General features: G+C 70.6%; 36 protein-coding genes (1 of these 36 running past the window's edge). 24 read left to right on the top strand and 12 right to left on the bottom strand.

Translation table 11 applies throughout. The features are described from left to right. The 4 genes in view from AB0H56_RS09995 to AB0H56_RS09980 are tightly spaced (at most 18 nt apart) and all read right to left on the bottom strand, a layout consistent with a single transcriptional unit that may run on beyond the window. On the bottom strand, positions 1 to 143 hold the 5' portion of the coding sequence (locus tag AB0H56_RS09995; RefSeq protein WP_357159953.1) for a hypothetical protein. The gene continues 13 nt to the left of window position 1, outside the view; only the first 143 of its 156 coding nucleotides appear in the window; it begins with the start codon at positions 141 to 143; its stop codon lies off the left edge, out of view. Next, positions 140 to 589, bottom strand: coding sequence for a hypothetical protein (locus AB0H56_RS09990; protein ID WP_357159950.1), 450 nt, complete (start codon positions 587 to 589; stop codon positions 140 to 142). Before AB0H56_RS09990 ends, AB0H56_RS09995 begins: the two co-directional genes overlap by 4 nt. Beyond that, positions 586 to 1,071: a DUF6301 family protein gene (locus AB0H56_RS09985; protein ID WP_357159947.1), complete on the bottom strand. Its 486-nt coding sequence runs from the start codon at positions 1,069 to 1,071 to the stop codon at positions 586 to 588. Before AB0H56_RS09985 ends, AB0H56_RS09990 begins: the two co-directional genes overlap by 4 nt. Positions 1,072 to 1,089: 18 nt before the next feature. After that, a complete protein-coding gene (locus AB0H56_RS09980) occupies positions 1,090 to 1,473 on the bottom strand; it encodes a hypothetical protein (protein WP_357159944.1) in 384 nt (127 codons plus the stop codon). 339 nt (positions 1,474 to 1,812) lie between these two features. Here AB0H56_RS09980 and AB0H56_RS09975 point away from each other — a divergent pair, with 339 nt between their 5' ends. From AB0H56_RS09975 to AB0H56_RS09900, 16 genes are all read left to right on the top strand, one after another. Continuing rightward, a complete protein-coding gene (locus tag AB0H56_RS09975; RefSeq protein WP_357159941.1) occupies positions 1,813 to 22,086 on the top strand; it encodes a hypothetical protein in 20,274 nt (6,757 codons plus the stop codon). 21 nt (positions 22,087 to 22,107) lie between these two features. Next, the gene (locus tag AB0H56_RS09970) at positions 22,108 to 22,857 is read left to right on the top strand and encodes a hypothetical protein (protein ID WP_357159938.1); all 750 of its coding nucleotides are present in this window, start codon (positions 22,108 to 22,110) and stop codon (positions 22,855 to 22,857) included. Positions 22,858 to 22,873: 16 nt separating this feature from the next. Continuing rightward, positions 22,874 to 24,073 carry a hypothetical protein gene (locus AB0H56_RS09965; RefSeq protein ID WP_357159935.1) on the top strand — a complete coding sequence of 400 codons (1,200 nt, stop codon included), beginning with the start codon at positions 22,874 to 22,876 and terminating at the stop codon, positions 24,071 to 24,073. Between the two features lie 13 nt (positions 24,074 to 24,086). Then, positions 24,087 to 24,563 (top strand): YbaB/EbfC family nucleoid-associated protein, encoded by a 477-nt coding sequence (locus tag AB0H56_RS09960; RefSeq protein ID WP_357159932.1) that lies wholly within the window; start codon positions 24,087 to 24,089, stop codon positions 24,561 to 24,563. Between the two features lie 268 nt (positions 24,564 to 24,831). Next, a complete protein-coding gene (locus tag AB0H56_RS09955; RefSeq protein ID WP_357159929.1) occupies positions 24,832 to 26,562 on the top strand; it encodes a hypothetical protein in 1,731 nt (576 codons plus the stop codon). Then, entirely contained in the window at positions 26,559 to 27,341 is a 783-nt protein-coding gene (locus AB0H56_RS09950) for an ESX secretion-associated protein EspG (RefSeq protein ID WP_357159926.1), read from the top strand. Before AB0H56_RS09955 ends, AB0H56_RS09950 begins: the two co-directional genes overlap by 4 nt. A 29-nt stretch (positions 27,342 to 27,370) precedes the next feature. Further along, positions 27,371 to 27,703: a hypothetical protein gene (locus tag AB0H56_RS09945; RefSeq protein ID WP_357159923.1), complete on the top strand. Its 333-nt coding sequence runs from the start codon at positions 27,371 to 27,373 to the stop codon at positions 27,701 to 27,703. A 24-nt stretch (positions 27,704 to 27,727) separates the two neighbouring features. Beyond that, a complete protein-coding gene (locus AB0H56_RS09940; RefSeq protein ID WP_357159920.1) occupies positions 27,728 to 28,024 on the top strand; it encodes a YbaB/EbfC family nucleoid-associated protein in 297 nt (98 codons plus the stop codon). 100 nt (positions 28,025 to 28,124) lie between these two features. After that, on the top strand, positions 28,125 to 28,436 hold the full coding sequence (locus AB0H56_RS09935) for a type VII secretion target (protein WP_280345105.1): 312 nt from the start codon (positions 28,125 to 28,127) through the stop codon (positions 28,434 to 28,436). A 2-nt stretch (positions 28,437 to 28,438) separates the two neighbouring features. Further along, a complete protein-coding gene (locus AB0H56_RS09930; protein ID WP_357159916.1) occupies positions 28,439 to 29,806 on the top strand; it encodes a hypothetical protein in 1,368 nt (455 codons plus the stop codon). Between the two features lie 25 nt (positions 29,807 to 29,831). Beyond that, positions 29,832 to 30,137 carry a PE family protein gene (locus tag AB0H56_RS09925; RefSeq protein WP_110037158.1) on the top strand — a complete coding sequence of 102 codons (306 nt, stop codon included), beginning with the start codon at positions 29,832 to 29,834 and terminating at the stop codon, positions 30,135 to 30,137. Then, positions 30,134 to 31,114, top strand: coding sequence for a PPE domain-containing protein (locus tag AB0H56_RS09920; protein ID WP_357159912.1), 981 nt, complete (start codon positions 30,134 to 30,136; stop codon positions 31,112 to 31,114). The genes AB0H56_RS09925 and AB0H56_RS09920 overlap by 4 nt, the downstream gene beginning before the upstream one ends. After that, positions 31,111 to 31,902, top strand: a complete 792-nt coding sequence (locus AB0H56_RS09915; RefSeq protein ID WP_357159909.1) for an ESX secretion-associated protein EspG — start codon at positions 31,111 to 31,113, stop codon at positions 31,900 to 31,902. Before AB0H56_RS09920 ends, AB0H56_RS09915 begins: the two co-directional genes overlap by 4 nt. Before the next feature lie 41 nt (positions 31,903 to 31,943). Then, positions 31,944 to 32,273, top strand: coding sequence for a WXG100 family type VII secretion target (locus tag AB0H56_RS09910; protein ID WP_110037155.1), 330 nt, complete (start codon positions 31,944 to 31,946; stop codon positions 32,271 to 32,273). Positions 32,274 to 32,305: 32 nt separating this feature from the next. Beyond that, positions 32,306 to 32,599, top strand: a complete 294-nt coding sequence (locus tag AB0H56_RS09905; RefSeq protein ID WP_022567327.1) for a hypothetical protein — start codon at positions 32,306 to 32,308, stop codon at positions 32,597 to 32,599. Between the two features lie 234 nt (positions 32,600 to 32,833). Next, positions 32,834 to 34,033 (top strand): hypothetical protein, encoded by a 1,200-nt coding sequence (locus AB0H56_RS09900; RefSeq protein WP_357159905.1) that lies wholly within the window; start codon positions 32,834 to 32,836, stop codon positions 34,031 to 34,033. Here the strand turns inward: AB0H56_RS09900 and AB0H56_RS09895 are convergent. Genes AB0H56_RS09895 through AB0H56_RS09885 form a run of 3 tightly spaced genes read right to left on the bottom strand, consistent with a single transcriptional unit; the run spans position 33,999 to position 38,631 of the window. Further along, the gene (locus AB0H56_RS09895) at positions 33,999 to 37,775 is read right to left on the bottom strand and encodes a hypothetical protein (RefSeq protein WP_357159901.1); all 3,777 of its coding nucleotides are present in this window, start codon (positions 37,773 to 37,775) and stop codon (positions 33,999 to 34,001) included. The two genes, AB0H56_RS09900 and AB0H56_RS09895, sit on opposite strands and share 35 nt — an antisense overlap. A 22-nt stretch (positions 37,776 to 37,797) precedes the next feature. Next, on the bottom strand, positions 37,798 to 38,283 hold the full coding sequence (locus AB0H56_RS09890; protein ID WP_357159898.1) for a YbaB/EbfC family nucleoid-associated protein: 486 nt from the start codon (positions 38,281 to 38,283) through the stop codon (positions 37,798 to 37,800). Between the two features lie 33 nt (positions 38,284 to 38,316). Next, on the bottom strand, positions 38,317 to 38,631 hold the full coding sequence (locus AB0H56_RS09885; protein WP_280345122.1) for a hypothetical protein: 315 nt from the start codon (positions 38,629 to 38,631) through the stop codon (positions 38,317 to 38,319). 159 nt (positions 38,632 to 38,790) lie between these two features. Here AB0H56_RS09885 and AB0H56_RS09880 point away from each other — a divergent pair, with 159 nt between their 5' ends. Both AB0H56_RS09880 and AB0H56_RS09875 read left to right on the top strand, forming a co-directional pair. Next, positions 38,791 to 39,486, top strand: a complete 696-nt coding sequence (locus tag AB0H56_RS09880; RefSeq protein WP_357159895.1) for a hypothetical protein — start codon at positions 38,791 to 38,793, stop codon at positions 39,484 to 39,486. After that, positions 39,483 to 40,010: a hypothetical protein gene (locus tag AB0H56_RS09875; protein WP_357159892.1), complete on the top strand. Its 528-nt coding sequence runs from the start codon at positions 39,483 to 39,485 to the stop codon at positions 40,008 to 40,010. The genes AB0H56_RS09880 and AB0H56_RS09875 overlap by 4 nt, the downstream gene beginning before the upstream one ends. 73 nt (positions 40,011 to 40,083) lie before the next feature. On the opposite strand, the gene eccE is transcribed toward AB0H56_RS09875, so the two are convergent. After that, positions 40,084 to 41,823 (bottom strand): type VII secretion protein EccE, encoded by a 1,740-nt coding sequence (gene eccE / locus AB0H56_RS09870; protein WP_357159889.1) that lies wholly within the window; start codon positions 41,821 to 41,823, stop codon positions 40,084 to 40,086. Positions 41,824 to 41,940: 117 nt separating this feature from the next. Here eccE and eccB point away from each other — a divergent pair, with 117 nt between their 5' ends. Then, positions 41,941 to 43,449: a type VII secretion protein EccB gene (gene eccB / locus AB0H56_RS09865; RefSeq protein ID WP_357159886.1), complete on the top strand. Its 1,509-nt coding sequence runs from the start codon at positions 41,941 to 41,943 to the stop codon at positions 43,447 to 43,449. Between the two features lie 54 nt (positions 43,450 to 43,503). Here eccB and eccA read toward each other — a convergent pair whose 3' ends face one another. Continuing rightward, complete coding sequence (eccA, locus tag AB0H56_RS09860) at positions 43,504 to 45,345, bottom strand: type VII secretion AAA-ATPase EccA (protein WP_357159883.1); 1,842 nt, start codon at positions 45,343 to 45,345, stop codon at positions 43,504 to 43,506. A 157-nt stretch (positions 45,346 to 45,502) separates the two neighbouring features. Here eccA and eccD point away from each other — a divergent pair, with 157 nt between their 5' ends. Genes eccD through eccCa form a run of 3 tightly spaced genes read left to right on the top strand, consistent with a single transcriptional unit; the run spans position 45,503 to position 52,442 of the window. After that, positions 45,503 to 46,963, top strand: a complete 1,461-nt coding sequence (gene eccD, locus AB0H56_RS09855) for a type VII secretion integral membrane protein EccD (protein ID WP_357159880.1) — start codon at positions 45,503 to 45,505, stop codon at positions 46,961 to 46,963. Then, positions 46,960 to 48,369, top strand: coding sequence for a type VII secretion-associated serine protease mycosin (mycP, locus tag AB0H56_RS09850; RefSeq protein ID WP_357159877.1), 1,410 nt, complete (start codon positions 46,960 to 46,962; stop codon positions 48,367 to 48,369). The genes eccD and mycP overlap by 4 nt, the downstream gene beginning before the upstream one ends. A gap of 11 nt (positions 48,370 to 48,380) precedes the next feature. After that, positions 48,381 to 52,442 carry a type VII secretion protein EccCa gene (gene eccCa / locus AB0H56_RS09845; RefSeq protein WP_357159874.1) on the top strand — a complete coding sequence of 1,354 codons (4,062 nt, stop codon included), beginning with the start codon at positions 48,381 to 48,383 and terminating at the stop codon, positions 52,440 to 52,442. On the opposite strand, the gene AB0H56_RS09840 is transcribed toward eccCa, so the two are convergent. Continuing rightward, a complete protein-coding gene (locus tag AB0H56_RS09840) occupies positions 52,439 to 53,029 on the bottom strand; it encodes a GNAT family N-acetyltransferase (RefSeq protein WP_357159870.1) in 591 nt (196 codons plus the stop codon). The two genes, eccCa and AB0H56_RS09840, sit on opposite strands and share 4 nt — an antisense overlap. After that, on the bottom strand, positions 53,026 to 53,835 hold the full coding sequence (locus AB0H56_RS09835; RefSeq protein ID WP_357159867.1) for a GntR family transcriptional regulator: 810 nt from the start codon (positions 53,833 to 53,835) through the stop codon (positions 53,026 to 53,028). Before AB0H56_RS09835 ends, AB0H56_RS09840 begins: the two co-directional genes overlap by 4 nt. A gap of 281 nt (positions 53,836 to 54,116) precedes the next feature. Here AB0H56_RS09835 and AB0H56_RS09830 point away from each other — a divergent pair, with 281 nt between their 5' ends. Further along, positions 54,117 to 54,509, top strand: coding sequence for a DUF4254 domain-containing protein (locus tag AB0H56_RS09830; RefSeq protein WP_357159864.1), 393 nt, complete (start codon positions 54,117 to 54,119; stop codon positions 54,507 to 54,509). A 1-nt stretch (position 54,510) separates the two neighbouring features. On the opposite strand, the gene AB0H56_RS09825 is transcribed toward AB0H56_RS09830, so the two are convergent. Beyond that, on the bottom strand, positions 54,511 to 55,815 hold the full coding sequence (locus AB0H56_RS09825) for a MinD/ParA family protein (protein ID WP_357159861.1): 1,305 nt from the start codon (positions 55,813 to 55,815) through the stop codon (positions 54,511 to 54,513). A 334-nt stretch (positions 55,816 to 56,149) separates the two neighbouring features. Between AB0H56_RS09825 and AB0H56_RS09820 the strand changes: the two genes are divergently transcribed. After that, entirely contained in the window at positions 56,150 to 57,268 is a 1,119-nt protein-coding gene (locus AB0H56_RS09820) for a hypothetical protein (RefSeq protein WP_357159858.1), read from the top strand. Positions 57,269 to 57,671: the final 403 nt, after the last annotated feature.

The raw sequence follows: 57,671 nt of genomic DNA, 5'->3' as shown, positions 1-57,671 counted from the left end.
TGCCGGGATGGCTCGGCGCCGTCTTCGGCGAAGACCTTCCCGCTGGCCAGGCCCATTCCGGTGTCGAGCACGGCCCAGTCGAGTGCGTGCAGGCGGCCGAGTTCAGCGACCTCCGCGGGGGTTCGGGTTCGGAAGCTGGTCAACGTTTTTCGTAGGGGACGCCGAGACCTGGCAGGTGGAGGCGGGCGTTTCCGGCGTTTTCCACCCAGCCTCGGTAGACCAGTTGGGCGGGGGATTCGATGCCGAAGCCGTCGCGGAGACCGGTGACGGTGAGTGCGGCGAGACGCTCGTAGTCTTTGGTGGTTGCCGACCAGGGGAATTCGATCCACCAGTTGCCCATGTGTATTTCGTTGGGCTGGTGCCATCCCGCGTCGGTGATGGCCTTGACCCCGTGGGGGCTGGTGTGGAAGGCGGGCTCGAGCCATTCGTCGCCGGTGAGCTCGGCTGAGATGACGGTGCCGGTTTTGAGGAACTGGGCGAAGCGTCGTTCGCCCGGTTTCGTCGATTCGCCGATCACCAGGACGGAGCTGTCGGGTACGCCCTGGAGTTCAGCCGCGAGCCCGCGGGCGAATTGGGTCCAGTCGGTCACAGGAGCCCCTGCTCCTCGAGTTCGATATTGCGGTCGTCGGCGGCCAGCCGGGCGTTGGTGGTCAGGTTGAGCCATACCGAGGCGTCGAAACGCACGAGCAAAAGCGTGGCTTGGGGCCCGGCCCACCGCAACTGGAGGGGCGGACCGGCGACGCGCGCGGTTGGTTCACCGAGTTTGGTGATGATCGCCGTAGCCACGTTGTCGAAAGCTGCAGCGACCTCGGTGTTCTCGCCCGCTGGGGCGTAGTCGGTGAGTCGCAGTTCGATCCCGGTGACCTGGCCATCCTTCGCGCGGAACGCACCGCTGTCCGGGCTGAACGTGGTGTCGACCCGGATTCGGCGTGGTCGGCTCGAGCTGATACGCCAATCGAACCTCTCGACGATTGCCGGCACGTCGTCGAGAACCCACGACCAGTCGAGTGTGTGCAGTGCGCCCGCCAGGCTGGCTGCCTCGTCGGCGGGCATGGCGCGCCAGTTCGTCATCGGTGCCTTTCCTCTCGGTCAGAAGTACGACATGAACGCCGCGTCGAAATCGGGGTCGCGGGTGTCGAAATTCTGGGGGGTGTAGTCGAGGGCGCGGACGTGGTCGAGGAACTCAGGGGGGAGCGTCAGGGGCTGTTCGGCGAGGTACGCGAGGGAGTCCTCGCGCCAGATCCAGACGCCGTCGGAGTAGAGGGAGGGGCCGCCTTCGATGTCGACGCCTTTGTTGAACAGGTCGGGGGCTTCGCCCATGACGTCGAAGATCGCGCGGGCCTTGCGCATGTAGTTCAGGATCTGGTCGCGGTCGTCCTCGACGGCGCCGGTGGGCGCGTCGTGTACCGAGGGCAGCTCGTCGTGCGTGCCCTCGTACATTTCGCGGTACATCACCACCGGCTTCAGTTCCATTGCGTGCGTCCCGTTCTCGATCTCGTGGAGTCTGTGCCCGGCTGCCGTGCTGCTCGGCACGGGTCCGTCGGTCGCGCCCGCGCTGCGGCGAGCCGCCGACCCCGATCCTTCGCGTGGACCGCCGGGTCGTCAAGTTCACCCGTGCAGACAGGTGGCCGACGGCGCCGAGGGGCTTGTTCCAGCCGCTCGGCGTTCATTCTTTCGTCACCGCTTATTCGCCGCTGCCTGCCACTCTGTTGCGCAGGCGAACGAGTTGTGGTGTGCTCGATCGGGCACGACTGTGGAGGGATGAGGGGCGATGGCGACGTTCACGGACTCGAGCTGGTGACGTAGCCCTCCATGATCGATCTGCCGTCCGGGCTGCACTGGCTCTCGATTCTCGCTGGCATGGAATGGCCAGAGGGCAATGAAGACGAGATGTGGGCCATGGCCGAGGACTGGCGCACGGCCGCCGACAGTCTGCGCGGTCTCGTCGACGACATCGATGCCGCCAAAGACGCTGCGTTCAAGGCGTATCCGCAGGGCGAGGGCGTCGACGACATGCTCAAGGCCTTCGAGGGGATGGCCCGCGGCGACCAGTCGGTGACGAAGCTGGCCGAATTGTTCGACACGCTCGGTGATTCGGTGTATCAGACCGGCACCGAGATCGAATACACGAAGATCATGTTCCTGTCGTCGCTTGGCTTGCTGGCGCTGGAAATCGCTGCGGCGTGGGTTTTTCCGCCGACCGCGCCCGCTGTGCAGGCGGCGGCGGTTGCCGCGACCCGCATCGTGGCGCGGACGATCTTCGGCCGCGTGCTCGCGGCGATCCTGCGCCACGGCGCGAAGGCGGTGATCACCCGCGTGCTGAAGTTCATCGGCCAGCACGTGGCGATCGACACCGCGCTGGGCACCCTGCAGGAACTCGGCGTCCAGCAGTGGCAGGTGGATCAGGGCCACCGCAAGGAGATCGACTGGAACCAGGTCAAGGCGGCCGCGGTGAGTTCGGCCGCCGGTGGTCTGGCGGCCGGTCCGTTCGGCAACTTCCTCGGCAAGAAACTCGGCGACGGCATGGCGCCCTGGCTCAAGGGCGCGATCACCGGCACCGGCGCGGGACTGGTCGGCGCGGGCGGCGGCATGCTCGGCCAGTTCGGCTACGAGGGTTTCACCCAGGGCTGGGACAAGGCCTGGGAGAACCTGCAGACCGCGGCATCGGATCCGCTCATGTGGAGTGCCGGTGCCAGCAATGGCGGGCTCTCAGGGTTGAACAAGGCCGGAGCCAACTCCGCCTGGTCGTCGATGAAACCCGGTCTGTTCGAACGGCCCAGCTTCAGCTCGCAAATCCGCGATGCCATGGGCCCCGGTTACGACCTCGGCACCTTCGGACAAAGCGACGGCGCCGGCGGGGACGGCTCGTCCAACCGCCCCGGCGGCGAGGGGGAGAACCGGGCAGGCGCCGACGACGACGGCGCGACGGGCGTCGGCGGTGACGACGGCGTGCGCGCGGGCGCCGGCGAGGACACCATGGGCGGCGAGGGCTCGGGTGAGTCGCGGGCCGGCGCCGACGACGACGGCCAGTCGATGCGCCCCGCCGGCGCAACCCAGTCGCCCGAGGGCGAAGCCCCCGCGCCGACGAATACCGGTGAGGGACAGGCGAATCAGCAGTCCGGGGACGACCGGCAGTCCACCACCGAGGCCGGTGGCAGCGGGGCCGGGCGGCAGGACGCCAAGCCCGAGGTTCAGACGGGCGAATCGCAGGCCGGGGACGGCGGACGGCAGGACGGCGGTGCTCGCGCCGAAGGGGAAAGCCCTGCGGCGCAGTCGGATTCGGGCCAGGACAAGTCGAGGGCAGGCGAGGCCGAGCAGACCGACGGTGCGAGTGTCGGCGAGGGCACGCGCACCGACGCGCAGTCGAGTGGTCAGCCGGTCACGCAGTCCGACGGCACCCAGACGACGAACCGCGACACGACGACGCAGGCAGCCGGCGCGCCGGTCGGTGCGGGGATGACGGGCGCCGGGCCGGCCGCGACGGCGGGTCCATCGCCCGCCGCGACCGGGCAGGCGCCGGTCACCGGGCAGGGCGCGACGCCGACAACGGGTCAGCCGGCGGCGACGCCGACCCAATCACCCACCACGCCAACCCAATCCACGCCCGCCCCGCAGTCGACACCCGGCCAGCAGTCGACGACTCCGAATCAGGGTTCTCAGCCGGGGGCGCGTCCCGGCTCCCCGGAGGTCCGGTCGGGCACACCGGACGGGGTGCAGTCCGGTTCCGATATCCGTTCCGGCGCACCGGAAGTCAGGACCGACAGCCCGACCGTCGACGAGTCGGGGGTCGCGGATCCGAAGGGCACCGCCGAGGAATCCGGCACACCGACAAGCCGTCCCGAGGGCGAGAGCCGCGCCGGTGTGGGCGAACAGCGCGGGGCGGGTCTTGCCGAGACCCCGTTGCAGGGTCTGCAGGCCGCGCCCGGCGAAGCGCCGCCGGTGCGCTCGGAGTCCGAGGTCACCGCCGAGCCGGTGCGTGCCAGGGACACCTCGGACGCCGACCCGCTGGCCGAGGTCGCGCCGATCGTGCCGATCATCGGCGCGGAGCCCGGGGCGAGCCCGGCGCGGTCCGGTCCGGAGACCGCCAGGCCGGGGCGTGCGGGCGCCGACGACACCACCTCGCCGCGTGATCGCGCCGACGGCGACGACCGTCGACAGCCGCAGCCCGACGACAACGACAGCGGGCCGGTCTACGACACCCGCCTGCCCAACGGGCAGGGCGTCGTCCACCACCCCACGGGCACGGCGATCGGCGAGGACGCGCGCACCCATCGCGTCAGCCAGAACGTGCGCAACGACGGCTCCCACGACGTCGTCGTGCACGGCCGCCGCGACGGTGCGGTGACGCCGAGCAACGGCGACGCGGTCGACCCGAAGGACATTGTCGACGCCATCCGCAGCAACCCGAACTATGTGCCCGGCACCCCGATCCGCCTGCTGTCCTGCCACGCCGGAAACGCCAAGGGCTGGGCGCAATACATCGCCGACGCGCTGGGCGTCGACGTCACCGCGCCGACCGACCGGGTCGGCGTGAAGAACGAGCCCGACTCGGTGCCGGTGATCGACCGCGGCGGCAAGTGGCGCACCTTCAGCCCGGATTCGGTCACCGCGCCCGACGATCTCTCCTCGCTGCGCCCGGATTCCGATCCCGGCAATCCACGCGACCTCGACTCGCTCGACGGCGACGGGCCACCGCTCGACCGCGATCTGGTCGACTTCATGAGCGACGAGGATTCGCCCACCCGGCCGGCCGCAATGTCGTTCCTGACGCCCCCCGTCGACCCGTCGACGGTGCCGTTCAGCCAGACGCCCGGCGTGGACGCGCACCTGCTCGGCGTGCTCGATACGAACGACCCGATGGTGCGGACCGAGGGCGATCCGCCCCGGATCACCCACGTCGGCGGGGAACCGATCGACGAGTTCTCGCATCGGCTCAGCGAGGAGCGCGGCCGCGCGTTCGTCGACGCGGCGACGATCGATGCCGCCCTGGTCGCCGAGGTCGAGCAGCACAAGGCGCAGCAGAAGGCGCTCGAAGACGAAAAGGCAGCGGCGGGCCGTGGGGTTCGCGATGCCGCCATCAAGCTCAAAGAGGCGCAGAACGCGCGCGACAGCGGTGCCGAAAACGGCGACCAGCTGGTGCGTGACGCGCAGGACGGCCTGAAGACGGCCAAGGAGAAGGCCCAGGCGGCCAAGACCGACCTCGACAACTTCCTCGCCGCTGACAAGGCCGAAGCCGAGGCGGGCAACTCACCCGCCAAACGCCTGGCGAAGGCCGAAGCCGACCGTCTTCCGGGCAAGCGGCGCGGCCACGTCTCGTCCATCACCATCGACCGTCTCACCGGTCGCGTGTACGAGGCCGCCAACGGCCCGTCCGAGCATCGGATCCATCCCTCCGACCTGCATTCGACGTTGCACGACAACGTCTCCCAGTACCAGGATCCCACCGACGTCTACCACAACGGCGGCGATCCGAGGTTCTTCCCGCACTCGGACAACCCCCTCGGCCACGCCGAGATCCGCGGCACCAACGCCGCCCTGCACGACCGGGAACTGCTCAACCAGCGGCGCGGTCCCGACGACCAGCTGCCGACAGACTTCGACGGTCTCGCCTCGATCCTCAACTCGCCCTACGTGCCCAGCCGCGACGCCGAAGCGCCCTGCTGCGCCAACTGCACCCGGGTCGTGCAGGGCACCGAGAGCACCGCGGGCCACATCATCGACGAGGGCGCGCCCCGCGTCGACCCGATCCGCCACGTCGACATCGAACGGGCCGCCGCCGAGGGCAATGTCATCGAGCCGCGACTGGTGTCGCCGGAGTATCCGCCGGATACGGACTTCATGGGCGACGACGACGATGTCGCGAGCCCGGATCGCGGGTCCGACGAGCCGGTGCCACCGGGGATGGTCCGTGGGGACGACGGGTTGTTGCGCCGGCCCGACGATCGGTTGGACAGCTACCGGGATCCGGACGGGACCTGGCATCACGTCGACGATCCGGCGGGGACCAAGCGCAACGTCCTCTTCCGGCTGTACGACTCCACCGGGTTCGTCGATGACCACCTCTCGGGTGCCGATTATCAGCATCGTGCTCAAGAGGGGGATTCGGCGCCGCACGAGATGCGGGATCCAGCTCGCGCGGCGGAGCTGAGCGAGCTCTCGGTTCGGCGCCTCGAACTGCAGACCGAGCGGGACGGCGTTGGCGATGAGCTCGACGAGCTCATGGACGAGTTCGGTATCGAGAGCAGGCACGAACTTGCGCCCAAGGCGCTGTCGGCGAAGATCCAGAGCCTGCATGCAGAACTTGCCGAAACCACGCTGAGCCAGGAGGAACGCGACAGAAAACAAGATCTGATCGATGATCTGGAGGACGTCGCCACCAACTACAACGACCTCGGACGCGAAATGGTCGAGGTCTCCAAGAAGCTCGGCGAGCTGGCTGGGCTCGACTACGCCCTCGATCCGGATGCCCGGCCCGGCGCGATCCAGCTCTCGCCCTTTGCCGGCGCGTTCGACGGAGCCGGTGTGGTTGACATCGCGTCGTTCGTCCCCCGTCCCGACGGGGGTTCGGGGCCGACGCTGTTGATCGTCGAGGCGAAGGGTGTCGGGTCCACGCTCGGCGGGTCCAAAGTCATCAGCGCCGAGCAGGGGTCACCGGAGTACCTGCGCCATATCCTGAACAAGGACCGTAACTTCGTCCGGTTGCTCAACGAGACGCCCGAGCAGATGCGCGAACGTGGCATCGACCCCGACAGCCCCGAAGGCCGGGCGATCCGCGACGCGGTGGACCAACTGCGCGCGGCCATGGAAGACGGCACCCTCCAGGTCGAGTACCGGCTCGTGCACGCCGACGCCGACGGGACGATCACCGTCACCGAGCTGCTGCTTTCCCGCGACGGCGTCGATCTGCTCGCCGACGTTCCGCTGCCCTTCGACGTCGACCCCGCCACGATCGACCGGTCCGTGGACCACGACGTAACGACCGACGACATGAACGTGCCCCACCACAGCACGGACACGCCGGATCGGCCGGACCCCGACACCGACAACACCGACTGGCTCGGCGCCGACGACGACGAATCCACGCGTCGCCAACCCGATTTCGCCGACCCCGAACCCGAGGCTCCCCAGCGGGAGGTGCGGGTCGAGCTCGGCCCCAACGGGGATGTCGTCGCGCTGCACATCCAGTTGGCCGACGGGCAGTGGGTGGTCGCGCGTAACGATGGGGACGAGGCCGCGCAGAATGTGCCGGCGCGCGATGACGCGGATATTCGCGAGGTCGACAACCGGAATGTCTTGCGTAAGTTGGTCGATGATCTCAACGCCGGGTACTCCGGGCTGAATCTGAAGTATCCGTCGGGGTCCGGCCTCGATCATCGTGGGCAGACCGCGTTGCGTGACGGGGTGACCGGTGGGGCGCAGCTGATCTCGGATCCGGCGCCGACACCGGCGCAGCCGGCGCCGCCGCCGGTCGACGGTCCGGTGATGGGCGCGCCCCCGCCGGGGCCGGGCGATCCCGCGCTGAATGTGGCGCGGATCGGGCGCGAGGGGCTCACCTGGTATCACAACCGCGAGAACATTCCCTTCATCGGCCCGATGCTCGGCAGGCAGGCGGACTCGGCCGGGAACTATCAGCCGGTGTATTTCCCGGACGGTACCGAATACCGGCCGTGGATCACCGACGCGAACCCGAACGATGTGCGCGAGACCGTGGTCAGCGAGCTGCGGGCGAACCGGATGGACGCCGACGAGGCCCGCGGCATCCTGCGGGAACTGTTCGACAACGCGCGGGATCCGCAGCTGCGGCAGGACCTGATCGACGATCTGGAATTCAACGGCCTCGTCGACACCGACGAGGCGCGGGCGCTGGAGGACGCGCCGATCCCGCCGCCCGAGACGAAGCCGGAGCAGCTGGGTCCGCCGCCCGAGGGCGAGACGCTGAGCGAGATGGCCGAGCGGCTCGGTATCGACCTCGACGGCGAGGGACCGCTGGATGTGCGCCGGGCGATCGACCGGCAGAGCCATCGGCTGCTGCGCGAGATCGGCGCCATCGAGGGCCTGGCCGACGCGGCCCGCCGCGCCGACGAGGAACAGACCCGCCCGTACCGGCGCGCCGACCATCCCGCCGACCCGGCGCCCGCACCCGACGATCGGACGCTGAACCGCCCGGACCGGTTGCGCGAGCTCGGGTCCGACGAACCGCGTGACGACGACGACTACTTCGACGACGACGAGGTGGGCGCCGCCGAACCGCGGAGTCACTGGGGTGACACGAGTGCCCCACGTCCGGTGCCGTTCTCGCGCGAGGTCAGCTTCCTCGACAAGGATCCGCTCGGCCGGTTCCTGCGCGATCTGATCGTCGCCTTCGAGGGCGTCACCGCGCTGCGCGATTACGACCGGGTCGGCAACGGCGCGGACCGGCTGCCCGAATGGGCCAGCTTCTCCGACGACCGGGAGCCGGGTCGCGACGAGGCGCGAGCGCGCGAATTCTTCGAACACGCCCTGCGCCGCGACCAGTTGCGTGACGAATTGTCCAGTTGGGCAGCGATGTTCGGCCGCGATCTGAGCGACCTGTCGGGCGACCGGATGGAGCCGACGCTCAACGAACTGCGCGACTCGGCGCGACAGCGGGCCCAGAACCTGGCCGATTTCATCGCCGCCGCGCAGCCGATCCTGCAGGGCGAGGGCGCCGAACCGGTCGGCAGGTCCTACGGCGATCAGGTCGCCCGCGTGCCCGACGCCGACGGCGGCCCGGACCGGCTGCTGGTGGTCGACGGCCCGCTCGACCGCGAAGAGGCGCTGGCCCGCGCGCTGCGCGACAACCCCGAGCTCGCGATCGACATCGACAACGGGGTGCTGCGCCCCGACTTCCGCGCGGTGCACGCCGACGGCGCGGGCAGGCAGTTCCTGGACCCGGTGGCCACCCCGGAGGTGCAGCACATCCGGCGCACCGTGGACGGCGCCGAACTGCAGGTGACGATGATGCGCGGCGAGGACGGCGAGTGGCGCCCGGTGCAGCCGACGCCCGAACCGCCCCCGGCTCCGCGCGACCGTGCCCAGATGGTGCGCGACATCGTCGACCTGGCACGGGAACTGAACCTCGGCCCGGCCGCGCTGCATCCGGACAACATCGACGCCACCATTCGCGCACTGCACCTGGACAACGCAGTGCGCGCGGGCCAGACCGAGGCGCTGGCCGACTACGCCCGCACCATGGCCGACATCGAGACCTTCTATCTGATCGGTGACGCGCGCGATCAGCTGGCGACGCGGCTCGGTATCCCGGAGGGCGAGCTCACGCCGCGGCGGATCGCCGAGGCGCTGGTGGATCCGAAGCAGCGGCGCGGCACCCGTCAGCAGCAGTTCGAGGACCTGCTCGACGGGCAGCAGCGCGAGCCGAGCAAGACCGCCGGGTACTCGCAGCAGCTGCGCAATGTCGACGACGCCGCGGTCAAGGCGGCGCAGGAAGCCCTGATCAGGGCGCTGAGCCCGGAGAATCCGGAGGCGCTGCGACCGAAGGTCAGCAGGACCGATCCGGTGACGGGCCGGTCGAAGGTCGGCCCGGCCGACAGCGGCATCGACCCGGCCAAGCTGCGCAAGCTCGTCACGCGGCTGAACCGGAACGGCGCGGGCGACCACGTGCGGAACGCGCTGGCCGCCTACGCCGACGTGCTGATGCGCGTCGACCCGTACACCGATCACCCCGCGGGCACCAGAGCGGCGGACCCGCGCACCACGGGCGAGCCGCACATCTACGACCCCGGTGCGATCCACGGCCTGCGCGATGTGGTCGGCGCCGCCGAGCCCGGCGCCGACCCTCTCGATTTCGCCGCCCAGGTCGCCGACAATGTCGCCCGCTCCTACGGCTCGGATCTGCCCGCCGATCCGAAAGATCCACGGCCGCGACCGAACCGCGACTGGGCGCGACTGGTCGGGGTGGACGTCTCGACCGCCGACGACGCGAAGTTCGTCGAGATCTACGAGGCCTACCGCGACGGCAAGATCGAGAAGCACGAGGGGCTGAGCCCGGAGAAGCTGGCTGCCGAGATCGCCGCCATCCGCGCGGAGATCCGCCTCAGGACCGAGCAGATCGAGCAGCTGAAGGCGCTGACCGACGAGTTCTATCGACCGGTGGCCGACCTGCCGCCCGCCGATTCCGCCGCCAGGCCGCATGGGGGGCGCGCGCCCGATGCCCTGCCGGGCGGGTCGCGGGAGCTGCCCGCCGGATCGCCGCCCGCAGGCTCCCCGGAACCGAGTGGCAACGGAGGCGCCGGTCGGCCGCCCACCAATGACACTCGGCCACAACCGGATCCAGGCGACGACCCGGACGGCCTGCCGCCGGAGCGTGGAACCGATCTGGACGACCGGGCCGAGGCGAAGCTCGACCAGACCATGCGCAAGCTGGACGAGGTCGCCGATGAACTGGCCGAGCCGATCCCGTCGCTCAACGATCTGGTCGGGCCCGGCGAGCCGGTCGACCCGCTCGCGCGCATCGACGAGGCGGTCGAGCGGCAGAACCGGCTGCACGATCAGGCCGACGAGCGGCGCACCGATCAGGCCGACGCGGCGCTCGACGACTCGCTGCGCGAACTCGACGCCGTCGACGCGGATCTGGCCGCGCTCGAGTCGTATCTGCGCGCCCAGCGCGAGTTCGAGGCCACACAAGCGGAGATCGCCGCCAGGTTCGAGGAACTGGCGGCCAGGGACGCCGAGGCCGCCGCGCGGCGCGGCGACGAGTCCGCGGCGGACATGGCGATGCGCGCGGCGGATCTGGCCGCGCTGGAGTCCTTCCTGGCCGCGCAGCAGAAGTTCGACGCGCTGCGGGCGGAACTCGCCGAGGCCACCCAGGTGCGGCCCGAGGACCTCGATGCCGAGGCGCTGGCCGACGCGCAGGCGCTCGCGTCGTATCTGCGGGCCCAGCAGGAATTCGACGCGGCCCGCGCGGAGATGGCGGCGAGGTTCGCGGCCGCGGTCGAGCGCCAGAGCGGCGAACAGTCTGTCAGCGGTGACGATTCGGTCGACGACGGTTCGGACGGTGGCGACGGTCCGCGCCACGAAGCGCCCGCCGAGGGAACCTCTCGCGCCGAGGACAGCGATGGCGATCCGGATGCGCCGGGGCCCGAGCGCGACGGATCACGCGATGATGACGACGACTCGGGCGACCCGCCTGCGTCGAGCACTGCTCCCGGCGGCCCGCCGTCCAAACCGCCGTCTCGGCCGCCGACGGCGCCCAGTCCGGAACCCGAAGAGCCGGCGAAGAGTTCGTCGCCGCTGGACTTCGCGCTGCCGAAGGAACCGGCCGAATTGGCCGTGCCCGGCGATACCACGCTGGACCGGTCGGTCGACGACGGTGCCGATTCCGATCCCGATGCCGCGCCTGAACGCGCGTACCAGCGCCGGGATTTCCTCAACGACGTCCACCAGTTCCTGCAGGAACTGAACGACCTGCCGCCGTCGGTCCATGCCGACGTGCCGCCGCTGTCGCCGGAGCAGGCCGAGCAGGTCCGCAGGCTGGCCGAGGCCTTGGGGCTGGGTGAGACGCTGACCGGTCAGCGTGATCCGCTGGGCGCGCTCGCCGAGATCGCCGACATGGCGCGGGCGCGGGGATTCCTCGACAGCGCACTGGATCCCGATGCCGAACTCGGCAAGCCGATGCGCTACCCGGACGACTACGAGCCGCTCGACGTGGACGAGCTGCAGGACGGGCTCGACCAGTGGCGGGTCGAGGGCGACCCCGAGGTGCGCGCCGACATCGCCGAGGAACTGCGCCGCGCCGGACTCGACGACGACGCGCGCCCCGCGCTCGGAACAGATCCGGAGTCGACTCCGAAGGCCACTCCGCTGCAACCGTCTTCGATCCTGCCGCCGGAAGACGGCGCGCGCCAGCCGGGCAGCCCCCGGATCGAGCCCGCCCAGCAGGCGATGGATCGCCTGGCCGCCCGGTTCGGCGTCGATCTCACCGATCCCGGCGCCCTGGATGCCGCGCGGTACCGGCAGTTGATGCGGGCGGGTGCGGTCGAGGCGTTCGCGGCCGCGGTGCGGCATGCCGAGGCCGCGACCGATCCGCAGCAGCGGGCGCTGCGCGAGGCAGTCGCGCGGCGGTGGGCAGCTCGGCTGGGTCTGCCTGCCGATCCGAGTCTCACCCGCGCCGCCGATGAAATCAACCGCCTGCGGGCCGCGGTGACGCGCGACGCCGGCGACATGGCGCATCTGTATCAGGTGGTGCGCAACGAACTCGACGACCGGGTGATGTCGCTGGATGTCGACGGCGACAAAATGCTGGTGCGACTGGTCGCCGACGGCCCCGACTCCTGGCATCTCGAACCGGTCGCGCATCGCGAACCGAAGCCGTTCCGGACGACCGCCGAGACGGCGGTCGAGGTGCCGCCGAAGAAGAACTGGCTGCGCAAGCTCTGGGACCGCATCGTCAATCGTGGCTACTACGGCGAGAACCCGAAGTATCCCTCCGGCTCCAGCATCGACGGCGCCGGCCAGTCGATGCTCGGCCACAGCGCCGGGCTGCCGCTGACCACGGTGAAGGACTCGACGCCCAACGCGCCCGGCGGCGAGTACGACCAGCTGCAGATCAAGTTCAACCCGGCGCGCATCCTCAAAGAGGGTGTGCTCATGTGGCAGAACCGCGAACTGGTGCCGATCCTGCGGCACCTGTCGTCGCGGATCGCCGATCAGGCGGGGGAGTTCCTGCCGCTGCGCAACCTCGACGGCACCGAGTACAAGCCGTGGATCTCCGACGCCGATCCGGAACTGCGCCGCCAGATCGAACAGGACCTGCGCGACGCCGGGCTCGAACATCTGCTCGAGCCCGAGAGTCTGACGCCGCGGGAGCTGGCCGCGCGCGAGACCAGGGAGCTCCCGGAATCCGAAGAGCCGGTGCGGGTTTCGAGCGAGGGCGAGGAGGTTCCCGCCGTCGCCGAGCCGCTGCCGCCGTGGCTGCGGGAGGTCGTCGACGCCGTCAACGGGCGGATCTCCGACGCGACCGTGCTCGAGGCGCTGGCGCACGAACTCGGGGTGCGGATCACCGATTTCAGCGAGGAAGGGCTGCGCAAGGCGCTGGCCGAGGCGGAATACCGCCTGCTGCGGCGCGACGGTGTGATCCAGGCACTGGAAGCGGCCTCGCGATTCTTCAACGCCGAGAACGCCGAGATTCCCTTCCGGCCGGCCAACTTCCACAGCAAGGACCCGCTGGGCGCCTACCTGAAGGAAGTCGTCGCGGCCAGGGGCGACGAGTTCAGTCTGCAGATGCTGAACTGGCGCGGCGTGAACAACGGCGGCGAGCTGCCCACCCTCTGGGCCGACCTCGCCGACGACGGCAACGATCCGACCGTGCTCGCCGAGGACGCGCGCAAGATCTTCGACGACGCGCTGCGCCGCGCCGGGCTGCGCGACGAGCGGTCGACCTGGGCGCATCTGGCAGGCGCCGATCTCGATGCGCTGGTTCGAAATCTGGATGCCGAGATCGCCGCGCTGCGTGGGCAACTCGACGACAACATCGGCAAGCTCGGCGAATTCACCCGTCGGGTCGCGGATTTCAACGACAGCGACACCGGCGACCGGCTGGTCCTCGACGCCGAGAACGGCCGGATCGCGATCGTGGACACCGGCGCCGGGCACGAGGCCGCGCTGGCGCGGGCGCTGGCCGAGGCCGACGCGGACTTCCTCGACCGGCTCAACCGCGGCGAGATCGACATCGAGATCCGGGTGGTCGGCATCGACGCCGACGGCCGCGTGCACCTGCTCGAGGTCGACGCGCCCGAGATCCGGCACCTGCGCACCGAGGTCGACGGCCGTATCGTCGACGCGACGACGGTGCGTGAGGGGAACGGCCCGTGGCGGCTCGTGGAGCTGCCGCCCCGGGACGCCGCACCCGAGACCACCCTGCCCGTCGTCGCCGACGACACGAATCAGCCGGTCCGCGAACCTCGTTCGCTGGCCGAGGTCAGGGCCGACATCGCCGAGGTGGCGGGGCGGCTGGGCATCGACGATCCGTCGAACCTGTCCGCCGAACAGCTCGACCGCCTGCTCGCCGAGCAGGAACGGGCCAATCAGGTGCGGGCCAGGCAGGTCGAGGGCCTGGTCGACTACGCGCGCAGCGCCGACGCGATCGACAACTTCAACGCGCTGCACAATGTGCGCAGTGCGCTGGCGCTGCGGTTCGGCGTCACCCCGGAGGCGCTGAGCCCGGAGGTGATCGCCAACGGTCTGGCCGATCCCGCGACGCGCGTCGAGCTGCATCGGCAGCGGTCCGCGAACCTGACCGAGTACGCGAAACTGCTGCGCGCGCTGGATCCCGTCGCCGTCGACGCCGCTCGCGACGCGCTCGCCCCGCACCTCGGCCTGCCCCGCGGCGGGCTGCCGCTGGACGCGGCGGCGTTGGCTGACGCGGTGTCGAACCGGGCCGCGCGCGGCGCGCTCGATGATCTCACCGGCCCGCTGGCTGACTATGTGCGCGCGCTCGCCGAGATCGACCCGTACGCCGAGAACCTGGTCTACAACCCCGAGGCCGACCCGCGCGCGATCGGCGACGATCCACCGGTGCATCCGGGCGACGCCCTCGATTTCCTGCGCGAAGTGGGCGCCGACGATCTCTCCGACCGGTCGCCCCTGCCGCCCGCGCCCGAGGACGCGGTCCCCGGCCCGAGCCGCGATCACGCGCGTCTGCTCGGCGTCGACCTGACCGATGCCGACGACCGCCGCGTCGCCCAGGTGTACGAGTGGTTCCGCGACGGCCGCATCGACAAGCACGAGCGCCTCACCCTCGAACAGCTCGCGCAGGTGCACGCGGAGATCCGCGACGAGATCCGGCAGCGGGCCGCCGATATCGCCCGGTTGCGGGAGCTGCTCAACGAGCCGTTCGTCACCGATCCGGAGGTCGGTGGGTCGGACAGGCCCGCGCTCGATGGGCCGTCCGAGTCGGGCTCGGAGCCGTCGTCGCGCGCCGGACTGCCCACGGGTCCCGCTACGCCGGGCGCGCCGGTGCGTCCAGGGCTGCCAGCCGGTCCGGACGTCAATGGCGACAGTGGAACTCCGCCTGCGGGTGATTCGCAGGGCACGTCGGCCTTGGAAAGTGGTGGATCTAGCCCGGAAGCCAATGGTGACAGCGGAACTCCACCCGCCGAGGGTTCGCGCGGTGCCGGCTACGGAGCTGAGGGTTCGCGCGGTGCTGATGGCGCCGAGGGTTCGCGCGGTGCTGACGATGGTGCCGAGGGTTCTCGGCCTGACAACGAGTCCGAGAACGGTTCGCGGGCTGACGGCGAGTCGCGAGGTGACGACGAGTCCGGCGAACCGCCCGCCCCGAGTCCCGCGCCCGCAGGCCCGCCCGGGAAGCCACCCGCGCACCCGCCGACCGCGCTCAGCCCGGAACCCGAAGAGCCGTCGAAGAGTTCGTCGCCGATCGACTTCACGCTGCCGAAGCCGGCCGAACTGGCCGTGCCCGGCGACGCCGATCTGGCAGGGCCGGACACGGACGCGCCCGCCGACCCGCCGACCCGCGCGCAGCAGCGCAGCGACCTCATCGACGATGTGCGCCGGTTCCTCCAGGACCTCAGTGACCTGCCGCCCTCGGCCCATGCGGACGCCACGCCGCTGACCCCGCAGCAGGCCGAGCAGGTCCGCAGGCTCGCCGAGGCGCTCGGTCTGGGGGAGGCGCTCACCGGTCAGCGTGATCCGCTGGGCGCGCTCGCCGAGATCGCTGACATGGCGCGGGCGCGCGGATTCCTCGACAGCGCACTGGACCCCGACGCCGAACTCGGCAAGCCGATGCGCTACCCCGACGACTACGAGCCGCTCGATCTCGACCAGCTCCAGGACGGGGTCGAGCAGTGGCGGGTCGAGGGCGACCCCGAGGCGCGCGCCGACGTCGCCGAGGAACTGCGCCGGACCGGTCTCGACGACAGCTCGCGCCCCGGACTCGGCGCCGAGCCGGAACCAGACCAGCGGGCACAGCCGCTGCGGCCGTCGGCCGTGCTGCCGCCGGAGGACGGCGCCCAGCCGGGCGCGCCGCGCATGGAACTCGCCCAGCAGGCCCTCGACCGGCTCGCCGCGCGGTTCGGCGTCGACCTCATCGACCCCGCCTCGCTCGACGCGGCCCGGTACCGACAGCTGTTGCGGGCGGGTGCGGTCGAGGCGTTCGCGGCCGCGGTGCGCCATGCCGAGGCGGCCACCGATCCGCAGCAGCGGGCGGTGCGGGAGGCGGTCGCGCGGCGGTGGGCGGCCCGGTTGGGTCTGCCCGCCGATCCTGGGCTCACCCGCGCGGCCGACGACATCACCAGGCTGCGCGCCTCGGTCTCCCGGGACGCCACCGACCTCGCGCATCTGGACCGGCTGGCCCGCACCGAACTCGACGACCGAATGCTGTCCGTCGATGTCGAGGGCGACCAGACGCTGCTGCGCCGGGTGGAGGACGGCCCGGACGCCTGGCATCTGGAACCGGCCGCACCACCCGAGCCCGCACAGCGTCCGCAGCCCACCGAGCAGGCCGTGGAGAAGCCGAAGAAGAACTGGCTGCGCAGGCTCTGGGACCGGGTCTTCGACCGGCCGTTCCTCGGCGAAAACCCGAAGTACCCGTCGGGTTCCAGCCTCGACAGCGCGGGCCAATCCATGCTCGGCCACGGCGCCGGGCTGCCGCTGACCTCGGTGAAGGACGCGACGCCGAACGCGCCCGGCGGCGAGTACGACCAGCTGCAGATCAAGTTCAACCCGGTACGCATCCTCAAAGAGGGCATCGAGATGTGGCGCAAGCGTGAGCTGGTGCCCATCCTCAAGCACCTCTCCTCGCGCATCGCCGATCAGGCGGGCGAGTTCCTGCCGCTGCGCAACCTCGACGGCACCGAGTACAAGCCGTGGATCTCCGACGCCGATCCGGAGTTGCGCCGCCAGATCGAACAGGAGCTGCGCGACGCCGGGCTCGAACATCTGCTCGAGCCCGAGAGCCTGACGCCCGAAGAGCTCGCCGCGAGGCAGGCCGACGAGCTACCGGAAGCCGCTGAGCAGCAGCAACTTCCGGCCGAGCCCGACCGGTCCGTCGAGCCGACCGAACCGCTGCCGCCGTGGCTGCGGGAGGTGGTGGACGCTGTCAACCAGCGCATCGCCGATGCCACCGTGCTCGACGCCCTCGCCGGCGAACTCGGCATGCGGATCACCGATTTCAGCGAGGAAGGGCTGCGCCGGGCGCTGGCCGAGGCGCAGTACCGGCTGCTGCGGCGCGACGGCGTGATCCAGGCGCTCGAAGCGGCCGCGCGGTTCTTCAACGCCGAGCACGCGGACATCCCGTTCCGGCCCGCCAACTTCTTCAGCAAGGACCCGCTGGGCGCCTACCTGAAGGAAGTCGTCGCGGCCAGGGGCGAGAAGTTCAGCTTCGACATGCTGAACTGGCGCGGGGTGAACAACGGCGGCGAGTGGGTCGACCTCTGGCCCGATCTGAGCGACGACGGCGGCTCCCAGACCATCCACGCCGAGGACGCCCGCAAGATCTTCGACGACGCGCTGCGCCGCGCCGGGCTGCGCGACGAACGGTCCACCTGGGCGCATCTGGCGGGCGCCGACCTCGAGGCCTTGGTCCGCAACCTGGACGCCGAGATCGCGATGCTGCGCGAGCAACTCGACGGCAATGTCGGACGGTTCGGCGAATTCGCCCAGCGCATCGCGGATTTCACGAGCGGCGACACCGGCGACCGGCTCGTGCTCGATCCGGAGAACGGCACGATCGCGATCGTCGACACCGGCGCCGGGCACGAGGCCGCGCTCGCGCGGGCACTGGCCGAGGTCGACGCGGACTTCATCGACCGGCTCAACCGCGGCGAGGTGGACATCCAGGTCAGGATCGTCGGGGTCGACGATCAGGGGCGGGTGCGCGTCCACGAGGTCGAGGCGCCGGAGGTGCGGCACCTGCGCGGTGACCTGGAGGGGCGCAGCGTCGACGTGACCATGGTCCGCGACGGCTCCGAGCCGTGGCGAGTGGTCGAGACCCCCGCCCGCCACCAGGTGTCGGAGAACTTGCCCGCCACGGCCGACGGGCCCGAACAGACTGTCCCGGAGACTCGTTCGCTGGCCGAGGTGCGGGCCGAAGTCGCCGAGGTGGCGGCCCGGCTCGGGATCGACGATCCGTCGAACCTGTCGCCCCGGCAGCTCAACGATCTGCTCGCCGAGCTCGACCGAGCCAATCACGTGCGGGCCAGGCAGCTCGAGGGCCTGGTCGACTACGCCCTCAGCGTCGACGCGGTCGACAACTTCAACGCGCTGCACAACGCGCGCAGCGCACTGGCGCTGCGATTCGGCGTCGACGCGGGCGATCTCAGTCCCGAACTGGTCGCCGACCGGCTCGCCGATCCCACGACCAGGGTGGAACTGCACCGTCAGCGCGCCAAGGATCTCACCGAGTACGCGAAGCTGCTGCGCGCGTTCGATCCGGCCGCCGTCGACGCCGCCCGCGACGCGCTGGCCCCGCACCTCGGCTTGCCGCGCGGCGGACTGCCGCTGGACGCCGCCGCGCTGGCCGAGGCGCTGTCGAACCGGGCCGCGCGCGGCGAGCTGGACGACCTCACCGGCCCCCTCGCCGACTACGTGCGGGCGCTGGCGAAGATCGACCCGTACGCCGAGAACCTGGTCTACGACCCGGCGACCGATCCGCGTGCCATCGGTGACGATCCGCCCGTGCATCCCCGCGACGCCCTCGACTTCCTGCGCGAAGTCGGCGCCGACGACCTCGGCGAGCGTTCCCCGCTGCCACCGGCACCCGGCGATGCCGTCCGCGGCCCGAGCCGCGACCACGCCCGCCTCCTCGGCGCCGACATCACCGACGCCGACGACCAGAAGGTCGCCCAGGTCTACGAGTGGTTCCGCGACGGCCGCATCGACAAGCACGAGCGGCTCACGCTGGACAAGCTCGCCGAGGTGCACCAGCAGATCCGCGACGAGATCCGGCAGCGGGCGGCGGATATCGCCCGGCTGCGCGAGTTGTTCAACGAGCCGTTCGTCACCGATCCCGAGCTCGGCGCCAGCGAGACGACCGCGCTCGGCGACGGACCGTCGGAGGCCAGCCCTTCCTCGGAACCGGACGGTCTGCCCGGCCCTGGTCACCCGACGTCGCCCCCGGCTGTCTCCGGCGCGCCGGTGCGCCCGGGTCTGCCTTCCGGGCCGGAACCGCACGGCAGCAACGGAACTTCGCCCGTCGACGACTCCGCGTCGCGCGAGTCGCGGCCCCCGGCCGAGAACCAGGACCGCGCCACCACAGACGATCCGTCCGCACCGCTGGTACTGGATCCGGTCACCGATCCGGGCGACCCGGGAATCCCCAACGGTCACCGCCCCGCGGCCGAGCTCCAGAGCGGCGGTTCGCCCGGACCAGAGGCGCCCGGTGCCGATTCGCGACATCGTTCTCCCGGCGAACCGGAATCTGGTGACGGCGAACAGAACCCGCGTGAGTCCGACGGCACAGTGAACGGCGACGACATCGTGTCGGGGAGGGATTCGTCCGCGCCGCCGGCGGTGCGTCCGGTGACCGATCCGGGTGATCCCGGTATTCCCGCGGAGCGACGTCCGACGGCTGAGGTCGACAGCGAGGGTGTCGGTTCGGATGAGCCGAAGAAGGTGGAGGGCGGCGAGGATCCGCGGCAGCGCCCTGCTGGAGACCCGGAACCTGTTGTCGGTGAGGCTGAATCGCGTCGAGCCGGGGACGATGACGATGTCGTTGTGACGGGCGAGGATTCGTCCGCGCCGTCGGTGGTGCGTCCGGTGACGGATCCGGGTGATCCCGGTATCCCGCAGGGGCATCGTCCTGCGGCAGAGGCCGATGGGGACGATTCGTCGGAGCCTGGTGACGGGTCGCGGCGTCGCCCCGCTGGCGAGCCGGATGCGGATGCCGATCGTGGCGAGGCTGACGGTTCGGATGCGGACCCGGACAAGGGATTCGATCCGGGCGGAGCGGGCGCGCCGCCGCGGACTGCCGACGGTGATCGGCCCGGTGGGCGCCGGCCTCTGCCGGGGTCGGCGCTGCGGTCGCACATTCCGCATCCGCCCCACGAGTACGAGGTGGAATTCGATGTGCCCGTCTTCGACGCTGTCGAATGGCCGGTGCCGCCACTGGATTTGACGCCTGAACCCGAGGACCCCGAGCCTCCCCGCCCGCCGGTCCCGCCGGTCCCGCCGGAGCAGCCGTGCCCGCCCGACCAGGAGCCGCCGCGCCCGCCGGAGGTTCCCGAGCCGCCGCACCCGCCGGTGCCTCCGGTCCCGCCGCAGCCACCTGTACCCCCGGTCCCGCCGCAGCCTCCGACGCCACCGGTACCTCCGCAGTTGCCGGAGCTTCCGGAGTTGCCGGAGCTTCCGGAACCCCCTGCGCCGCCCCAACTGCCGGAACCGCCTGTGCCGCCGCAGTTGCCGGAGTGGCCGCAGCCGCCTGTGCCGCCGCAGTTGCCGGAGTGGCCGCAGCCGCCTGCGTCGCCGCAGTTGCCGGAGTGGCCGCAGCCGCCTGCGTCGCCGCAACTTCCGCAGTTGCCGGGGGCGCCCGTGCCGCCGCAGATTCCGTTGCCGCCGGGATTCCCGCAGCTGCCTGGGCCGTCGGAACCCTCAGTGCCGCCGACACTTCCGTCGCCGACGGATTCGTCGGTTCCGCCGACGATCCCGGTGCCGCCCGGCTTCCCGGAACCGACGCCCACCGCGCCGTCGCCGAATACCCCGGTTCCGCCCGCAGCTTTGCCGAACGGTCCGACCGCGCCGCCATGGCCGGTTCCGCCGTCCGGTGCCGGCCATGCCATGCCGCCACTCCCGCCGTGGGTAGCGCAGCCCCCGGGTTCCGGTATGCCGTCGTTGCCGGACAACGGCCAGCCATCTGCCCTAGGCAACGGTCAATCGTTCGTTCCCGGAAACGGTCAGCCCTTCCAGCCTGGGGTTGACCAGCCCTTCGCGCCGGACAACGGCCTGGGCTACCGGCCTGGGCCCGACCAGCCGTTCGTTCCTGGAAGTGGTCAGCATTTCCAGCCGGGGTCCGGTCAGCCGTTCGTGCCGGGTAGCGGTCAGCCCTACATGCCGGGCGATGGTGGACAGCCGCTTGCTCCTGGTAACAGTCAGCCTGGACCTGGGCACCCGTACGCGCCGAACGTCGATCAGCCTTACGCGCCGAACGCCGGTCAGCCGTACTCGCAGGCCACCGGTCAGCCGTTCGTTCCTGGAAACGGTCAGCCCTACCAGTCGGGACCCGACCAGTCGTTCGCTCCGGGTGGTGGACAGCCGTACTCGCCAGGTCAGGTGCCTTCACACGGGAACGGCCCGGCGTACCAGCCCGAGGCGGGGCAGCCGTATCAGCCGGGCAATGGCCAGCCGTCCATGCCGGGCACCGGTCAGCCGTATCAGTACGGCTCTGATCAGTCGTACTCGTCTGGCACAGGACAGCAGTACTCGTCCGGCCCTGGTCAGTCGTACTCGTCCGGACCCGGTCAGTCGTACTCGGCTCCAGGCCAGCCGTACTCGCCCGGGCACGGTCAGCCGTACACCGGACCAGGTCAGCCCTACGGCTCGGGTATCGGTGAGCCGTCGGGCGGGGGGAACGGCGGCTCCGCGAACGCGCAGAGCGGTGGGGCCGGCGGGCAGTCGGGTGCGCCGATGTATCCGCCGCCGATGATGCCGCCGAATGGTGGGCAGGGTGGTGATCGCAGCCCTTACCGCCCGGCGTATCAGTCGCCGGTCGAGCAGGCCGTGCTGCTGGTGCGTCCGTACGGCAGTGGTGTGGTGGCCGAATTCGATCCGCGGTCGGGAGCGTTGCGGCCCGCGCCGCCGGGGCAGCTCGGCGCCGATGGTCTCTACGGCGATCTCGACGGGGTGACGGTGATCTTCTACCGGCTCGGCGAGCGGCTGCTCGTGCAGGTGGGTAGCCAGCCCATCGATGTCACCGAAGGCGCGCACGTGGGCTGGGAGCGTTCGGCACAGCGGATGACGCGGTTCACCGTCGCCGTCGACGGCAGGCCGATGGGCGAGCTGATCTACCGTGCCCTGCCGCCGGAACTGGACCTCGGCCTGCTTATCCGTAACGTGGTTGCCGATCCGGCCCACCGGATGTCAATGTTCAGCGACCGTGCCTGACCGATCGGAGAGGTTTCCCAGGTGAGTGACGATCCGATCGAACTGAGCGATCCGGACGTGGTGATCGACGCGGCGACCGGCACGCTGTCGTATCGGGGCGAGCCCTACAGCGGCGCGGTGATCACGACGCGTGCCGACGGCACCTGGCGCGAGTACTGGAGCTACGACGACGGCGAACGCGACGGCGACTGGTCCGGCTGGTACCCCGACGGCACCATGCGCTACAACGGCGAGTTCTACCGCAACCGGCCTGTCGGCACCTGGCAGGAGTGGTTCCCCGACGGCACCCGTCGGCTCGAGGACGTCTACGACATCGAAGGCACCCTGCTCACCCATTCGCGCTGGAACGAGGCGGGCGAGCTGATCGAATTCGAGGACGAGCGCACCCGCAAGGGCATTGCCGCCGACGCGGTCGCGGCCGACGATCCCGGCCTGCGCTGGGACGACGAGCAGGACCGCATGTTCTACCGCGACGAGCCGTTCACCGGCCAGGAGTTCAGCCGACCCACGCCGAGCAGCCCCGTCACCGAGCTGTCCACCTACACCGACGGCCACCGCGAGGGACCGATCCGTGGCTGGTACCTCGACGGAACCCCGCGCTACTCCGGCGAATACGCCGACCGGCGCCAAGTGGGCCGGTGGCGCACCTGGTTCCCGAGCGGGAACCTCCAGGAGGAAACCGTTTTCGGTCCCGACGGCGCCCTGCTCACCCGGACCGTATGGGACGAGGCAGGTGCCGTGATCGCGCGGTACGGCGAGAACCGGGATTAGGCAAAGGAGTTACGCAGTGGCTGACGAGCTGGCCGGGGATCCCGATGTCGGATTCACCCTCACCACGGTGGTGGCCGACGACGGCGGGATACCCGAGCGTGCCGCCGCGCTGAGCCATCGGATCGCCAAAACACTGGCGGCGCTGGGCCCGCCCGGCTGGACCAAGGTCGAGGCGTCGTTCGCGATGACCGCGGCGGCCGAGGTGTCGATGGTCGTCTTCCACGACGAGCAGGAACGCTTCGCGCGGGTGTTCCCGAGCCCGGAACTGCTCGACCTGCTGCGCGAGCATCGGCACGTGTCCGCGACGATGGGCGACGGGCCGTGGTGGCGCTACCTGCTCACCCTGACCAACGCGGGCCGGATGGACGTCGACTTCGACTACGGCGACGAGCCGTTCCCGGACGACCAGCTCTTCCCACCCACGGTGTACCGCACCGACATCGAGATCTACCCGCGCGACCGGCTGCCCATCTGGCTGGCCGCCTACATCCACCACGAGAACCGGCAGCTGCGCGGTCCACTCGCCGCCGCCGAGCAGGCGCGCGCCGACGCCGCCGCGGGGCGCAACCCGATCGGCTCCGCGCCGGACGTGGAGTTTCCCGCGCTCGACCTGATGGCCCGCCGATGGGCGCTCATCGCCGCGGCGTTCGTGGCGGTCGGCTCCAAGTGGGGCCCGCGCGTGACTCCCGCGTTCCACGTTTTCGAGGGTTCGAAGTTCAGCGGTTCCACCCTCTGCCTGCTGCCCGGCGATCGCGCGGTGCTCTCCGGCGGAGTATGGAACGCACCGGAACTCGACGCCGTCTACAACAAGGACCTACCGATGCCGGCCCTCTACCAGGGCGCCCCCGACTGGGTGGCCGCCCCGGTGATCAACCGTCGCGCGGAGAACGGCCTGCTCACCTTCTGCTACTGGTGGGAGGGCGGCCGCTGGTATCGCGGCGCCTCGCCGGGCGCCGACGCGCTCGCCCCGGCCGTGCCGGGCATGTGGGACACCAGGACCGTCGTCGAGGTGCTCACCGGCCTGCTCGGCGAGAAGGCTTCGCAGGCGCAGAAGGAAGCCGTCCTCGGCCTGGTCGAGGCCGCCGAGCGCGCTGCCGTGGCGCGGGAAGCGTTCACCAGGGTCTTCCCCGCCGACGCCTACAACGTCGATTCCGCCTGGTTCGAGCTGAATCTCGCCGGTCTGCTCGGCACCCACACCGTCGGCCTGGCGAAGTGAGAGGACATCACCAATGACCAACGAACACGCCAAAGCGCAGATGGCCGACATCTTCGAGACGGTGCAGAAGCAGATGAAGGCGATCGCGCAGGTGCAGCAGGATCGCGCGAAGATCATCGCCAGCGCGACCGTGCGCAAACGGGTGACGGTCACCGTCAACGCCGACTACAAGGTGATCGAGACCAAGTTCACCCCCGACATCGACGACCTCACCTACACCGAGATCGCCAAGGCCGTCACCGAGGCCGCCCAGCAGGCCGCGGCCGAGGTCGCCCGCAGGACACAGGAGATGATGGCGCCGATCCAGAGCGAACGCTCCCGCCTGCCCAAGATCACCGAACTGGTCGACGGCATGGACGGATTCGCCATCCCGCAGCCGGTCGAGGCTTCCCTCGAACCCCCGAATTCGCCGGACCGCGAACGACTCTCGTCCGACGAGGAGGACGGCTCGCGCGATCCCTCGCGCACCGCCACCGACGCGGGCTGGTGATCCGGATGCTCGCGCCCCGGCCACCGGCGGGATCGTCGCTGTACATGCGGAATTCATCTGTCAGACCGTAGAATCGTTAGCAAGCCGTGCGAATCGGCGGTGTCGTGGGAGCGGTGCCAGGCGGGGCGCGGGGCGGTGATCCAGGACGACAGGGAGGCTCTCGGACATGACACCGACCGGACCATCGGCGGCCCAACAGTGGTCGGGCCTGCGCTCATCGGCTTCTGACGGTGCGCTGGTCCTCGAGCCGTCGGCGCTGCCGAACCTGGTGAACGCGGCCACCGATGCCCGGATCAAGGTGAACTCCGTCAAGCAGTCCACCGACCTCGTCGGGCAACTCGCCCGGTTCTCCTCGTTGGATTCGGGGCAGCAGCTGGCGAAACAGTTCTCGGACAAGGCCGGTGAGCTGGCGACCGTCCTCGGCAAGCACCAGACGATCCTCGACGATGTCGCCATCACCTTCATGGACGCGGCCAAGAGCTACAAAGGTGCCGACAACGCCAGCGAAGTCGATATGAATCAGCTGCGCACCACCATCGAGCAGAGCAAGTCCAAGGGTGACAAAGTCAACTCCTCGGCGCCTGTCACGGCCTTCCCTCCGGTGTCGCAGGGCGCACCCCCGTACCTCCCCGGCGTGACCACCAAGGTTCCGCCGCTCGTGCCCATGCCGGCCGCCGGCTCGGCGAACATTCCGAACGAGCTCACCAATGGCAAGAACTTCGATCCGGCCGAAGTGACCGCGGAGAACCCTGGCTCCTACAACTATGAGCAGCTCAACATGATCCGGGTTTCCATCGAGGGCGTGCCCGCCAGATTGCGGACGGCGGCCGCGGACTGGACCCTGCTCAAGAACCAGGTGAAACCAGCTTTCGACGACCTGAACGCGAAGGTCGGCGACAGTTCGAAGAACTGGACGAGCCCGGGCGGTGCCACCCGGGCCAGGGCGGCGATGAACGCCTACCACGAAGGCAACCAGAAGCTGATCGAGCAGATGGGCCAGATTTCTGTCGCGCTGGAGTACGCGGCCGGCTGGCTTGCCGCGACGAAACAAGGCTTGGACAGCACGCTGTACATACCCTCGTCCGTGCAGCCGAGCCAGGAGCAGGCCGCCAAGGAAGAGGCCGCGAAGAACGCGCGGAATGTGCTGATGGCGACCTACGTTCCTGGCGTCAACGCAACCTCGAGTCACATCGCCGCGTTGCCCGAGCCGACCGCGCCGACGTCCGGGAACGGGACCGGCGACGGCAACGGAACCGGGAACGGTACCGGGAACGGCAGCGGCAGTGGCTCCGGGTCGGGCTCTGGCAGCGGTTCGGGTTCGGGCTCGGGTGACACCTCCGCCGCGTTCAAGAAGGCGATGGCCGAACTGCAGCAACAGCAGTCCGGTAGCCAGTTGGGCAACGGCAGCGCGGACACCAACGGCAACGGAGGGCTCGGTTCGAACGGCTCGACGGGATCCGGTTCCGGTTCCGGTTCTGGTTCGTCCTCGACCGATCAGCTGACCTCGGCCCTGCAATCGGGCCTCGAGCAGGCCAGTTCCGCCGCGCAGTCCGCGCTGGAACAGGCTTCCTCCGCCGCGGAACAGAGTTCGCTCGCGGGGATTCCGAGCGCGGCCGGGCTCAGCTCGCTGCAGGAACAAGCCAAGAAGGCACTCAGCGCCGCGAGCAAAGGCGGTGGCGGGGGTGGTGGCTCAGGTGCGGGCGGCGGTGCCGGTGCGGGTGCGTCCCCGCTTTCACCGAGTCTGGACAGCGCCTCCAAGCTGTTCCCACGCGCGTCGGCAGCCACCGGGATGGAGTCCGCGTTCCGGGCCGGCGTCGCGTCGTCGGCCGCGGGCACGCCGATGGGCGGCATGCCGATGGCGCCGATGGGCGGTGCCGGTGCCGGTGGGCAGGGTCAGCAGAAGGAGCACAAGCGCGCCGACTACCTCGACTCGGTGGAGCACCTGGACGAAGCGATCGGTGACGCGCCGATCGTCGCGAGACCAGTGGTGGAACAGTGACGCCCACGTGGGAATTCACCGCCGCGGAGTTCGAAGCGCTGTGGGCCGGTCTCGAAGCCGAGTACATGCCGGAGCCGTTCATCCACTCCAGCGAGCCGTGTTCGGCGGACGAAGCGGAGTTCGCGCTGCGCCAGGACTGGATCGCGATCAGGCAGCGCTGGGGGCATGAGCTCGACGACATCATCGGCGTGCTCACCAAGCCAGATATCCGGGTGATCGTGCGTGGGTACGGTGGCGGCGAACGGCTCACCGATCCCGCGCTCTCGGTGCGCATGCTCGCGGTGCGCAAGGGTGACGTCGGCTATCTGGTGCGTCAGCGTCCGGGCAGAACCCTGTATCACGCAGACGGATTCGTCGTCACCAGGCACGACGCGCTGTCCCTCGGTGATGTTGTCGCCGGTCAGCTTCCCGCGGCCGAACCCGGCCGCGGTCGGGAGATTCCCCTCGACGAACCCGGCGACGACCAGTTCGACCGCAGCTACGGCCGCTCCCTGGTCCAGCATTACGACGACGACGCCGCGGTGCAGACGAAGACCTTTCAGCAGGCGAGTCTGGACCGCGACGGCTTCATCGATGTCGAACAGGGCTGGTCTCGATTCGGTCCGCGTGGCATCGTGAGATTGCGGCTCGGCTGGCGCGATCTGACCGACGACGGTCGCTATGTGATCGTGCCGGGCACACCGCCGGTGGCGGTCGGTGCCGATCGCAGGCGGGTGGTTTCGCTGATCAACAGCCAGATCGCGGAAGTTGTCAGAGCCATCAGGGATGATCGGGCGTAGTGATGGTCGGCCAGACGGGAGGGGGAGCGATGGACGAGTTTCCGACCGAGTTCAGCGCGGCGTCGTTGACCGGGGCGATCGTGGTGCGCACCACCGAGCAGGGCTTGCCGGTGGGGATCACCGTCGACGGCGACCAGCTGCGCCGTGATCCGGGTGATCTGGCCGCCGAGATCCTGCGGCTGTGCCAGAAGTCGGCCAAGCGGGCCGGGCTCGCGCGGCGGAATCAGCTGGCGGAAGCGGGGTTCGATCCGGCGCTGCTGGCGGCGACCGGGCTGCCCACCGAAGCCGAGGTGGCCGCGGCCGAGATCGTCGAAGAGCAGGAATACGACACCGAGCCCGACAGCTGGCTACGGTCGGTCTAGCGAGCGAGAGGGGAGGACACGGCGATGGTCGAAACCATGGACGAGCTGATCGCGAAGGTGCGGGGCCAGCTCTACCGCTTGCAGGATCTGGCCGACGCGACCAATGACATCCGGGCGCAGGAGACTTCGCCCGACGGCGCCGTCACGGTGACCGTCGACGGCGCGGGGGCGCTGGTCGGCCTGGAGCTCACCGGGGCGATCGCGAAGCTCTCACCCGCCGAATTCGAGCGGGTGCTGACGCAGACCGCGCAGGCCGCCGCGCACCGCGCGTTCGGCGAGCGCGCCGAGCTGGTGACGGCCTACAACCGAGCCGGCACGTGAGATTCAACTGATCTTCACCGCCGATTAGTGTGGCGCCGGTTTCCGACGGGTAGATAAAGTAACGAAACACCATGGGCTGTTTCGAGATTGGACGAGAGCCATGAATCACGTTGCGGTAGTTCCCGATGCAGTTCGTGCGTACGCGGGTGCTTCGGCCACCATGGCGGCGGGGGTCGCCCAGGCCGGAGCGGTCGACCAGGCCGCCACCATGGCCGCCGCGGTGCCGGTGTTCGGCCTGATCGGGCAGGAATTCCTGCTGTCGTTCGCCTACGCGCAAGCCAACCACCTCACCTCGATGGCGGAGCTGGCCGCGGTGCACGCGGGCACCGCGCTCACCGCGACCCAGGCAGCCGCGACCTACGAGGGCGCCGACGGCGCGTCCAAGCTGGGCATCGCGGCGGTCGATCAGTAGCCATGACCTACCCAGGGGGAGACTCGACCGGCGCGACGGCGTCGGTCGATCCGACCGTGCTCGAACTGCTGCGCGGCAGTTCGCTGGCGCCGATGCTCGATCAGCCGGTGAGCCAGGTACTCAGCTCGATGGGGCTGCCGCAGCTGCCGCAGCTGCCCGAATTCATCCAGCTGCCCGAGATGCCCGCGCTGCCGACGATCGACCTGACCGCACTCATGCGCCCGCTCACCGACCTGGCGTCGGCGTTCGGCACCGGTGCGCTCGGCGGCACCACCTCGACCTCGGGCACCTCGACCAATCCCGCCGAGGCCCTGACGAACATCAGCTCGGTCCTGGAGACGGTGATGTCGCTGGGCTCGACCGCGCTGCAGACGGTCATGCAGCTGTGGCAGAGCGCCGCGGCGACCGAGGCCACGAACAAGGCGACCAGCGCCCAGGCCGACGGCGCCAAGCTCGCCGCCCAGAGCACCCAGGAAAAAGCGGTGCTCACCCACGCGGCGGGCAATGTGGCGGTCGGCGGCGCCAAGCTGGCCGCGGTGATCGCGCGCTATTCGGCGACCCTGGCACTGGCTCCGCTCTACGCGGCGACGCCCGGCGGGCAGGCCGTGCTGATCGCGGCGACCATGGAGGCGATGGCCGAGGGCTTGGCCATCACCGCCGAGACCAAGGCCGAGATGGTCGCGCGCAGTGGCGAGATGACCCAGGCCGGCGAGAAGGTCCAGGTGACCAACGCGCCGACCGGCGTCGACGCGAGCAGCGACTCGCTGAGCCAGCTGATGAGCCTGATCACCCCGCTGATCAGCACCGCGAGCACCGCGGCGTCGTCGTTGAGTTCCCTGGCCGGGCAGGTGAGTTCGCTCTCGATCAGCACCACCGGCACCGGTGACTCGACCGCGACCGGCACCGAGATCGCCGGCACCGGCGAGGAATCGGCCGAGGAGCTGGCGGCCGCCGGTGGCGCGGGCGGCGGCGGTGGCGTGATCGGTGGCGTCGGCGCGATCGGTGGCGCGGGCGCGGCCTCTTCGCCGCTGAGCCCGTGGCAGGGCGGTCGCGGTGGCGGCGGCCTGTCCACGGTCGGCAGCACCGGCGCGGTCGCAGGCGGGGGCACCACGTCGGGCGGCGCGAACATGACCACGGCGTCGGCGAGCGGCGCGTCGCCGGGCTACATGCCGATGGGTGGCGCGGGCGCGGGCATGCCGATGGCGCGCGCGGTCGAAGGCGGCGGCAACGAGGCCGTGCACTCGCAACTGGTCACCGGCAACCACGGCGACGAGGTCGTCGGCCAGATCGCGGGGGTGGCGACCCCGGTCGTCGGCGCCGCCGAACCGGTGGTCACCGACGCGCCGCCGGACAAAGAACTCTCACTGTGACGCGGCACCACGACAGGAGTGGCAGATGAGCAACACCTTCGAATTCGATTCGACCGCGGCGAGCAAAGCCGCGGCGGCGCTGGACGGCATCGCCGACCGGCTCACCACCGAGCTGACGGCGGTCGCCCCGGCCCTGCACGTGGCGCCCGCGGGCACCGACGAGGTCTCGGCGCGCGCCGCGACCACGGCCAACGGTGTCGCCGACGACTACCTGACCGGCGCCGAGGCGGGCGCGCACGAGATGAGCAAGCTCGCCGCCACCCTGCGCGCGCAGGTCAGCGAGTTCGACCAGATGGAAACCGACAACACCAGCGGCTTCAACGGACGATGATCGAACCACCGCAGCCCGGCTTCACCGGAGTGGTGTGGGAGGCCCGCGAGCCCGACAAGCTCGCGACCGACCTCACCACCGGTGCCGGCCCGATGCCGATGGCCGACGCGGCCGCCGCCTGGACGCGGCTCGCCGCGGCCTTCGGCGCGGCCGTGCTCGACTACGAGCAGGTGCTGCAGACCTTGCGGGGTTCCTGGAAGTCCGGGAGCAGTGAGCAAGTGTGGGAACGCATCTCGACGCTGCGCGAATGGCTGATCGAGACCGCCGCCGCCGCGACCGCCAATGCCGCGAGGCTGCAGGCCCAGGTCATGGCCTACGAGGTGGCGACGCTGGCGATGCCCAATACCGCTGACATCGCGGCCATCACCGCGATGCAGCAGGCGCTGGAACAGGTCGGTACTGCCCTGGGCGCCCCGATCAAGGCGATCGCGGCGCAGACCGACGCCGAGGCCGACGTGGCCAAGGCCGTCGCCTCCCGGGTGATGCGCAGCTACGAGGCCGCCACCGAACCGCTCGCGACGCCGTGGCTGCACGCGCCGCCGCCCTCGATCGCGCCCGAAGCCGCGCTGGTCGGCGAGCAATCAGGGCAGGGCACCCCCACCCCGACCACGGGCGCCGCGGCGATGCCGGGTCTCGGCGCCATCGGCCTCGGCGCGCTTCCGTCGATGCCCGCGCCGGTGCAAACCGCCTACCGCGCACCGGTTTTCGTCCAGTCCGCCACGGCGGTCGGCGCCACCACCGCGCAGCAGGCACCCGGGGCCACCCCGGCCGGACAGGCCGCGCCGCTCGTTCCCGGCGCCATGGCGCCGGGCGCACAGGATTCCGCCGCCCGCTTTCCCCGCGCGGGCATCGCCTATGAGGAGTCCGATCAGCTGGTCGCCGAGGGCGAGATCCAGGCCGCGCCCGCCGTGCTCGGTGTCGCCGAACGTACCGCGCCGCAGGCCGGCGGCACCGCGACCGCGGAGGGGCGCCCATGACGACCCTCACCAACGACTCGCTGCTCGCCGTCGCCGACCGGCTCGGCGTGCAGACCCTGCCGCTGGTCCTGGCGGTCGGCCCGCAGCAGGACACCTTCGACGCCTGGCGCGCGGCCAGGGACGCCGCCGTCGCCGAGCTCACCGCCCTCGGAGTCTTCGACGCCTACGGAGATGTCGAGCCCGACCTCGCCGGCGCCCTCTACACGCTGGCCCAACCCGATGCCGAGCTCGTCGCCCGCAGCTACGGCGACGAGGACCGCCGACGGATCTGCCTGGCGCGCCGCGGTTCCGGCCATGCCAGCGCCGTGCGCACCGGCGCCACCTTCGAGATCACCACCGACTCCATCGACGGCTCCGACCGTGAGCTCGCACGCCTGCTGCTCGCCGCGCTGCCCACCTGCGCGCCGGCCGAGGTGGCCGCGGTGAGTGTGGCGGCCGACGACCTGGCGGCGCGCCTCGACGCCGCCGAGACGACTTCCCAGTACGTGGACGCGATGTACGCGCTCGGTATCGACGCGCATCAGGCGACCGTGCTCGGCGCGGCCTTCGGCAGCTGCCGTGGCTACACCGAGATCGTCGCCCGAGTCCACCACGACGGGCTGACCACCCAAGCCCCTGGCGCGGTCGCGGTGTACGACACCGCGCGCGGCCGGATCGTCGTGGCGCCGATGACGGCGCCCGACGGGCAGGTGTGGTCGACCATCACGCCGGGCACCGACCACCGCCTGACCCAGGCAGTCGGTGCGCTCCTCGAGGGGCTTCCCGGTGGGGGGTGGCGGCCCGAGTAGCCATCCTCCGTTTCAACCATCAAGTAAGAAAGGTTCGGCACATGCCCCCTCAGGGACCAGTAGGTGTAGAAGCCGGCGGCGTAGACGGCGTCGTCTCCAAGCTCGAAGGCACCATCAACAACCTTCGTACGTCGGTCGGCCAGATCGACGACGCGGCCCAGGCCGTGCTCCGCGGCTGGAAGGGTGACGCCTCCGACGAGTTCGTGAAGGTCGCCCAGGCCTGGCACGACGAGGCCGACGCTCTGAACAAGAAGTTCGACCGCCTCACCGAAGCCGTGAACACCGGTAAGTCCACCCTGGTGAACATGGACGGCCAGGGCCTGTCCGGCGGTGGCTCCACCGGCGGTGGCGGCGGCTACACCAACCTCTGACCGCGCATCAGACACGAACAGGAACTGAGCTCATGACCATTCTTTACGATCCCGCGGCGATGAACGAGCTGTTCAGCGACCTGCAGACCTACGGCGGGAAGATGAAGGGCGAAATCGACGAACTCGAGGGCGCCGCTTCGGATTTCCGCAACAACCTGCAGGGTGACAACGCGATCTCGAACTTCGACACCGCGCACAAGAACGTCACCACCGAGCTGACCGACACCCTCGACAAGCTCGACAAGCTCGCCGCTCAGGTCGAGTCCGCGCTCAACCGCGCGCTCGAGGCCGACGGCAAGGTCGGCGACGGTTTCGCCGACTTCTGAGTCGTCTTCGGCGCGCTCGAGCGCGGGCCCTGTGGCCCAACGAAAACGGGGCGAGACCCGTGCCTTCGGCATCCGGCCTCGCCCCGTTTTCATCGGCCGACGACGGTCACCAGGTGGGTTGATCACGCGAGTGTGATCTGTTGGGGCCGGGTATATTTCGCAGAGGTCAGCAATCTCGACAGGCGCGAGGGTGCTGTGGAATGCCGTGCGTGATGTGCATCGAGGAGTGAGTGCGTGGGCGAGGAAGCGATCCCGGACCTGCCGTTCGCCCTCGGCTCGCGGGCTCCGGAAACCGCCGTGCCTGCCGATTCGGCGCGGGAGATCACCGAACTGGCGTACCGGATCGCCAGGCAGACGGCGGCACTCGGCCCGCCCGGCTGGCGGAATCTGACCGCGGTGTTCGCGCTGACGGTCGAGGTGGAAGTGGTCCACCTGCTGTTCGAGGACGCGCACGGTGCGACGGTCCGGGTACCGCCGGACAAGGACATCGTCGACGCGGTGCGCGAGCACCGCGGACTGTCGGCGGGCTACGGCGACGGACCGTGGTGGCGGCTGGTGATGACGATGAGCAGCACCGGCGAACTCGAGGTGGATCACGACTACGGCGACGAGCCGTTCCCGGCGGACCAGCTCTTCGAGCCGCGCGCCTACCTGGCCGACCTCGCGGTCCATCCGCGTCGGCGGCTGCCGGTGTGGCTGGCCGCGTATCTGCACCACGGCGGCAGGCAGCTGCGCGCGCCCGGTACTGCGGCACGGCTGGCGCGCACCGAGGCCGCCGCGGGGGTTCGGGCCACGTTGTCGGAGTTCGACTTTCCGCCGTTTCCGGTGATGCGGGCGCGCTGGGCGGTGATCGCGGCCGCGTTCGTCGCCGCCGGGTCGGCCAAGGGGCCGCGAATGCTGCCCGCGCTCTGCTGGTTCGAGGGTGGTTCCGCCAGCGGTTCGACACTGTACGAGGTGCCGGGTGGCCGTGCGGTGCTCTCCGGCGGAGTGTGGAACGCGATGGCCCTCGACGCCGCCTACAACGAGGGTGCCGAACTGCCCGCGCTGTATGCCGGTGCGCCCGAGTGGGTGGCCGATCCGGTACTGAACACCAGGGCGGGGAGCGGTCTGCTGTCGTTCTGCTACTGGTGGGAGGACGGTGAGTGGTACCGCGGCGAGTCACCCGCCGCCGATCATCTCGCCGAAGCCGTGCCGGGCATCTGGACGGCCGACACGACCGCCAGGGTGGTCGCGGGCGTCCCGGGCACCGAGGCGAGCGAGCGGCGGCGAGCGGCGGCCCGCGCGCTGGTCGACGCCGCCGAGCACGGCATCGCGACCCGCGCGGCGATCGTCGAGATATTCGGTGACGACGGCACATTCGACATCGATGCGGCGATGTACCAGCTGACCCTGGCCGGCGTCACCGCCACCGCGGCGGAGCGAGCAGCCCTCTGAGCGCCGGGTCGTAGACGATGACCATCCGATGGTCCGGTCGCGGTGCGGAGAAGGAATCCATCTTGTCCTTGTTCAGGACATTGCTCGCGCCCGCGTCGATGGTGTAGTCGTAATCGTTGTTGCCGGCGCCGGGGAACTCCGTGTACTCCTCGATGCGGAACGGCGGTCGGTTGTCGTAGTGCTCGAGCAGGGCGGTCCACAGCTGGTCGCCGTCGATGTGGCCGCGGTCGCCGGGGGTGCCCTTGCTCGGGTCGGCGGCCTCGGACTTCATGTCCCACTGCAGTTCGATGCGGCCACCGGGGGCGAGGGTGCGCTCCAGATTCGCCGCGATGGACAGGTAGGCCTCGGGCGGCAGCTTGGCGCTGACATTGTTGACGAAGATCCGGCCGACACCACCGGCGGTCCCGTCGCCCAGCACGTGTCCGCCGCCGAGCATGTCGCCGAAGACCAGGACGGTCCCGGGTTCGGTCAGCGGGCCGGGATCGAGAATGCCCAGGCTGCGCCTGCGCTGGCTCGGAATCGCGAAGGATTCGGCGAGTTCGGTCTTCACGACCAGCCCGCCCCCGGTGCGATCGGCGGGGGGTGTCATCTCGACACCGAACGCGCTGCGACCGACACCCACATCGACGGTGTGCCCGTTCGGCACGCCGGTCGGTGGCCGGTGCACGAGCTCCACCCGCTCGTTGTTCGCGCCGAAGACGTTCTGTTCCAGCGGAAGCCGATGCAGTGGCCGGGGCCGGGGAATGATCTCCACGGCCGAGAGGCCGTGCACCGGTTCGTGGATCATCACGGTGTACTCGATATTGATCCCGTTCGCGGCGGCGGTGCGGTTCGCCCGATCGACGCTGTGCAGGAGTTCGCTCATCGAGCCGGCGGCGCCGTCGGTTTCGAGCCGCCCGGTGCCGTGCTCGAGGACGGCCGCGAACCGGTTCGGCGAGGTCGCCAGTGTCTGCGCCGCGTCGTGCATGCGCTGGAACGCGTCCGGGCCGATGGCCGTTCGGAAGGGCTCCGGCATCGCGGTGTGGAACCGGTCGATGGCTTCGTGCAGGTCGCGCCCGCGCTGCGCCGCGGCCGGATTCGGATCGTTGATGGCGACGTTGAGTGGATCCATGGCCGCCATCAGGTGCGCGGTCGGCACATGCCTGCGGGCCTCGCGGAAATTCGGGTTCTCGAAGATCGGGTCGAAGATGCGCCGGGCGAGCTCCTCGCGCATGCGGGCGTCGAGGCCGTGCCGTTCGTTGGCGACCAGGTCGCGCACGTGCTCGCCCGCGGCCAGCTCGTTCAGTGTCGCCAGGTGCGCTGCGCTGCCGCGATCGTATTCGGCCGCGGTGAGCGCTTCGCTGAAGATCGGACGGTGCTCGGTCAGGCCCGAGCGCTCGAGCGAGTAGCGCTGCGCGAGTGCCGGATCGTGCCCGCCGAGGAGCTGCTCGGCGGTGCTGCCGGGGCGCAGGTCGAGGTGTCCGGCGAGATCGGCCAGATCGCGGCGCAGTCCGGGGAGCTGGTCGGCCCGCGCGGGATCGATGGTGGCCGCGTCGATCTTGTTGAGCAGCACACGGACTTCCGCGAATCTGCCGCCGAGGTGATCGGTCAGCCGATCGGGGCTTTCCCGCACGGGATCGATGATGATCTCGGGTTCCTGCGCGAGCCGGATCTCGGCGATCTCGTGCGCGATACCGCGGACGACATCCTGGTCCCGTGCGCGCGGTGAGACGTGTACGTCGTAGCCGGTGCCGTCGGGGCGGCCGCGGAACTCGGCGACGGCGCCGCCGGTCGTCGGTTCGGCCGTGATGCTGATGTCGCGACCATCGGGCAGGAGGAAGCGCTTGGTGTCGCGATTCCACGCCACGTCCTTCGGGGTGATGAGCGCGAGGCTGTCCTCCACCACATGGACGACTTCGCGCGTGGTCAGATCCGGCTGGTTCGGCGGGCGCGCCTCGCCGTGGAACTCCCCGACACTCGCGGCGGTTCCACCGTGCGGCTCCAGCGTGACGCCCGCCCGCGTGCCCGGCTCGACGACCGACGGCGCGGGCCGGGTCGTCGGCTCGCTCCGGACGAGCTCGGTGTCGGCCCTGGGTCGTTCCGCTACCGCCGGTTCCTTCGGCCTACCGGGCTCGCTCGCGCCCGGCGCCTCAGCGGTGGCGCCGGCCTGTTCGGTACGAGGCTCGGCGCGGCGCTGCTCGCCCGCCGGCTCGGCCACCCGGTCCTTCGACGTCGCCGTGAGATTCGAGGTGGCATTGTTCTGTTCGGCGAGCCCGGCCCTGGTCTTGCCCTTTCCGGCTGCTTCCCCGGCGGCCGGCCGTTCACCGGTTCGCGCTTCCGGCGCCGCCGTACCAGCGCGTTCACTCACAGCCGTGCGTGCGCCCGAATCCGACGTGCGCACAACGGTTTCGGTTGCCCGCGTGGCCGAGCCCTCGGCCCGGGCGCCCGAGTCGGCGCGGCCCTGGGTCTCGGCCCGCATCGCCGCCTCGGTCGGGCGCGCCGTGGCACCGTCCCGTGGCGCGGCGCCGGAGTTGTTCCATTCTGTCCGCAGCTGTTCGAGCCGGGCGACGTGCTGGTCGCTGTAGCGGCCCTTCGAGTCGATCTTGACGTCGTTCGCGCGCTGGAAGACATCGTGTGCCCGGTTCTGCGCGGCCCCGGGTTCGAAGCGGTCGGGATGGGTTTGCTTGGCCAGATCGTGGTAGAGCTGCTTGCCCTCGCGCACGGAAGCCTCGGTGACGATCGGCGCCTTCGCCGCCGACGCTGCGGCCGGTGACATCCTGGGCGCCTCCATGGTCGGCGCGTGCCCGAGGCCCGCGCCGGACCGCACGCCGTGCGCGCCACCCAGCGCCGCGCCGACGACGACCAGCTTCGGGTCGAAGGTGGTGTCGATCTTGTTCGCGTCGAAATAGCCGTGCGCGAGCTGGTCGCCGACCTGCCACGCGAGTCCGCCGCCGTACATGCCGAGCCCGCCGGCGGCGCCGCCGGTCACGCCGCTGAGCAGCCCGCGCATCGCGGGGCTCATGCCGGTGCGACCGAGCAGCTTGTGCATCCCCATGCCGACGGGCGCGCCGACCACACCGCCCGCGCCCCATTCGAATCCGGTACGCAGGTTCTGGCCGATGTCGAACGAGTCGCGATGCCCCATCCCGAGCTGATACGCCTGGATACCACCGTCGAGGCCCATCCCCATGCCGCCCGCCTTCAGGCCGGCGATCGTGATCTGCTTCAGATACGGCTTGAGCAGATTGCGCAGGCCGACCCGTCCCGCCTCCAAGGCCAGCTGCTGGAGGCCGCGGGTGGCGGCCGCCCCGACGGCGGTTCGGCCCGCGGCCAGCGCCAGCGGCACCCCGGCCGACCCCCACGGCCAGGCGGCGATCAACGCGTAGACGGCATAGGCGGTGATGAGGGCGAAGCTGCCCTCCATGATCTTGGTGTACTCCAGCTGGGTACCGCCGTTGCGGGTGTAGGTGCCCAGTTCCTCCAGCGCCTTGGCCAGCTCGTCCACGGAGTTCGGGCCGGAGAACAGCTTGTCGAACTCCTTCTTGACCTCGACCGCGCCGTCCCCGCTGTAGAACTTCGCCGTGGCGTCGGTGGCGGCGCGCAGGTCCGGCTCGAGCAGCCGCAGTTCCTCGGCGGCCTGCTTCCACGCGTCCCCGAGGGCGAACAGATCGTCTTCGTCGCCCTTCGGGTACGCGGTGCCGAAATTGAGTGCCTGCAGGATCCAGCCGGGGACGAGATCGAAGACCGAGGCTAGACCCGACACCCGCCACCTCCGCCGACCGCGATCACCAGGCCGACTCGTTCGTCGTCGACGGGTCGTCGGTGAACCGCACCGTGCCGTCGGAAGGCGCGAACAGGCCCTGGCGCGCGCTGGGCGGTGCGACCGGAGCACGCGGAGGTTCGGGAATCATGTCCTGGACATCGGGTATCCCGGGCAGATACTCCGAGAGCCGGGGGATGCGCGCGGTGTCGGCGCGCAGGGTGTCCAGGAGGTCCCTGGTCTTGCGGTGCATGGCGACCGCGGCGTCCTGGGTCGCGGTGGTGACGGCGCGGGCGATCTCCTCGTAGCCCAGCTCGCCGATATTCTCGGCGAAGCGAACCTCGATCACGACATTCTCCGCGTTGACCGTGACGATTACCCGGCCCGCCGCCGCGGTCGCGGTCGCGGTCAGGCGCGACTGTTCCAGCTGGGCGCGCGCGATGGTGTTCATGCCCTCGCGCACGGTGTCGGCCAGATCTTCGAGCCGGCCGTACGCCGCGTCGTTCGCCATGTTCCTCCTGCTCACCCGTCCGGCGTCGACAGGTCAGCTGAGCCCGTCTTTGTTGGCTTGTTCAGCGGTCTGGAATCGGTTGGCGGCGTCCACCAGCGCACTCGAATAGGACTGCAACAGGGAGACTTTCGACGCCACGACCGCTTGGAGGTTCTTGTCCGAGGCGCTGTAGCCCTGCTCGCCCTCGGCGAAGCTCGTGCCGAATTCGTCGGCACCCCAGCGTCCCCAGTGCGCCTGCGAGGCCGCGGCCACCCGGCTGAGGATGCCGTCGATCCGGGTCGCGAGGCCGTCGAGATCGCCACCCGTGCCGCGCAAGTTGCTGATGTAGACCTCCACCGGATCAGCCATGTCGCACCTCGCTCGTCTGTGTGAACAAGTTTCGATCATTACATGAATTCCGAACCATGCCAACGGAAACGGTCGGTGACGGCCGGGCCGCCGTGGTGGCATGGCATGCTCGGGGCGAGACGGCTGTCGACGGTGCTATGGTGCGTGGTCGGAGGATGAATGGCTGAGGTTCCCGGAGCCGAACAGGAGCTGCGTGGGCTCGGTGTGCGTCTGCTCGAGCAGGTGCGGGTGGTCGCCGCGCACGTCACACCGGACACGGTGGTTCCCGACTCCGCGCTGCCCGACCTTCCGGAGGTCGCCGAATGGACCGAGCCGCTGCGCTACCGGTACAGCGTGCGCGTCCAGACCGCCCTCGCCGCGGGCGACTCCGCCGCGGCGGCCGTGCGCCGAGGGGCAGAGGCTCTCGCGGCCTGCGGTTTCGACATCGCCGAGGATCGGCGTGCGGGCACCGTCGCGTCGCGCGTCGTGGTGACGGGCAGCCGGGACGGATTCCTGATCGAGGTGCGGGTGTGGCCGGAGACGGGTGACGTCGTCTACGCCGGTGTCACCCCGATGCTCGCGCTGCGGGCACCGGAAACGCGGCGGCCCGACCCGGTCCGCACCGCCGAGACCGTCGAGCCGGGGCACGTGCTCTGCTACGAATGCGACGGACTCGGCTGGTGCCCGGCGTGCGGGGGCAACGGCTGGGTGCTCGATGACGCGGGCCTGCGGCGACCGTGCCCGGAATGCCGCGAGCAGCGGGTCTGCCCGATCTGTGGCGGTGCGGGTCAGCTGCAGATCGCGCGCTTGCGGCAGGCGGAACGGGCCATGTATCCGCAGCTGTCCGACGGATCGACCGAAGAGGGCCGGTCATGACGGCGCCGTTGCCGCTGGCCAGGACCAATGCCGAGGCGCGCCTGTTCCTGCGGCTGCGGCCGTGCGCGACGTGCGGTGCGCGGCGGTGCGAGTTCGTCAGCTCGGTCATCACCGCGGACGGGCCGGCGAGCAGATATGTGGGACAGTGCGAGTCGTGCGGCGCGCGGCGCGAATATGTGTTCCGGCTGCCGGAGCAGATCCTCCCGCCGCCCGCGGGCGCGGTGCGCTTCGGTGGCGCGACGGCCTCGCAGCTGCTCGATCCCGGTGAGTGGCTGCGTTATTCACGCATCTGTGCCGACCTGACCGCGCCCGGCGGCGCCGCCGGGCGGCACGCCTTGGCGACGGCGCTGGCCGCCGTCGAGGAAGTACTGAAGTTCATCCCGGACTCCGCGCGATCGGTCCCGGCGTCGGTTTTCGTCTCCGCTGAGGGCCGAGCGCTCTTCGCCGCCGAACCGGGCAGTTTCGATCGCGACCGGCTCGAAGCCGTGCGCGCGCACTACGAGGCGCAGCTCGCCCTGCGGTGAGTCGCATCGTCACCGCTGCCGATTCTCCGCGGCGAGCCGGGTGGTCTGCGGCCGACCCGGATTCGCCGGAAAGTCAGCGGGCCGCCAGTGATTCGCCGATGTAGTGCATCTCGTCGGGGGTCGTCACCATCGACACGGTGGCGCTGCCGGTGCTGGTCCGTACCGTGATGCGGTTCGGCGCGTACGGGTCCTGGATCAGCGTCACGTCCGGCGGCATCGCTTCCGGATCGCGCTCGGCGGTACGGACCTCCACGATGGTCGCGCCACCGAGGTGGGTGGTCGGCGCGATCCCGTCGAAGACGAGCACGGTCGTGGTGGGGTAGGGGGCCGCGGGTACCGGCGGCGGTCCCGGCGGGGCCTGCGGGGTCGCGCCCGCGGCGCGCGGGGCGATCGAGAGCAGCTGCGGGGTGGCCAGATTGGCGACCATGGACTGCCAGGCCTGCGGGCGCGAGGTGTGCACGACGGCGTGCGCGCCGAGCGCGGTCGCGCGCAGCACCACCTGCTGGGCCAGGTCGAGGTTGCCGATCACGTCGACGTGCCTGGTGCCCGCCCCGATCAGCGGCACCGCGATGCCCTGGCCGCGCTCGTCCGCGCCGATCAGCTGGCCGCAGCCGGTGGTCGGCACGGCGATGTCGGTGAGCGCGGTGAGCGAGCCGCGGTAGCCGTCGCGGCCGCCGAGGTCGTCGGCGGCACCGATCGGCAAGGTGTCGAGCAGGATTCGGCGCTGGCTTCCCGGCAGTTCACGCAGGCCCGCGATCGGCGCCTCGTCGAACGGCTCCACCGTGTCGAACCGGACCACGGCGTTGAGCACCACGGTGCCCGCCTTGTCGTCGGCGCGGCCGTTGCGCCGCGCGCCAGGGTGCAGGCGCAGGGTGACGGTGGTCGACAGCGTCGGCAGCGACCAGATCTCGGCCAGTCCGTTGGTGCCGATCATCGGCGCGGTGAGCTGGTAGTGGGTGAGGTTGCGGCCGAACTCCGACTCGAGGCCGTGCGCCGACTCGGTCAGCCGCAGCGGGTCGAAACCGTAGGACAGTTCGCGGACCGCGCTGTTCATCTCGGTCGCGGTGAGGACTGCGGCGTCGATGCCGTGGGTGGCCAGGCGGTTGGCGACCCGGCGGGTGGCGATGATCATCGTGCGCAGGGCACCGGTCGCACCGCCGCCGCGCTTGTCCACCGCGGTCGCGTTGGCGACCGGATCGAGGCGCAGCACCAGCCAGCAGGTGCGGTGCGCGATGGCGGGCAGCGGCCCGAGGATCCGGTTGTAGAGGTGCGCGGCGGCGCCGGTGCCCGCGGTGCGCGCGCCGGTGGAGATGACGTCGATGCTCACCAGCTCGACATCGAATTGGTCGAGGCAGCGCGCCACCTCGGTGAGCGGCAGCAACTGGTCGGCACTGAGCGAGCCGCGGCGCAGCAGGGTCAGCGCGTCCGGCGGCGGGTCGATCCGCAGCATGGTCAGCAGCAGGTCGCCGTCCCAGCGCACGCCGCAGCCGCCGCCCTCGGGCAGCGGCACGTCGAAGGCGGGCGCCCGATCCAGGGTGTCGGCGCGGGCGCGCAGCCGGCGCCCGAACCAGTCACCGATCCGCACCGCCGGTGGCCGCCGCCGGATCGGCACGAGACCGATCAGCAGCACGGCCGCCGCGCCACCGATCGCCCCGTACACCGAGTCGCTCGTCGCCAGCACTATCCAGGCCACGATCGCCGCGAGCACCGCGACCGGAACGCACGCACGCAGGGGATACATCCGGAACAACCAGAATTCCGGATCACGCAAGGTGTCGTAGGCATTGTCGCCGCCGGTTTGCCCGGCGTTCATACTGTTGTTCAAAATCGTTGTCCCTGCTTGGCATACGTCGAATCATGGTGAAGGACAATTCCGGATTTACGGTACCGTGTCCGACGAGATGGTGATCAATGCAGCGATGGAGTCCCTGTGCCGGCACAGCTGACAACCAAGGCGCAGGTCAACGGTTATCGTTTTCTGCTGCGCAGGCTCGACCACGCGCTCGTGCGTCGTGACGTGCGCATGTTGCACGATCCGATGCGGTCGCAGAGCAGGTCGATGATGGTCGGCGCGGTGCTCGGGCTGATCATCGTGGCGGGGGCGGCGATCCTCGGTTTCCTCAAGCCGCAGGGGGCGATCGGCGACGCGTTGATCGTCACCGGGAAACAGAGTGGCGCCATGTATGTGGTCGTCGAGGCCAAAGAGGGGGAGAAGACCCTCCATCCGGTGCTGAATCTCGCCTCCGCGCGACTCATCGCCGGTGACGCGCAGTCGCCGAAATCGGTGAAGGACGACAAACTCGGTTCGCTGCCGCGCGGCCCGCTGCTCGGCATTCCCGGCGCCCCGGCCGCGATGCCCGGCTCCAAGCAGGGTTCGAGCTCGAACTGGACCCTGTGCGAGACCACCCAGCTCTCCAGCGCGGGCAGCGCGGCGGGCACCAACGGCGGCCTCACCACCGCCATCGTCGGCAAGCCGGAGACCGGTGACCGGATCGGCCCCACCGGCGCCGACGACGCCCTGCTCGTGCGGCACGACGACAAGACCTATCTGGTGTACCGCGGGACCAGAGCCGAGGTGGACCCGACCAACTCGGTGATCACCCGCACCCTCGGCCTGAGCGGCCAGCACGTCCGCCCGATCGGGAGCGCTGTGCTCGGCGCGACCACCCAGGCCCCGCCGCTGGCCGTGCCTGCCATCGATCGCGCGGGTGAGCCCGGCCCCGGCAAACTGTCGAATGTGCCGATCGGCGGCATCATCTCGGTCACCGGGGTCCAGGCCGCCGGTCAGGAGACGATGTACGTGGTCCTCGCCGACGGCGTGCAGCGCGTCTCCGAATTCACCGCCGACCTGCTGCGCAACACCGATTCCCGGGGCATGCGCGAGATCGCCGAGCTGGCACCGGACGTCCTCGACCGGATGCCGATCCTGGAGACCCTGCCGATCACGGACTTCCCCGAGCGCAAGCCGCGCATCCTCTCCGCCGAGGACGCGCCGGTGGCCTGCGTGAACTGGGCCAAGGATCCGGGCGAGGCCACCGCGCAGGGCAAGACGGTGGACGGCCCCGCCGAACGCGCCACAGTGACGTTGCTGGCCGGGACGAAGTTGCCGCTGGCCGATTCGGCCAAGCCGGTGACCCTCTCGACCGCCGACGGCTCCGGCGACCGGATGGACGCGGTGTACCTGCCGCCGACCACCGGCGAATACGTGCAGGTCACCGGCGCCGAGCCGGGCAGCCTCCGCCGCGAATCGCTGTTCTACGTGGCCGACAACGGGATTCGCTACGGCATCCCCGACGCCGCCACCGCCGCGGTGCTCGGCCTCGGTGACAAGCCGCGCCTGGCGCCGTGGTCGATCATCGGACAGCTGGTCCCCGGGCCGACACTGTCCGCGAAAGACGCGCTGACCAGCTACGATTCGCTGCCCTCCGCCACCAAATAGCCGAAACGCACGGGGCCGGGCGCGTCTTCGCGCCCGGCCCCGTGTCGTCGGTGGTCACGCCAGGTTCGGCAGCTGTCCCACATTGAGGGTGGCGACGATGCTGGTGAGCGCGGTCCGCATGTCCGGCTCCTCGATCCGCATGAGCACGTCGTCGTCGACCTCGGCCAGGTCGATCCCGTCGGTGTTGGCCAGCCGGAACTCGCGTTCCTCCTCGGCGGCCTCGATGACATTGCGGATGAAGCGCCCGTTACCCGCGAGGTCGACACCGCGGCGCGGCTGCCCGCTCTGATCGGTGCTCTCCATGTCGTAGAGGTGGCGGCAGGTCTCGATCAGGGTTTCCAGCGCCGCGGGGGAGAGCTGCGAATCCCGGCCGCCGGCGACGATCTCACCGATCTGGCCGAGTTCCTCGGCGGTGTAGGACGGGAACTGCAGACGCTTGGCGAAGCGGGAGGCCAGACCGTCGTTGGCGGCGAGCAGACGGTCGATCTCGCCGTCGTAGCCGGCGATGATCACGACCAGCCGGTCGCGGTCGTTCTCCATGCGGGCCAGCAGGGTGTCCACGGCTTCGCGGCCGAACGCGTCACCGCCGGACAGACCGGTCTGGATCAGCGTGTACGCCTCGTCGATGAACAGCACGCCGTCCATGGCGCTGTCGATCAGCTTCTCGGTCTTGATGGCGGTGCCGCCGAGGTTCTGGCTGACGAAGTCGACACGCTTGGCCTCGACCACCTTGTCGGTCTTCAACAGCCCGACACCGCAGTAGATCTTGGCGACCACGCGCGCGATGGTGGTCTTACCGGTGCCGGGCGGGCCGGTGAAGGCCAGGTGCTGGCCGCGCGACTGGCTCGACAGGCCCTTGCCCGCGCGGATCTTGGCCAGCTGTGCCGAGGACTGCAGCTTGGCCACCTGGTTCTTCACCGAGGCGAGGCCGACCTGCTTGTCGAGCTGTGCGCGAGCCTCGGCGAGCACGGTCTTGGCACGGTCCTCCGCGGCGGCCTCGTTCATCGAGGCCAGCGTCGGCGCCGAGGTGGGGTCCCACTTGTCGGTGCGCGCGTCGATCACCTCGCGGCTGGTGACCACGATGCGGAAGGTGCGGTCGCGCATGGCGGTGGTGTTGGCCGCGAAATCGGGGAGCTGCGAGTAGACCTGCTCGAACAGCTTCTGCGCCTCGGCCTCGTTGCCGGCCTCGCGCAGGCACAGGCCGCGGTTGTACATGGCGGTGAACTTGGCCGACGGAATCGGGCCCGCCTCGGCCTGTTCCATGCGCCGGATCGCCTCGCCGAACAGGCCGAGCTGCGCGCAGGCCGTGCCGACCATGACATTGGCGCCGGTGGCCAGGTACGGATCCTTCCAGTCCTCGGAACCGGCGAGCACGGTCATCACGTCGGGCCAGCGCTGGGTGTTGTAGTGCAGGATGCCGCGGATGTAGGCGCAGATCCGGTCGTCGATGGCCTTGTCCGGATCGTCGGGGCGGCCCGCGCGCAGCTTCGCCAGCTCGTCGAGCACCTGCTCGGCCTGGTCGTAGTCCTTGTCGGCGATCAGCTGCGAAGCCCACGCCAGCCAGATCTCGGTGAGCCCCGCCAGGGGGTAGTCGATGTAGAGGCCGGGCAGGAAACGTCCCGCCATGGCGCGCGGCGCCAGACCCAGCCTGCGCTGCTCCCGACCGAGCGAATCCAGGCTGGTGCGATGCAGATTGAACAGCACCTCCTTGGTCACCTCGCCCGCCGCCGCGCGGCCGAGCCACGCGTCACACATCGACGAATCCCATTCCGTCGCGCGCTGGAAGGCCAGCTTCGCGTACTCGTCGTCCCGCGCGGACTCCTGACCGTCGATGGACAGACCGAGCGAGAGGACGCCCGCGTCGAAGGCGCGCTGAGCCTGGCGAATATCTGGCATGTGGTGTCGAACCCCGAAATCTTCGTCTGGTGGACAGCTGGTGTTCAATCCGGCGGAAGCACTTCGATCGCGCCGGTTTGCCCTGTCCGTTAGATTAGGTAACGCTGCCGTGTGGTCGCAACGGAAGTAGTCAGCTACGACTGAGAGTTCATCACTGGTGTCGACGTTGTTAGGCAATGAGCCCGAACTATGCCGAGTTTCAGTGATCGGGGGTGATACGCAGCTCGACATCGGCCTGCCCGCCACGGTCCCGATCGCCGGATTCATCGGCGATCTGGTGGCGCTGATCCGATCGCGGGATCCGCGCCTGCCGGACGGAGACGAGGACTCCGCCCCGGTCCGCGCCCAGCACTGGACGCTGGCCCGGCTCGGCCAGGACCCCCTCGCGCCGAGCCGCACCCTCACCGAGGCCGAGGTCTACGACGGCGAGCTGCTGGTCCTGAGCCCGGTGACCCGCAAGGAGTCGCCCGCGCTGTTCGACGACGTCATCGACGCCGTATCCCGGCTCACCGCAGGCGAGTTCCGCGGGTGGTCCGGCTCGGCCGCGCGCTGGACGGGCCTGATCCTGGCGACCGTGTCGATCCTGGCCGCGCTCGTGCTGCTCGCGGTCTCGCGCGCCGACAGCGACCCGCTGGTTCCCGCCTTCGCGCTGCTCGGCACCGGCATCGCGGCCTCGGCCGCGGCCGGTATCGCCGCCCGCAAGTTCACGGATCCGATTACCGCCAACTGGCTTTCGCTGGACGCGCTGCTGCTCATGTTCGGCGGCGGCGCGCTGGTGGTGCCCGGCCAGCTCGGCGCGGGCAATGTCCTGCTCGGCAGCGTGGTGCTGCTGGTCACCGCGGTGATCGGTTATCGCGTCACCGGGATCGGGGCAGGCCTGTTCGCCGCCGCGATCACGCTCAGCGTCTTCGGCGCGGTGGCCGGAACGATCTATCTGATCTGGCATCCGGGTCTGGCCAAGCTGTTCGCCGGTGTGCTCGTCGCCGCGGTGATCCTGCTGTCGTCGGTGCCGCGGCTCGCGGCGGTGACGGCCAGGCTGCCGATTCCGCCGGTGCCGACCGCGGGCGGGGCGATCGACCCGGCCGACCACGAACAGCGACCGACCATCGAGGGCATCGGCGCGGTCGGCGCGATCGCGCTGCCCTCGGCGGCCGGGCTCGGCGAGCGGGCGCGGGTGGCCAACCAGATCCAGACCGGCCTCGTCGTGGCCTGCGCGCTGGCCGCGCTCGTCGGCGCGGTCGGGGCGGCCGACCCGTTCGGTCCGTTCCATTCCGGTGGCGTCGCCCTGGCCGCGGTCACCGCGATCGTGTTGTGCCTGCGCGGACGTTCCTACGCCGACCTGGTGCAGGCCGCCACGCTGATCACCGCGGGCGCGCTCATCGTGCTCGCGCTGCTCACCGGCCTCGGACTCGGCCACGACGCGCTCGAATTCGTCGCGGTGGCACTGCTGTTGGTGACGGCGGGCGGCGTCATCGGGTTCGGCGTGATCGGCCCGCACGTCGAGGTGACGCCGGTGACAAGGCGGATGATCGAGATCTTCGAGTACCTGCTGATCATCACGATGGTCCCGCTCGCGCTGTGGGTCATGGATGTGTACTCGACCGCCCGCAACATATGACGCGGGTACCCATGCGCCGCGCGCTGTTCCGGCTGACCTGCGCGGCGACCGTGCTCGGCGCGGTCGCCGGGTTCCCGGCACCCGCCGGCGCCATCGCGCCACCGCGCATCGACCCGGGCGCGCTCGACGCGGCGCTCGCGCTCAGCGGCAGACCCGCACCGCTGGAGGCGACCGAACAGCGTGAGCTGTGCGCGGAACCGGTGCTGCGGGGCAGCCCGCCCAGCGAGCCGCCCATGTCGCAGCGGGTCCTCGACCTGCCCTCGGCCTGGCAGTTCAGCCGCGGCGCCGGGCAGAAGGTGGCGGTGATCGATACCGGTGTCAACCGGCATCCGCGCCTGCCCGCGCTGCAGGCGGGCGGCGACTACGTCAGCGATTCCGACGGCACCGTCGACTGCGACGGCCACGGCACCCTGGTGGCGGGCATCATCGCCGCCCGCCCGTCGCCCGACGACGCCTTCGTCGGGGTGGCGCCCGACGCGGAGATCCTCGCCATCCGCCAGCTCAGCCTCGCCTACGACCGCAAGGACCGGCAGGGCTCGGTGAAGGAGGACGGCGCGCTGCGCAGCGACGGCTACGGCAGCGTGCTCACCCTCGCCGGCGCGGTCGTGCGCGCGGTCGACATGGGCGCCACGGTCATCAACATCTCCGAAGTCGCCTGCACCGCGGCCGGTTCCAACACCGCCGATGCCGCGCTCGGCGCCGCCGTCAAGTACGCCTACGACCGCAATGTGGTGGTCGTCGCGGCCGCGGGCAACGTGGAGCAGGGCGGCCCGTGCCAGAACCAGAACGAGGGCAGCGGCTGGAGCGCGGTGACCACCGTCCCGTCGCCCGCCTGGTTCACCCCGTACGTGCTCTCGGTCGGCTCGGTCGACGCCGACGGCAAACCCTCGGCGCTGTCGCTGCGCGGACCGTGGGTCGGTGCCGCCGCGATCGGCCGCAACATCGTGTCGCTGGACAGCAAGCCCGGCGGCACCGGCCTGGTCGACGGCGTGCAGACGATGGAGGGCGTGCAGCCCGTCGACGGAACCAGTTTCGCCGCACCGTATGTCGCCGGGCTGGCCGCGCTGATCCGGTCGCGGTTTCCGGAACTGTCCGCGCAGCAGGTGATCGATCGGATCACCCGCACCGCGCACGCGCCCGGCCGCGGCCGCGACGACGCCATCGGCGCAGGCTTGATCGACCCGCTGGCCGCGCTCACCGCGCCGCTGCCCGCCGAACCGCCGAGCAAGGGCGCCGATGTCGGTCATCCGATCGCCGCGCCGTACGAGGCGCCGGAACCGGATCCGCGACCGCGCCAGGTCGCGATCGCCGGATCGCTGACCCTGTTGGCCGCCTTGGGAATCGGCGCCGCGTTCGGTTTTCCGTTCCGCAGGCGCGGTGCCGATCTGAACCAGGAATTCGAGTAGTAGAGGGATCGATGGCAACCGAAGGTTTCGTCCGTCGCCCCCGGATCGCGCCGCCGCGCGCACCGGGCGGTGAAGTCGCGCTCACCCCGCCGCCGGAGATCCAGCGCGCCATCCCGTCGCCGCTGATGATGAAGCTGATGCCCGTCATCATGGTGGTCGCGGTGGTCGGCATGATCGCGATGATGGTCTCGATGGGCCGCAATCTGCTGGCCAATCCGATGATGATGATGTTCCCGATGATGATGCTCATGTCGATGGTCGGCATGATGGCGGGCATGCGCGGCGGCGGCCCCAAGCGCGCCGTGGAACTCAACGAGGAACGCAAGGACTACTTCCGCTACCTCGACCAGGTGCGTAAGGACGTGCGCAGCACCGGCACCAAGCAGCTCGAGACGCTCGGCTGGAGCCATCCCGAGCCCGCCGATCTGCCCTCGCTCATCGGCAGCAGGCGCATGTGGGAACGCCGTCCCAACGACCCCGACTTCGGGCACGTGCGCGTCGGCGTCGGCAGCCACCGCCTGGCCACCAAGCTGGCCCGGCCCGAGACCGGTCCGCTCGAGGATCTGGAACCGGTCTCGACCGTCGCGCTGCGCCGCTTCGTCCGCACGCATTCGGTGGTGCACGAACTGCCGACGGCCGTCTCGCTGCGCGCGTTCCCCGCCATCAACATCGGCGGTGACCTCGACGAGGGCCGCGAGCTCGTGCGGGCCATGCTGATGGAGCTCACCACCTTCCACGGCCCCGACAATCTCGTCGTCGCCATCGTCTGCGCCGATCCCGACACGCACTGGGCATGGGCGAAATGGCTTCCGCACGTGCAGCATCCGTCGGTCCGCGACGGGCTCGGCTCGGCGCGGATGATGTACACCTCGCTCGGTGAGCTCGAGTCGGCGCTGCAGGCCGAGCTGATGGAACGCGGCCGGTTCATGCGCAACCCGCAGCCCACCCAGGGCAGGCTGCACATCGTCGTGGTGATCGACGACGGTTACATCAGCGGCAACGAACGCATCATCAGCGAATCCGGTCTCGACTCGGTGACCGTGCTCGACCTGACCGCACCGGAGAACGGCCTCGCCGCCCGCCGCGGCCTGCAGCTGGTGGTCGCCGACGGCGCGGTGTCCGCGCGCAGCGCCGCCGGGGTGGAGCGCTTCGCCACCGCCGACGAGGTCAGCGTGGCCGAGGCGGAGGCCTTCGCCCGCGGCCTGGCCCGCTACCGGCTCGCGACGGCCGCGCAGATCGTCAGCCTCGGTGAGGGCACCACGAGTGACCCCGGCCTGATGGCGTTGCTGCGCATCCCCGACGCCGCCCAGATCGACCCGGCCAGGGTGTGGCGTCCGCGCACCGCGCGCGAGCGGCTGCGCGTGCCGATCGGCATCACCCCCGACGGCACCCCGGTCGAGATCGACATCAAGGAGTCGGCCGAGAACGGCATGGGCCCGCACGGCCTGTGCATCGGCGCCACCGGTTCCGGCAAGTCGGAATTCCTGCGCACCCTGGTCCTTTCGCTGGTCACCACGCATTCGCCGGACGCGCTGAACCTGGTGCTGGTCGACTTCAAGGGTGGCGCGACCTTCCTCGGGCTCGACTCGCTGCCGCACGTGGCCGCGGTCATCACCAACCTCGAGGACGAGCTCTCCCTCGTCGACCGCATGAAGGACGCGCTGGCCGGTGAGATGAACCGCCGCCAGGAACTGCTGCGCTCGGCGGGCAACTACGCCAACGTCAACGACTACGAGAAGGCGAGGGCAGCGGGCGTTCCGCTCGATCCGCTGCCCGCGCTGTTCGTCGTGGTCGACGAGTTCTCCGAACTGCTCTCGCAGAAGCCGGATTTCGCGGAGCTGTTCGTGATGATCGGACGCCTCGGCCGCTCGCTGCACGTGCACCTGCTGCTGGCCTCGCAGCGGCTCGAGGAGAACAAGCTGCGCGGCCTGGAATCGCACCTGTCCTACCGGATCGGTCTGCGGACCTTCTCGGCCAACGAGTCCCGCGCCGTGCTCGGCATCACCGACGCCTACCACCTGCCCAGCGTGCCCGGCGCAGGCTACCTGAAAAGCGATGCGTCCGAACCGCTCCGGTTCAACGCCAGCTACGTCTCCGGTCCGTACGTCGCGCCGGTCGGCACGGTCGTCGACGACGACGGCGCGCCGGTGGGCGGGCAGCGGCCCGTGGTGTTCACCGCCGCGCCGGTCGAGGTCACCGAGGTCGAGCCCGAGCAGACCGAGGACCCGATCCTGCGCGGCCGCCCGGAGCTGCCGCCGCCCCCGCCGAGCGGGCCCACCGGCGAGGAGGGCATTCCCGACTCGCTGCTCGATGTGGTCGTCAAGCGCCTGACCGGGCACGGCCGGCCCGCCCATGAGGTGTGGCTGCCGCCGCTGGAGGAATCGCCGACCGCCGACATGCTGCTGCCCGACCCGGACTGGCGTTCGCCGGTGAACCGGCACGGTCAGCTGTGGATGCCGATCGGTGTCATCGACAAGCCCTACGAGCAGCGCCGCGACGTGCTCACCATCAATCTCGCAGGCGCGCAGGGCAATGTCGCCGTGGTGGGTGGCCCGCAGTCGGGCAAGTCGACCACACTGCGCACGATCATCCTGGCCGCGGCCGCCACGCACAGCCCCGAACAGGTGCAGTTCTACTGCCTCGACTTCGGTGGCGGCTCGATGGCCGGTCTGGTCGGGATCCCGCACGTCGGCTCGGTCGCGGGCCGCCTCGACGGCGACCGGGTGCGGCGCACCATCGCCGAGCTCACGACGCTGATGCGGCAGCGCGAGGAACGCTTCGCCGAACTCGGCATCGAATCGATGGCGGAGTTTCGCAGGCGCAAGTTCTCGGCGCTCGAGGCCAGGCAGATCAACGGCACCACCGCCGCGCCCGGCGACCCGCTGGCCGCCGACCAGTTCGGCGACGTGTTCCTCGTGATCGATGGCTGGGGCGCCATCCGCGAGGAGTTCGACATGCTCGAGCCGCTGATCAACGCCATTGCCACGCAGGGCCTCTCGTTCGGTGTCCACCTCATGATCGGCGCCTCCCGCTGGGCCGAGATCCGCCCGGTGGTCAAGGACCAGATCGGCACCAGGCTCGAACTGCGTCTCGGCGACCCCGGCGACTCGGAGATGAACCGCCGTACGGCGCACCAGGTTCCGGTCGGCAGGCCCGGCCGCGGTCTCACACCCGACCAGCTGCACATGCTGATCGCCCTGCCGCGCCTTGACTCCGACTCCGACCCGTCGACCATCGCCGACGGCGTCACCCGAGCGCGCGAGGAACTCATCGCGCTCTACCCGGGCAGGCGGGCCCCCGAGGTGCGCATGCTCCCGCTGAGCTTCCCGCGCGATCAGGTCGTGGCCGCGGCCAAGGAACAGGGCGTCACGCTCGACCGCACCAAGGTCGCCGTCGGCCTTGGCGAGTCCGAATTGCAGCCGCTGATCCTCGATTTCGGCGTCGAACCGCACTTCATGGCCTTCGCCGACGTGGAATGCGGCAAGACCACGCTGCTGCGCAACATCGTGATGAGCATTGCCGAGCAGTCCGACGCCTCCGAGGCGCGCGTCATCCTGATCGACTATCGGCGCACCATGCTCGGTGTGCTCGAGGGCGACCAGCTGGCCGGCTACTCCACCTCGTCGCAGACCTGTGGGCCGATGATCCAGGAGGTCGCGGCCTACCTGGCCAAGCGAATCCCCGGTTCGGACATCACCCAGCAGCAGCTGCGGGAACGCAGCTGGTGGTCGGGCCCGGAGATCTATGTCGTCGTCGACGACTACGACATGGTGGTCACCGGTTCGGGCAACCCGTTCGCCCCGCTGCTCGAGTACCTGCCGCAGGCGCGCGACATCGGCCTGCACCTGGTGGTCACCCGCCGCATCGGTGGCGCGTCCCGCGCGCTGTACGACCCGGTGCTCGGCGCCATGAAGAACCTGTCGGTGCAGACGCTGATCATGAGCGGTTCGCGTGACGAGGGCAAGCTGATCGGCGACGTGCGCCCGAGCAAGATGCCGCCCGGCCGCGGCACCCTGGTCTCGCGCAGCCAGGGCATCGAACTGGTCCAGATCGCCGACCTGCCCCCGCTCTAGCCGGGCAGCCCGCCGAGCAGCGGCTGGGCCCCGGCGCGGCGGTGGCGTCGCACCGGGGGCGCCCGCCAGCTGTCGGTGCGGCGCTCGAACAGCGCGCAGGACGGTCCGCTGGCCAGCGGACCCGCGATGCGGGCCAGGGTGAAGCCCGCCCTGCGGTAGTAGTCGTGCAGCTCGCGATTGGAGGTCCAGGCGTCCAGCCGGACCCAGTCGCGGTGCTTCTTCTCGGCGAGGCGGGCGGCGTGCTCGAGCATCCGGTGCCCGATCTGCAGGCCCGCGAAGTGCAGGTCGACGATCATGAAGTGCACGATCATCGATTCGGCCAGCTCCCACGGCGCCCACAGCCCCGGATCGGCGCGGTGGTTGACGGTGATCGTGCCCGCGGGCTCGCCGTCGACCTCGGCGATCCAGGTCTCGCCCGCGTCGAGGGCCCTGCCGACGGCACCGGCGAAGATCTCGATGGGCCGCCCGCGCCCGGCCACCGTCCACTGATCGGAGCCGCGGGTGGTGAGCCACGCGGTCCGTTGCACGCGCAGCCGGCAGATCAGCGGTAGGTCGCCCAGGGTCGCCGGGCGCATCCCCACGGTCATGGCAATGCGACGGCGGATCCGGGTGCGATGCCGAGGGTGTGGGCGATGACGGCGGTGCCCGCCGCGTCGCCGAGCTGGTAGGCCAGCCGGTTGCGGCCGGCCAGGGAACGATGCCGGGTCGCCCGGGTGACCCGTTCGTGGTTGGCGCCGATACGCAGGTGGTCGAGCAGGACGGTGCCGGTGGCGACGCCGAGCACGGCCGCCTCTTCGGCGGTCGCGGGACGCGCGGCCAGGGTGTCGCGGTGGGCGGTCTCGCCGTAGCCGCGGTCGGCCAGGCGACGGGTGGTGCCTTCGGGAATGTCATGGGGGGAGTCGATGCTCGCCGCTTCGGCGAGATCGCGTGGGTAGAAACTCACCTCCCACGACCACGGTTCGTTGTCCAGGTACTGCACCACGGTGCGGGCCAGCACCCAGGAGTCGACTCCGACGCCGAGCCAGTGCGCGACCTGATCGTCGGCGGGCTCCATCCTGGTGCTGAATTCCTTGGTCGGCTCGCGGTTGGCCGCGCGTGCGATCTCCTCGAAGATGTCGTGCGCCGAGCGTGGCCGGTCGGGGCGGATGTGGTCGGTGACCACGGATTCCAGCACTTCCTGGTTTCGGACGATGGTGCCGCGGGAAGTCGCTGTGTAGACGAGATTTTCGGCGACGAGAACCTGGATCGCGTTGCGCGAGGTGGTGATCGAGACCTGCATCTGCTCGGCCAGCTCGGAATGGCTGGGCAGCCGGTCGCCCGGTTTCCACGTGCCCGCGCGGATCTCCTCGCGGAGGAGGTCTGCGATCCGGAGGTAGGTCGGACCGTCCGCCATCATGCTCCTCGGTAGGTCGTGCAGGTAACGAAGTGTACTCGTCTGGGTTACCTACGGCCGAGTAATGCTTGACAGTGAGCTTGCGAGGTTTATTGTAATGAACGTCCTGATCCGGTGCTGTGCGGCGACGACGGCGAGGCAACGTGGCTGGTGCGGAGAGTTCCACGGTAGTAATGGCTTTCCCCGACACATTGCGGTGTGTCGATCCCGCCGGTCCACCGGCGTCTTCCGGTCTACTGCCACTTTCCGATCTGCTCGTCCGGGCGTGTCGCGGACACCGCGTGGTGGGCGGACCGCTGCTGTGGTTCGCGCGCGATCTCGCGGTGCTGCACGAGAAGCGGATCGTCGGCCGCGGCGGATTCGTCGACACCGATCCGGTGGTCCTGCGTGAGATCGACTGTCGCCGCGCCGAACTCGTGCTCGCCATCGACGACTGGGTGCACCGCGGTGTCCCGCAGCACCGCCTCGGCGCCACCCTGCACACCGAGACCATCGGCGCCGTCATCGACCGCCTGGCCGAGTCGTCGGTGCGCGCCCACCACGCCCTGATGACGATGGCCGCCCACGACGAGATGCTGCACGGCGCCTGGCACCACCTCGCCGAGCTCGCCGACGCCTACGACGACCTGGTCCGCGAGGTGACCGCGGGCCGCCGCCGCCTGCCGGAGTGGTGAGCTAGCCGAAGTGGCGGTGGTCGACGCCGAATTCGTCGGCCACGGTGGCCGCCAGTTCCACGTAGGCCCGCTTGGTGGACTTGTGCAGGCGGTGCAGGTCGATCTCGGCGCCCTCGGACAGGTGCTCGTCGTAGGGGATGATGTGCACGGCGCGGCACCGCGAGAGGAAGTACTCGCGGAGCTGCTGGACGCCGACATTGGGGGAGCCCTCGCGCGGCAGGTTGATCACCACCACCGCGTTGCGGACCAGATGGTCGTGTCCGTGCAGGGACAGCCAGTCCAGGGTCGCGGCGGCGCTGCGGGCGCCGTCGATCGCCGCCGAGGAGATCAGCACCAGCGAATGGGCCAGATCGAGCACGCCGCTCATCGCCGAGTGCATCAGCCCGGTGCCGCAGTCGGTCAGGATGATGTTGTAGAACCGCTGCAGGATCCGGGCCACCGCCCGGTACTCCTCGTCGTTGAACGCCTCCGACGCGGCCGGATCACGTTCGCTGGCAAGCACTTCCAGTCGGCTCGAACCCTGCGAGGTGTGCCTGCGGACGTCGGAGTAGCGCTGGATCGCCGGATCCAGCAGCAGGTCACGCACCGTCGAGCGGGTCTGCAGCGGGACGCGCTGCGACAGGGTGCCGAAGTCGGGGTTGGCGTCGACCGCGATCACCCGGTCGCCGCGGATCGAGGAGAAGATCGAGCCGAGACCCATGGTGGTGGTCGTCTTGCCGACGCCGCCCTTGAGTGAGAGCACCGCGATCCGGTAGTCACCGCGCACGGGCTGGCGGATGCGCGCCACCAGTTCCTGCAGCCGCCGCTCCTCGGCGGACATGCCGGGGTTGATGGCGCCGCCCGAAACATGGTGCACCGCTTTGCGCCAGCCGCTGCCCGGCGTCTTCTTGGCGCGCTTGACCGGGACGTTGTCGAGCGAGGGCGGCTGATAGCCGTGCTGCTGCGGCGTCGCGCCCCACTGCCCGTGACCGGGCTGCTGGTACTGCGGCTGGGCGGGTTGCTGGTACTGCTGGTTCCATTGCGCGGCACCGGCATCCACCGGTACCCACGTTCCGTCGGGCAGCTGCTGCATCTGCGGCACGCTGTTCGGCGGCTGAGCCGGGCGGCCGTCCGCGTAGGCCCAGGTGCCGTCGGGCCGCTGGATCGGGAGTTCGGGCGAGCTGGGCGTCTGCTGATGCTGGGCCGCCGGCTGCGCGAATTCACCGGAGCCGTAACCGGACTGCTGCCCGGCGCCCGGCTGGGCGTAGTCCCCGCTGGGTGCCTGATTCTGCCCGCTCCGCAGACGCGGGTCGTCGTGGCGGAACATCTCGGTCTGCGCGTCGGCCGGAGTACCCGCCCCGGGCGAAGGATCACCAGGGATCGAGTTGTACTGCGCGCCGGGATGAGCCGGTGTCCGCGTCGCATACGGCGACTGCGAATCAGGACCGGGCGCCTGCTGCGGACCACCGGAGCTGTACGGCGATCCCGCACCGGCCGCGGAACCACCGGTGGCATAAGCGTTCCGGTAGTCGCCCGGCGCGAACGGCTGCTGGTCGTAGCCGCCCGCAGTGCCCGTTTGCGCGGGCCCGGTGTTCGGTGTGCCGGTGCCTGTGTGGGCCGGCCCGGTGTTCGGTGTGCTGGTGCCTGTGTGGGCTGGCCCGGTGTTCGGTGTGCTGGTGCCTGTGTGGGCCGGCCCGGTGGTGGGCGGCTCGGTCGTGCGGGTCGCGGCGGAGTCGGCGGGTGCCGAGACATTCGCGCCGGCGGTGGCCGGGGCGGTGCTGGTGTCAGCGGACGGCGATTGTGGCGTGACCGGTGGTGCGCTCGCGGAGACGTCGTTGCGCCGGGCCGGGGACCCGGTCTCGTCGAGGCTGTGTCTGCCTACTCGATCGGGAGTACCCGCGGAGCCGTCGGTGGTCGGCGCGGTCTGCGCGGCGGCGGACGGCGATCCGATGGTGCCGATCGGGCTGTCGGCAGCTTCGAGCGGATTCCGGGTTTGCTCCGGGCTGCTTTCGGTCGGCGAACTTGTGCCGGGTCGCGCGGCGGTGGGGGTGCTGGACGCGCTCGTTTCGGTGGCGGCGTCGTCAGGCATCGACCACGCGCCGGGCACACCGCTGGTCGGGGAGGTCGCCGACGAAACGCCTTGGCCGACAGCGGGATCGGCCGTCCGTGGCGATGTGGTCTGCGCCCCGTCGCCCGACGTGGTCGACGGGTTCTGCTGCGCGGTGGGAGCAGGGGCGGTGAGCCGCGGCGGTACTGCCGGCGGGTTCGCCGCGGTGTTCGGGCGCGGCGGTGCGTCCACCGAATCGGCGGAGTACGTCGGGTCCGCGGCTGTGGCCTGGTGCGATGTCGGGTCGCTCGGGCGCGGCGGCAGTTCTGTGGACAGCGCGGGGTTCCGGTCGGCCCCGAGCTGGTGCGACGTCGGGTCACTCGGGCGCGGCGGCAGTTCTGTGGACAGCGCGGGGTTCCGGTCGGCCCCGAGCTGGTGCGATGTCAGCTCGCTCGGGCGCGGCGGCAGTTCTGTGGGCGGCGCGGGGTTCCGGTCGGCCTCGAGCTGGTGCGATGTCGGGTCGCTCGGGCGCGGCGGCAGTTCCGTGGACGGCGTGGGGCTCGCCTCGGTCGTGGCCGGACGTGTGGACGTGTCTGCCCGATCGGCGGGGCCAGTGGGCCGTGCCGAGGTGTCGCGCGGGTCGGTCAGGCGGGGCGGGGCCTCCGTCGGTTGCGGGCGTGCGGGCGGGTCGGGGAGCGGCGGCGGGGGCGGAAGGTCGGGCAGCTGGCGCTGATTCGTGCCGAGGGGAGTGAACCCGTTCGACGGCGGGGAAGGCGTGCGGGTCGGCAGCGACGGACCGGCCTGAGCGGTCGGGCCGCCCTGCGCGGGGAGCCCCGGCTGACCCGGACCACTGGCGAGGGGATTCGCGGACGTCGGACCACCACTCGTGCCCGGTTGGGAGAAGGGCTCCGGCGCGGAAGGATCGCCTCCGGTCCCCGGTTGGGAGATTGGCCCCGGCGCTGAAGGATCGCTGCCGGTCCCCGACTGAGAGAAGTGCCCGGGTGCGGAGGGTCCACCGCCGGTCCCCGACTGGGAGAACGGCCCGGGTGCGGAGGGTCCACCGCCGGTCCCCGACTGGGAGAACGGCCCGGGTGCGGAGGGTCCACCGCCGGTCCCCGACTGGGAGAACGGCCCGG

Source organism: Nocardia sp. NPDC050717 (assembly GCF_040654275.1).
In the GTDB taxonomy this organism is placed as follows: Bacteria; Actinomycetota; Actinomycetes; order Mycobacteriales; family Mycobacteriaceae; genus Nocardia.
Note: the sequence above shows the minus strand (reverse complement) of the source record. Positions and strands in the feature narration are given on the sequence as shown.

What these genes read in the sequence shown, in the direction of transcription:
- AB0H56_RS09890 (WP_357159898.1), bottom strand. Translation starts at nt 38,283, where the DNA reads ATGGCGAACGACGCGGCGTACGGCCGGCTCGAAGATCTGGCCGACACC.
- AB0H56_RS09910 (WP_110037155.1), top strand. Translation starts at nt 31,944, where the DNA reads ATGCCCCCTCAGGGACCAGTAGGTGTAGAAGCCGGCGGCGTAGACGGC.
- AB0H56_RS09980 (WP_357159944.1), bottom strand. Translation starts at nt 1,473, where the DNA reads ATGGAACTGAAGCCGGTGGTGATGTACCGCGAAATGTACGAGGGCACG.
- eccA (WP_357159883.1), bottom strand. Translation starts at nt 45,345, where the DNA reads ATGCCAGATATTCGCCAGGCTCAGCGCGCCTTCGACGCGGGCGTCCTC.
- eccCa (WP_357159874.1), top strand. Translation starts at nt 48,381, where the DNA reads ATGGCAACCGAAGGTTTCGTCCGTCGCCCCCGGATCGCGCCGCCGCGC.
- AB0H56_RS09930 (WP_357159916.1), top strand. Translation starts at nt 28,439, where the DNA reads ATGACCTACCCAGGGGGAGACTCGACCGGCGCGACGGCGTCGGTCGAT.
- eccE (WP_357159889.1), bottom strand. Translation starts at nt 41,823, where the DNA reads ATGAACGCCGGGCAAACCGGCGGCGACAATGCCTACGACACCTTGCGT.
- AB0H56_RS09985 (WP_357159947.1), bottom strand. Translation starts at nt 1,071, where the DNA reads ATGACGAACTGGCGCGCCATGCCCGCCGACGAGGCAGCCAGCCTGGCG.
- AB0H56_RS09885 (WP_280345122.1), bottom strand. Translation starts at nt 38,631, where the DNA reads ATGGCTGATCCGGTGGAGGTCTACATCAGCAACTTGCGCGGCACGGGT.
- AB0H56_RS09925 (WP_110037158.1), top strand. Translation starts at nt 29,832, where the DNA reads ATGAGCAACACCTTCGAATTCGATTCGACCGCGGCGAGCAAAGCCGCG.
- AB0H56_RS09960 (WP_357159932.1), top strand. Translation starts at nt 24,087, where the DNA reads ATGACCAACGAACACGCCAAAGCGCAGATGGCCGACATCTTCGAGACG.
- AB0H56_RS09940 (WP_357159920.1), top strand. Translation starts at nt 27,728, where the DNA reads ATGGTCGAAACCATGGACGAGCTGATCGCGAAGGTGCGGGGCCAGCTC.
- AB0H56_RS09975 (WP_357159941.1), top strand. Translation starts at nt 1,813, where the DNA reads ATGATCGATCTGCCGTCCGGGCTGCACTGGCTCTCGATTCTCGCTGGC.
- AB0H56_RS09945 (WP_357159923.1), top strand. Translation starts at nt 27,371, where the DNA reads ATGGACGAGTTTCCGACCGAGTTCAGCGCGGCGTCGTTGACCGGGGCG.
- AB0H56_RS09880 (WP_357159895.1), top strand. Translation starts at nt 38,791, where the DNA reads ATGGCTGAGGTTCCCGGAGCCGAACAGGAGCTGCGTGGGCTCGGTGTG.
- AB0H56_RS09915 (WP_357159909.1), top strand. Translation starts at nt 31,111, where the DNA reads ATGACGACCCTCACCAACGACTCGCTGCTCGCCGTCGCCGACCGGCTC.
- AB0H56_RS09835 (WP_357159867.1), bottom strand. Translation starts at nt 53,835, where the DNA reads ATGGCGGACGGTCCGACCTACCTCCGGATCGCAGACCTCCTCCGCGAG.
- AB0H56_RS09920 (WP_357159912.1), top strand. Translation starts at nt 30,134, where the DNA reads ATGATCGAACCACCGCAGCCCGGCTTCACCGGAGTGGTGTGGGAGGCC.
- AB0H56_RS09935 (WP_280345105.1), top strand. Translation starts at nt 28,125, where the DNA reads ATGAATCACGTTGCGGTAGTTCCCGATGCAGTTCGTGCGTACGCGGGT.
- AB0H56_RS09825 (WP_357159861.1), bottom strand. Translation starts at nt 55,815, where the DNA reads ATGTTCCGCCACGACGACCCGCGTCTGCGGAGCGGGCAGAATCAGGCA.
- mycP (WP_357159877.1), top strand. Translation starts at nt 46,960, where the DNA reads ATGACGCGGGTACCCATGCGCCGCGCGCTGTTCCGGCTGACCTGCGCG.
- AB0H56_RS09840 (WP_357159870.1), bottom strand. Translation starts at nt 53,029, where the DNA reads ATGACCGTGGGGATGCGCCCGGCGACCCTGGGCGACCTACCGCTGATC.
- AB0H56_RS09875 (WP_357159892.1), top strand. Translation starts at nt 39,483, where the DNA reads ATGACGGCGCCGTTGCCGCTGGCCAGGACCAATGCCGAGGCGCGCCTG.
- AB0H56_RS09905 (WP_022567327.1), top strand. Translation starts at nt 32,306, where the DNA reads ATGACCATTCTTTACGATCCCGCGGCGATGAACGAGCTGTTCAGCGAC.